Source organism: Thalassotalea litorea, assembly GCF_043642205.1.
Taxonomy (GTDB): domain Bacteria; phylum Pseudomonadota; class Gammaproteobacteria; order Enterobacterales; family Alteromonadaceae; genus Thalassotalea_A; species Thalassotalea_A litorea.
The window spans coordinates 1-57671 of the sequence record NZ_JBHZSG010000003.1; the positions used below are offsets into that span (position 1 = coordinate 1).

Annotated in this window: 54 protein-coding genes (1 of these 54 running past the window's edge); 20 read left to right on the top strand and 34 right to left on the bottom strand. The window is 45.0% G+C overall.

Annotated features, from left to right (window positions below; all coding sequences use genetic code 11):
- Positions 1-78: 78 nt before the first annotated feature.
- Together ACHUFQ_RS02050 and ACHUFQ_RS02055 are read right to left on the bottom strand one after the other, a co-directional pair.
- A complete protein-coding gene (locus ACHUFQ_RS02050) occupies positions 79-1197 on the bottom strand; it encodes a PilT/PilU family type 4a pilus ATPase (RefSeq protein ID WP_394172524.1) in 1119 nt (372 codons plus the stop codon).
- A gap of 14 nt (positions 1198-1211) precedes the next feature.
- Positions 1212-2255, bottom strand: coding sequence for a type IV pilus twitching motility protein PilT (locus tag ACHUFQ_RS02055; RefSeq protein WP_394172526.1), 1044 nt, complete (start codon positions 2253-2255; stop codon positions 1212-1214).
- Between the two features lie 42 nt (positions 2256-2297).
- On the opposite strand from ACHUFQ_RS02055, the gene ACHUFQ_RS02060 reads away from it, so the two are divergent.
- The 6 genes from ACHUFQ_RS02060 (at position 2298) to hemW (ending at position 7224) form a co-directional block, all read left to right on the top strand.
- Entirely contained in the window at positions 2298-2984 is a 687-nt protein-coding gene (locus tag ACHUFQ_RS02060; protein ID WP_394172528.1) for a YggS family pyridoxal phosphate-dependent enzyme, read from the top strand.
- Positions 2985-3059: 75 nt separating this feature from the next.
- A complete protein-coding gene (gene proC / locus ACHUFQ_RS02065) occupies positions 3060-3884 on the top strand; it encodes a pyrroline-5-carboxylate reductase (protein ID WP_394172529.1) in 825 nt (274 codons plus the stop codon).
- Positions 3885-3935: 51 nt separating this feature from the next.
- Positions 3936-4484, top strand: a complete 549-nt coding sequence (locus ACHUFQ_RS02070; RefSeq protein ID WP_394172531.1) for a YggT family protein — start codon at positions 3936-3938, stop codon at positions 4482-4484.
- Positions 4485-4698: 214 nt separating this feature from the next.
- A complete protein-coding gene (locus ACHUFQ_RS02075; RefSeq protein ID WP_394172532.1) occupies positions 4699-5142 on the top strand; it encodes a DUF4426 domain-containing protein in 444 nt (147 codons plus the stop codon).
- Between the two features lie 333 nt (positions 5143-5475).
- The gene (gene rdgB, locus ACHUFQ_RS02080; protein ID WP_394172534.1) at positions 5476-6075 is read left to right on the top strand and encodes an RdgB/HAM1 family non-canonical purine NTP pyrophosphatase; all 600 of its coding nucleotides are present in this window, start codon (positions 5476-5478) and stop codon (positions 6073-6075) included.
- Complete coding sequence (gene hemW, locus ACHUFQ_RS02085; RefSeq protein WP_394172820.1) at positions 6076-7224, top strand: radical SAM family heme chaperone HemW; 1149 nt, start codon at positions 6076-6078, stop codon at positions 7222-7224. It begins immediately after the preceding gene.
- On the opposite strand, the gene ACHUFQ_RS02090 is transcribed toward hemW, so the two are convergent.
- Complete coding sequence (locus ACHUFQ_RS02090) at positions 7219-7437, bottom strand: hypothetical protein (RefSeq protein WP_394172536.1); 219 nt, start codon at positions 7435-7437, stop codon at positions 7219-7221. The genes hemW and ACHUFQ_RS02090 overlap by 6 nt on opposite strands.
- A 237-nt stretch (positions 7438-7674) precedes the next feature.
- Here ACHUFQ_RS02090 and tadA point away from each other — a divergent pair, with 237 nt between their 5' ends.
- Entirely contained in the window at positions 7675-8181 is a 507-nt protein-coding gene (gene tadA / locus ACHUFQ_RS02095) for a tRNA adenosine(34) deaminase TadA (RefSeq protein ID WP_394172538.1), read from the top strand.
- Between the two features lie 109 nt (positions 8182-8290).
- On the opposite strand, the gene ACHUFQ_RS02100 is transcribed toward tadA, so the two are convergent.
- Together ACHUFQ_RS02100 and mltF are read right to left on the bottom strand one after the other, a co-directional pair.
- Positions 8291-8413, bottom strand: a complete 123-nt coding sequence (locus ACHUFQ_RS02100; protein WP_394172540.1) for a hypothetical protein — start codon at positions 8411-8413, stop codon at positions 8291-8293.
- Between the two features lie 268 nt (positions 8414-8681).
- Positions 8682-10070 carry a membrane-bound lytic murein transglycosylase MltF gene (gene mltF / locus ACHUFQ_RS02105; protein WP_394172542.1) on the bottom strand — a complete coding sequence of 463 codons (1389 nt, stop codon included), beginning with the start codon at positions 10068-10070 and terminating at the stop codon, positions 8682-8684.
- Positions 10071-10221: 151 nt separating this feature from the next.
- Between mltF and purL the strand changes: the two genes are divergently transcribed.
- From purL to ACHUFQ_RS02125, 4 genes are all read left to right on the top strand, one after another.
- Positions 10222-14145: a phosphoribosylformylglycinamidine synthase gene (gene purL, locus ACHUFQ_RS02110; RefSeq protein ID WP_394172544.1), complete on the top strand. Its 3924-nt coding sequence runs from the start codon at positions 10222-10224 to the stop codon at positions 14143-14145.
- A 378-nt stretch (positions 14146-14523) separates the two neighbouring features.
- Positions 14524-15852 (top strand): aminotransferase class V-fold PLP-dependent enzyme, encoded by a 1329-nt coding sequence (locus ACHUFQ_RS02115; protein ID WP_394172546.1) that lies wholly within the window; start codon positions 14524-14526, stop codon positions 15850-15852.
- An 88-nt stretch (positions 15853-15940) separates the two neighbouring features.
- Positions 15941-16366, top strand: coding sequence for a hypothetical protein (locus ACHUFQ_RS02120; protein WP_394172548.1), 426 nt, complete (start codon positions 15941-15943; stop codon positions 16364-16366).
- A 3-nt stretch (positions 16367-16369) separates the two neighbouring features.
- Complete coding sequence (locus ACHUFQ_RS02125; protein ID WP_394172550.1) at positions 16370-16756, top strand: hypothetical protein; 387 nt, start codon at positions 16370-16372, stop codon at positions 16754-16756.
- 14 nt (positions 16757-16770) lie between these two features.
- Here the strand turns inward: ACHUFQ_RS02125 and ACHUFQ_RS02130 are convergent, their stop codons facing one another.
- Entirely contained in the window at positions 16771-17952 is a 1182-nt protein-coding gene (locus ACHUFQ_RS02130) for an MFS transporter (protein WP_394172551.1), read from the bottom strand.
- Positions 17953-18101: 149 nt separating this feature from the next.
- On the opposite strand from ACHUFQ_RS02130, the gene ACHUFQ_RS02135 reads away from it, so the two are divergent.
- The gene (locus tag ACHUFQ_RS02135; protein ID WP_394172553.1) at positions 18102-18776 is read left to right on the top strand and encodes a nitroreductase family protein; all 675 of its coding nucleotides are present in this window, start codon (positions 18102-18104) and stop codon (positions 18774-18776) included.
- A gap of 49 nt (positions 18777-18825) precedes the next feature.
- Here ACHUFQ_RS02135 and ACHUFQ_RS02140 read toward each other — a convergent pair whose 3' ends face one another.
- The 5 genes from ACHUFQ_RS02140 to ACHUFQ_RS02160 all read right to left on the bottom strand — a co-directional run bounded on the left by ACHUFQ_RS02140 (position 18826) and on the right by ACHUFQ_RS02160 (position 21180).
- Positions 18826-19413 (bottom strand): acyl carrier protein phosphodiesterase, encoded by a 588-nt coding sequence (locus tag ACHUFQ_RS02140; RefSeq protein ID WP_394172555.1) that lies wholly within the window; start codon positions 19411-19413, stop codon positions 18826-18828.
- A 37-nt stretch (positions 19414-19450) separates the two neighbouring features.
- Complete coding sequence (locus ACHUFQ_RS02145; RefSeq protein WP_394172557.1) at positions 19451-20068, bottom strand: GNAT family N-acetyltransferase; 618 nt, start codon at positions 20066-20068, stop codon at positions 19451-19453.
- Between the two features lie 90 nt (positions 20069-20158).
- Positions 20159-20368 (bottom strand): hypothetical protein, encoded by a 210-nt coding sequence (locus ACHUFQ_RS02150; RefSeq protein WP_394172559.1) that lies wholly within the window; start codon positions 20366-20368, stop codon positions 20159-20161.
- Between the two features lie 17 nt (positions 20369-20385).
- Complete coding sequence (locus ACHUFQ_RS02155; RefSeq protein WP_394172561.1) at positions 20386-20736, bottom strand: ribonuclease E inhibitor RraB; 351 nt, start codon at positions 20734-20736, stop codon at positions 20386-20388.
- A 69-nt stretch (positions 20737-20805) separates the two neighbouring features.
- Positions 20806-21180: a hypothetical protein gene (locus tag ACHUFQ_RS02160; protein ID WP_394172563.1), complete on the bottom strand. Its 375-nt coding sequence runs from the start codon at positions 21178-21180 to the stop codon at positions 20806-20808.
- A gap of 167 nt (positions 21181-21347) precedes the next feature.
- Here ACHUFQ_RS02160 and ACHUFQ_RS02165 point away from each other — a divergent pair, with 167 nt between their 5' ends.
- Positions 21348-24248, top strand: coding sequence for an alpha/beta hydrolase family protein (locus ACHUFQ_RS02165; RefSeq protein WP_394172565.1), 2901 nt, complete (start codon positions 21348-21350; stop codon positions 24246-24248).
- A 41-nt stretch (positions 24249-24289) separates the two neighbouring features.
- On the opposite strand, the gene ACHUFQ_RS02170 is transcribed toward ACHUFQ_RS02165, so the two are convergent.
- The 3 genes from ACHUFQ_RS02170 to ACHUFQ_RS02180 form a co-directional block, all read right to left on the bottom strand.
- Positions 24290-24544, bottom strand: coding sequence for a DUF2960 domain-containing protein (locus ACHUFQ_RS02170; RefSeq protein WP_394172567.1), 255 nt, complete (start codon positions 24542-24544; stop codon positions 24290-24292).
- A 171-nt stretch (positions 24545-24715) separates the two neighbouring features.
- Positions 24716-25381: an alpha/beta hydrolase gene (locus tag ACHUFQ_RS02175; protein ID WP_394172569.1), complete on the bottom strand. Its 666-nt coding sequence runs from the start codon at positions 25379-25381 to the stop codon at positions 24716-24718.
- 183 nt (positions 25382-25564) lie between these two features.
- A complete protein-coding gene (locus ACHUFQ_RS02180; protein ID WP_394172571.1) occupies positions 25565-26320 on the bottom strand; it encodes a DUF4097 family beta strand repeat-containing protein in 756 nt (251 codons plus the stop codon).
- Positions 26321-26478: 158 nt separating this feature from the next.
- Here ACHUFQ_RS02180 and ACHUFQ_RS02185 point away from each other — a divergent pair, with 158 nt between their 5' ends.
- Positions 26479-27759, top strand: a complete 1281-nt coding sequence (locus tag ACHUFQ_RS02185; protein WP_394172573.1) for a CinA family nicotinamide mononucleotide deamidase-related protein — start codon at positions 26479-26481, stop codon at positions 27757-27759.
- A 221-nt stretch (positions 27760-27980) separates the two neighbouring features.
- Positions 27981-28790 carry a YggN family protein gene (locus ACHUFQ_RS02190; RefSeq protein WP_394172575.1) on the top strand — a complete coding sequence of 270 codons (810 nt, stop codon included), beginning with the start codon at positions 27981-27983 and terminating at the stop codon, positions 28788-28790.
- A 107-nt stretch (positions 28791-28897) separates the two neighbouring features.
- Here ACHUFQ_RS02190 and ACHUFQ_RS02195 read toward each other — a convergent pair whose 3' ends face one another.
- Positions 28898-29479, bottom strand: a complete 582-nt coding sequence (locus tag ACHUFQ_RS02195) for a glutathione S-transferase family protein (RefSeq protein ID WP_394172577.1) — start codon at positions 29477-29479, stop codon at positions 28898-28900.
- Positions 29480-29592: 113 nt separating this feature from the next.
- On the opposite strand from ACHUFQ_RS02195, the gene ACHUFQ_RS02200 reads away from it, so the two are divergent.
- Entirely contained in the window at positions 29593-30459 is an 867-nt protein-coding gene (locus ACHUFQ_RS02200; protein ID WP_394172579.1) for a hypothetical protein, read from the top strand.
- Between the two features lie 54 nt (positions 30460-30513).
- Here ACHUFQ_RS02200 and ACHUFQ_RS02205 read toward each other — a convergent pair whose 3' ends face one another.
- Together ACHUFQ_RS02205 and ACHUFQ_RS02210 are read right to left on the bottom strand one after the other, a co-directional pair.
- Positions 30514-31038 carry a flavodoxin family protein gene (locus tag ACHUFQ_RS02205; RefSeq protein ID WP_394172581.1) on the bottom strand — a complete coding sequence of 175 codons (525 nt, stop codon included), beginning with the start codon at positions 31036-31038 and terminating at the stop codon, positions 30514-30516.
- Positions 31039-31051: 13 nt separating this feature from the next.
- Entirely contained in the window at positions 31052-31468 is a 417-nt protein-coding gene (locus tag ACHUFQ_RS02210) for a VOC family protein (RefSeq protein ID WP_394172583.1), read from the bottom strand.
- Positions 31469-31748: 280 nt separating this feature from the next.
- On the opposite strand from ACHUFQ_RS02210, the gene ACHUFQ_RS02215 reads away from it, so the two are divergent.
- Complete coding sequence (locus ACHUFQ_RS02215) at positions 31749-32546, top strand: hypothetical protein (protein WP_394172584.1); 798 nt, start codon at positions 31749-31751, stop codon at positions 32544-32546.
- Positions 32547-32646: 100 nt separating this feature from the next.
- On the opposite strand, the gene guaA is transcribed toward ACHUFQ_RS02215, so the two are convergent.
- Positions 32647-34224, bottom strand: coding sequence for a glutamine-hydrolyzing GMP synthase (gene guaA, locus ACHUFQ_RS02220; protein ID WP_394172586.1), 1578 nt, complete (start codon positions 34222-34224; stop codon positions 32647-32649).
- 105 nt (positions 34225-34329) lie between these two features.
- Positions 34330-35799, bottom strand: a complete 1470-nt coding sequence (gene guaB, locus ACHUFQ_RS02225) for an IMP dehydrogenase (protein WP_394172587.1) — start codon at positions 35797-35799, stop codon at positions 34330-34332.
- A 121-nt stretch (positions 35800-35920) separates the two neighbouring features.
- On the opposite strand from guaB, the gene xseA reads away from it, so the two are divergent.
- The 3 genes from xseA (at position 35921) to ACHUFQ_RS02240 (ending at position 39076) form a co-directional block, all read left to right on the top strand.
- Positions 35921-37264, top strand: a complete 1344-nt coding sequence (gene xseA / locus ACHUFQ_RS02230; RefSeq protein ID WP_394172588.1) for an exodeoxyribonuclease VII large subunit — start codon at positions 35921-35923, stop codon at positions 37262-37264.
- Positions 37265-37363: 99 nt separating this feature from the next.
- Positions 37364-38407: a metallophosphoesterase gene (locus tag ACHUFQ_RS02235; RefSeq protein WP_394172589.1), complete on the top strand. Its 1044-nt coding sequence runs from the start codon at positions 37364-37366 to the stop codon at positions 38405-38407.
- Between the two features lie 54 nt (positions 38408-38461).
- Positions 38462-39076, top strand: coding sequence for a hypothetical protein (locus ACHUFQ_RS02240; RefSeq protein ID WP_394172591.1), 615 nt, complete (start codon positions 38462-38464; stop codon positions 39074-39076).
- 149 nt (positions 39077-39225) lie between these two features.
- Here the strand turns inward: ACHUFQ_RS02240 and der are convergent, their stop codons facing one another.
- From der to ACHUFQ_RS02315, 15 genes are all read right to left on the bottom strand, one after another.
- A complete protein-coding gene (der, locus tag ACHUFQ_RS02245; RefSeq protein WP_394172822.1) occupies positions 39226-40701 on the bottom strand; it encodes a ribosome biogenesis GTPase Der in 1476 nt (491 codons plus the stop codon).
- 196 nt (positions 40702-40897) lie between these two features.
- Positions 40898-42100 (bottom strand): outer membrane protein assembly factor BamB, encoded by a 1203-nt coding sequence (bamB, locus tag ACHUFQ_RS02250; protein WP_394172593.1) that lies wholly within the window; start codon positions 42098-42100, stop codon positions 40898-40900.
- 14 nt (positions 42101-42114) lie between these two features.
- Positions 42115-42753: a YfgM family protein gene (locus ACHUFQ_RS02255; RefSeq protein ID WP_394172594.1), complete on the bottom strand. Its 639-nt coding sequence runs from the start codon at positions 42751-42753 to the stop codon at positions 42115-42117.
- A gap of 4 nt (positions 42754-42757) precedes the next feature.
- The gene (hisS, locus tag ACHUFQ_RS02260) at positions 42758-44038 is read right to left on the bottom strand and encodes a histidine--tRNA ligase (RefSeq protein WP_394172596.1); all 1281 of its coding nucleotides are present in this window, start codon (positions 44036-44038) and stop codon (positions 42758-42760) included.
- Positions 44039-44292: 254 nt separating this feature from the next.
- A complete protein-coding gene (gene ispG / locus ACHUFQ_RS02265) occupies positions 44293-45408 on the bottom strand; it encodes a flavodoxin-dependent (E)-4-hydroxy-3-methylbut-2-enyl-diphosphate synthase (protein ID WP_394172598.1) in 1116 nt (371 codons plus the stop codon).
- A 43-nt stretch (positions 45409-45451) separates the two neighbouring features.
- Positions 45452-46495 (bottom strand): RodZ domain-containing protein, encoded by a 1044-nt coding sequence (locus tag ACHUFQ_RS02270; protein WP_394172600.1) that lies wholly within the window; start codon positions 46493-46495, stop codon positions 45452-45454.
- 19 nt (positions 46496-46514) lie between these two features.
- Positions 46515-47942, bottom strand: coding sequence for a type IV pilus biogenesis/stability protein PilW (pilW, locus tag ACHUFQ_RS02275; RefSeq protein WP_394172602.1), 1428 nt, complete (start codon positions 47940-47942; stop codon positions 46515-46517).
- A gap of 30 nt (positions 47943-47972) precedes the next feature.
- Positions 47973-49124, bottom strand: coding sequence for a bifunctional tRNA (adenosine(37)-C2)-methyltransferase TrmG/ribosomal RNA large subunit methyltransferase RlmN (locus ACHUFQ_RS02280; protein ID WP_394172603.1), 1152 nt, complete (start codon positions 49122-49124; stop codon positions 47973-47975).
- A gap of 278 nt (positions 49125-49402) precedes the next feature.
- The gene (gene ndk / locus ACHUFQ_RS02285; protein ID WP_136734437.1) at positions 49403-49834 is read right to left on the bottom strand and encodes a nucleoside-diphosphate kinase; all 432 of its coding nucleotides are present in this window, start codon (positions 49832-49834) and stop codon (positions 49403-49405) included.
- Between the two features lie 215 nt (positions 49835-50049).
- Complete coding sequence (locus tag ACHUFQ_RS02290) at positions 50050-51294, bottom strand: ammonium transporter (RefSeq protein ID WP_394172605.1); 1245 nt, start codon at positions 51292-51294, stop codon at positions 50050-50052.
- Positions 51295-51307: 13 nt separating this feature from the next.
- Positions 51308-51646: a P-II family nitrogen regulator gene (locus ACHUFQ_RS02295; RefSeq protein WP_138318825.1), complete on the bottom strand. Its 339-nt coding sequence runs from the start codon at positions 51644-51646 to the stop codon at positions 51308-51310.
- A gap of 359 nt (positions 51647-52005) precedes the next feature.
- Positions 52006-52650 (bottom strand): lipase family alpha/beta hydrolase, encoded by a 645-nt coding sequence (locus ACHUFQ_RS02300; protein WP_394172607.1) that lies wholly within the window; start codon positions 52648-52650, stop codon positions 52006-52008.
- A 54-nt stretch (positions 52651-52704) separates the two neighbouring features.
- Positions 52705-55848: an efflux RND transporter permease subunit gene (locus ACHUFQ_RS02305; RefSeq protein ID WP_394172609.1), complete on the bottom strand. Its 3144-nt coding sequence runs from the start codon at positions 55846-55848 to the stop codon at positions 52705-52707.
- The gene (locus tag ACHUFQ_RS02310; RefSeq protein ID WP_394172611.1) at positions 55848-57197 is read right to left on the bottom strand and encodes an efflux RND transporter periplasmic adaptor subunit; all 1350 of its coding nucleotides are present in this window, start codon (positions 57195-57197) and stop codon (positions 55848-55850) included. The genes ACHUFQ_RS02305 and ACHUFQ_RS02310 overlap by 1 nt, the downstream gene beginning before the upstream one ends.
- 100 nt (positions 57198-57297) lie before the next feature.
- Positions 57298-57671 carry the 3' portion of a YacL family protein gene (locus ACHUFQ_RS02315; protein ID WP_394172613.1) on the bottom strand. The gene runs 46 nt beyond the window's last position, so only the last 374 of its 420 coding nucleotides appear in the window; the start codon falls outside the window, past its right edge; its stop codon occupies positions 57298-57300.

The following is a 57671-nucleotide window of genomic DNA, read 5'->3' on the forward strand; positions in this document are numbered from 1 at the left end:
ACCATTCTCTGCAATCAAAGCCTTGCCTAAAAGCCTTTAAATTCTCACTGAGTGAGCAATAATTTAATGTGATTGGTTTTAGTCATCAAAGCCGTCTAACGTCGCTCCTTTTAACCCACCCATGCCGGTTTGCTCGTTGGAACGTAATTTGATCATCAAACGCAAATCGTTCGGTGAGTCGGCATGATGCAAGGCATCGGTGTAACTGATTTTGCCCGCCTCGTATTGATCAAATAATGCCTGATCAAAGGTTTGCATACCTAGCTCACGGGACTTGGCCATTACTTCCTTGATATCCCCGACTTCGCCTTTTTTAATTAATTCCGCGATATAAGGAGAATTCAACAAGATTTCAATGGCCGCTGCACGGCCATTACCATCTCGAGTTGGTACTAGCTGCTGGGCAATAATGCCGCGCAGGTTAAGCGCCAAATCAAATAATAACTTGCCGTGCTGTTCCGCTGGCACTAAGTGCATAATCCGATCAATGGCCTGGTTAGCATTGTTGGCGTGGAGTGTAGCAATACACAAATGCCCGGTTTCAGCGAAACTTAAGGCATGTTCCATGATTTCCTGAGAACGGATCTCACCAATCAGGATGACATCGGGTGCCTGGCGCAAGGAACTTTTCAGCGCCGCGTCAAACGAGTCGGTATCGGTACCCACTTCCCGTTGAGTGATCATCGATTTACCATGTTCATGGACAAATTCTACCGGGTCTTCAATGGTTAGAATGTGGCCGCGGGCATTGCGATTTCGATAACCAATTAATGAGGCCATCGACGTGGACTTACCGGTACCGGTACCACCAACAAATAACACCAGGCCGCGCTTGGACATTACCACATCTTTTAAGACCTGAGGTAAGCCGAGCTGGTCAACATCGGGAATTTGCGTAACAATCCGACGAATCACCATACCTGGCATTTCCCGTTGCCAGAACGCAGATATACGAAAACGACCGATGCCATCTACCGCAATAGCGTAGTTACATTCTTTGGTTTCTTCGTACTCTTTTAACTGCTTCTCATTCATCGAACCTTCAACCAGCTCAAGGGCCGATCCATAGGTCAGTACCTGATCATCAACCGGCGTTAATTCGCCATTGATTTTGGCACTGGGAGGCAGATTCACTGTAATAAATAAATCTGAACCATCCATTTCAATCATGGTTTGCAGTAATTGATGAAAATACATGGGTAAATCCTTGATTAATAAACCTTAAATTGGTTCTTATCTACAGCTTTTGCCATCGCATCTTCGCGCGATATCATGCCGCGGCTCAATAGATTCTGCAAACACTGATCCATGGTTTGCATACCATGTTGCATCCCGGTTTGAATCGCAGAGTACATTTGCGCAATCTTATCTTCACGGATCAAGTTTCGAATCGCCGGTACACCAATCATAATTTCGTGAGCAGCAACTCGGCCGCCACCAACTTTTTTGATCAGGGTTTGTGAAATTACCGCGCGCAGAGATTCTGACAACATAGAACGAACCATGTCTTTTTCTTCACCCGGGAATACATCGATAATACGGTCAATCGTTTTCGGTGCTGACGTGGTGTGCAAGGTACCAAAAACCAGGTGACCGGTTTCTGCGGCAGTCATTGCCAGACGAATGGTTTCCAAGTCCCGCATCTCACCAACCAGAATCACATCGGGATCCTCACGAAGCGCCGAACGCAATGCGTTACTAAAGCTCAATGTGTCCCGGTGCACTTCCCGCTGGTTAATCAAACATTGTTTGTTAGGGTGGACGAATTCAATCGGATCTTCGATAGTCAGAATATGATCGCGCTTGGTGTCGTTAATATAATCGACCATCGCGGCAAGTGTGGTCGACTTACCTGAACCAGTAGGGCCGGTAACCAATACCAGGCCACGCGGGTTTTCTGAGATGGTTCGGAATATATCCGGACAACCTAATTGGTCCAGTGACAAAATTTCGCTAGGAATGGTACGGAAAACCGCTGCAGGCCCACGATTCTGGTTAAAGGCATTGACCCTGAAACGCGCAAGGTTAGGCACTTCAAAGGAAAAATCCACTTCCAGATTTTCTTCGTATTCTTTTCGCTGGCGATCAGTCATAATATCGTAAACCAGCGCGTTGACGTCTTTATCTTCAAGGGCGGGTACGTTAACTTTACGTACATCACCGTCTACTCGAATGGCGGGGGGCATGCCTGTAGATAGATGTAAATCGGATGCATTGTGTTCAACACTAAATGCTAATAGTTCGGTAATATCCATACATTCCCTTAACTTATTATCATTGTTATAAAGAAATAAAACATGACAGAAATTGCGACTAAGCTGACGCAAGTACAACAGCAGATCAGTAGCGCCTGTAATAAGGCTAACCGAAGCCCACAGGAAGTTACTCTCTTAGCGGTCAGCAAAACAAAATCAGCTCAGTTAATTCAACAGGCCATTGACGCGGGACAACGAAATTTTGGTGAGAATTATGTCCAGGAAGCTGTAACTAAAATCCAGCAACTTGCTCACAACTCTGACCTTATTTGGCATTTTATCGGTCCCATACAAGCCAATAAAACCCGTCTAATCGCTGAAAATTTTTCCTGGGTACATAGTGTAGATCGGGAAAAAATCGCCAAACGTCTGAATGAACAACGTGCTGTTAACATTACCCCCCTGAACGTTTGTTTACAAGTGAATATTAGTGACGAGCAATCGAAATCCGGGGTTGGTGTTCAAGAATTATTCGCACTTGCAGATTTTGTCAGCAATTGTAAACAGTTACGATTGCGTGGAGTGATGGCAATTCCGGAGAAAACCGATAATATTGGTCATCGTTTACAGCAATTTTCGGCGATGGAAAACCTCTATCAACAACTTAAGTTACGTTACCCCCAAGTGGATACTTTATCGATGGGAATGAGTAATGATATGGAACAGGCGATTGCCTGTCATTCTACGATGGTACGCATCGGCACCGCCATATTTGGCAAGCGGGACTAAACATCAACCAAAATTCTGGTGCCCTACATTGGTCCTGTTTTGGTTACCATTAATGCAATAGATTAGTGAATAAATATGAGCAAAAATATTATCGCCTTTATCGGCGCCGGCAATATGAGCCGGGCTATCATCGCCGGGTTAGTCGCTAATGGCTATCCGGCAAAAAACATCATCGCCGCAAACCCTGGTATGGGCAAGCTTGAAGCTTTGCAGCAAGAGTTTAACATACAGGTGACGCAGGATAATGTTCAAGCCTGTGCGCAGGCCGAACTTGTGGTTTTAGCGGTAAAACCCCATTTAATACAGTCGGTATGTCAGCAGCTCGCTGCAGACGTAGATTTAACCTTAAAATGCTTTGTCAGCGTTGCTGCCGGGGTTAACATTGCTCCGATGCAATCGGCGTTAGGTTTTGCCGCGCCGATTATTCGTTGTATGCCAAACACACCTTCGCAGTTGGGCCTTGGTGTCAGCGGTATGTTTGCCTCCAATGAGGTGAGCGAAGAGCAAAAACAACTGGCGAGTCGATTAATGGCCAGTGTCGGTATCGTGCAGTGGTTAAGCAGTGAAGCACAAATCGATGATTTGATCGCCGTGTCTGGTTCCGGACCAGCGTATTTCTTCGCATTTATGGAAGCAATGCAAGCCAAAGCTATGGCCTTAGGGTTTGATAAACAACAAGCCAGAGCTCTGGTACAACAAACCGCATTAGGTGCCGCCCAAATGGTTGTCGAAAATAGCGGCGAGGAAATTGCAACCTTGCGTGAAAATGTCACCTCAAAAGGTGGGACAACGCAACAAGCGCTAATGACCTTTGCTGACGGTGGTTTGCCACAATTGGTCGATAAAGCCATGCAAGCAGCAAAAGACCGGGCCATAGACATGGCCAAAGATAACGCATAACCATATAAACCTGATATTGTTGATATAGTTAATAAAAACTTTGGAGAATTCATGGAAGCTGTCAATTTCCTGCTTACCTTTTTGTTTGACACGTATGTAATGATTCTGTTGCTCAGAGTCTGGCTGCAACTCGCAAGAGCGGATTTTTACAATCCATTTAGCCAATTTGTCGTCAAAGCCACTGCACCTGTTGTGAATCCGTTTCGACGCATAATCCCCGGCTTAGGCGGTATCGATATGGCAACCATTGTTGTCGCAATATTAATAAGCATCGCCAAGTTTGTGGTGTTATCCATCGTTAATGGCGCTCCGGTCGATTTGCTTTTGTTCGTGATTGTTGGGGCATTATTTGCCATTAAACAAGCTGGATTTTTAATATTCTGGGTCATGATATTGATGGCATTGATGAGTTGGGTGGTGCAAAGCGGCAATCCAGTGCAATTTTTATTTCACCAGTTAACGCAACCGATTCTCAATCCGATCCGACGCATTTTACCGGATATGGGTGGGTTGGATCTGTCAGTTTTGATCGCGCTAGTCGGTTTGAATTTTCTTAATTTATTTCTCGGCGGATTCGTTCCCTACTGGCATTCATTGTAATTCCCATGTCAAAAGCGCCCTTCCCCGGGCGCTTTGTTCCTCCCATACCCAAACTCTCATAAAATCAGTATGATAGGCTTTTGGGAAAGGCTTCAGGCAGCGATTAAACGGCAAGTTACATTGCCAGAACCTACAGCAAGGGTTCTGAATTGGGAAATTCGCGACGCCGCAGAGCTGTTATAATTAAACTAGATTGAATGAGCTGGAAATGAATATGTTTAAACCTTGGATATTAGCGGTTATCTGCCTGAGCTTTATCGGCACAGCTTATGCTCAACAACCGGAAACGTACGTCAAACAACTGGGTAAAATGGAAGTCCACTACATTGGTATACCCACCTCATTTTTAACCCCGGAAGTTGCGCAAAGCTACAAAATTGAACGGAGTCGTTATCGTGGCTTACTTAACATCGTAGCTCTGGATACCACCAGTGATGAGAAACCGGCGTTGTCTGTCGGTATTTCCGGTACCGCCACAAATCTGGTGGGTCAAACCTTTAAGCTGGAATTTAACAAAATTACCGAAGGCAAGGCCATCTATTATTTGGCGACCGTGGATTATCCAAATGATGAAACCTATCGCTTTGACATATTGATTAACAATAAAGGCGATGAGCAACGCTTAAAGTTTACCCAAAAATTTTATGTTGATGAGTAATTACGACGAATAACAACACTTATGAAAATCGGCTAAATGCCTGTGCTATGTCAGTGCTATGTCAGAACGGATGACGTTTTGTTCGAGCGGAGAATAAAAACTATCAAGGTTTATTATTCGCTAAAACGCTGGACAGAAACCCCCTATTTCTGCCCGGCACCTCATCAATCTTTTTCATCACCCTAGCACTACCACTTCTAAATTGTGTAATGGGTGGTATAAGTTTGAGAATGCGGTATCATGCCGCATTTTTTAATGCTCGTTCATTCGCATTTTATGAACGCGTGGGTGCAACAACGCACTGACTCTAACGTATCAGGACGGAAGCGAAACATGAAACAATCCATCGTATTGGCCACCGGTAATCCCGGCAAAGTCAAAGAGCTTTCTGAGCTTTTGCAAGAGCATCACATTGAAGTATTACCACAAAGTCGCTTTGATGTTGCGGATGTCGCAGAAACTGGCACCACCTTTGTAGAAAATGCCATTATCAAAGCCCGTCACGCGGCAAAATGTACTGGCTTACCCGCCATCGCTGATGATTCTGGTCTGGAAGTCGATTTTCTTAACGGACAACCCGGCATTTATTCAGCGCGCTATGGCGGTGAAGCGGGTAATGACGGCGCTAATAACGAAAAACTGATGGCCGCCATGGCGGATGCTGACAACAAACAACGAAGTGCGCGATTTCAATGTGTGTTGGTTTATATGCGACACGCTGACGATTCGACACCGGTTATTTGCCATGGCACCTGGGAAGGTAGCATTGTCACTGAAGCACAAGGCGATCAAGGTTTCGGATACGACCCGTTATTCTGGGTAGATGCTCATCAATGTACGTCAGCGCAGTTACCTCGCGCGGTTAAGAATCAATTAAGCCATCGCGGCAAGGCGTTAAAACAATTGTTAGCGCATTTTCAACAGCTGGATTAAATCGTGCTTATCTCCCCACCGCTGTCTCTGTATATCCATATTCCCTGGTGTGTGCAAAAGTGTCCTTATTGTGATTTTAATTCACACGCCCTGAAACAGGATATTGATGAACCCGCCTATGTGGCTGCTCTGTTAAACGACCTTAACGATGATATCGACCGCTTCACGATTGACCGACCTTTGCATTCGATTTTTATTGGCGGTGGCACCCCAAGCTTGTTCTCACCTAACGCTATCGGCAGTATTCTTGATGGCGTTGGCCAGCGCCTGCACATAGGTAGTGATACCGAAATTACTCTTGAAGCAAATCCCGGCACCGTTGAAGCCGACAAGTTTAAGGGCTTTGCCAGTGCCGGTGTAAACCGTCTATCGATTGGCGTACAAAGTTTTGCCTCCGATAAGTTAATTAAACTGGGACGAATTCATGACTCTGGGCAAGCGATTCGTGCCGCAGAGATGGCCCATCATGCCGGCATTCGTAGTTTTAATCTGGATTTGATGCATGGTCTGGAAAATCAAAATGTCGGCCATGCGCTCGACGATTTACGCCAGGCCATTGCGCTTAATCCACAACACCTTTCCTGGTATCAACTGACTATCGAGCCCAATACCGCTTTTTATTCAAAACCTCCGACATTGCCCGTAGACGAAACACTGTGGGAGATCCAGGAGCAAGGGTTTGAGTTGCTTAAAAGCGCCGGGTATCAGCAATACGAAATTTCAGCATTTAGTAAAGGTGAACAGTTCCAGAGCCAGCACAATCTCAACTATTGGCAAAATGGGGATTATCTGGGAATTGGCTGCGGTGCTCATGGCAAAATAACCGATATCAGCGGGCAAACCATTCACCGTACGGTAAAGGTAAAACACCCGAAAGGCTATCTGCAAAAAGATCGCCAGGCACTGGATCACTGGCACCAGGTCGCTCAGGCCGAACGACCATTTGAATATATGATGAACCGTCTACGTTTGTTCAAACCGTTTACCTTGTTGGATTATCAACAAGCTACCGGCCTGGGCGAAGACAGCATCAAAGAACCGCTACAACAGGCAACCACTAAAGGATTGCTGCTAAAAGAGGGCGACCAGTATCGGGTCACTGAACAAGGTCATCGTTACCTGAATGATTTGCTCGCCCTGTTTTTATAAGTTATCGATTTCACTTTTCAGATCGTATCCTTTATCGGTTACGATTTTTTCCAATGTTTCGATACGCTGCTTCATTTCGCCGATTTCATTCATTAATTCATCATGTTTTTTTCGCGAACGTTGATTGTTGTGTTGAAGCTTCTGACGTTGATTAAAGTATTCGTATATGAGTGAACATACAACGATAATAATGACAAAATTAAATACGCTCATAGTGCTTTTCTTCTCTTAATTCACATAGCCCAAAAGGTTAAGGTCATTGGTTAAATAAGTTGATTATTATAGAATAAGCAATTTACAGACCAACGCCAAAGCAATTTCAAAATCTAATACAAAACAGTCAATTAGGTAGCATTGGCAACCTTATATGACACAATTAGCTAAACTAAGTTAGAGTTATTCGACCAGTTTTTAGTTAAATCAACCACATTAAAGGGATAAATTGATTCCATGACGAGTGAGATACAAAGCTTAGATGAACGTTTTATGCAAGCTGCGATGGAAGAAGCGCAACGAGCAGCATCGCTTGGTGAAATCCCGGTTGGTGCGGTATTAGTTCATAATGGTGAAATTATCGCCCGCGGGTGTAACCAGAGTATTACCTTAAACGATCCTTCCGCCCATGCTGAAATGCAGGCAATACGCGAAGCTGGGCAAGTACTTAATAATTATCGAATGCTCGACTGTACACTCTATGTCACCCTGGAACCTTGCCCTATGTGCACCGGTCTGCTGGTGCATAGTCGTATTAAACGCCTGGTTTTTGCGGCAAGCGACGCAAAAACCGGTGCCTGTGGAAGCGTCTTTAATTTAGCGCAATCAGAACAATTGAACCACCAGTTAGAGATCACCGGCGGCGTTCTCGCTCAACCATGTTCACAATACTTATCAGCATTTTTTAAAACGCGACGAGAACAAAAGAAAAAGGAAAAGCTTGCCCGGCGCCGCGAATCATAATCAGCAAGCTGACGTTGATATATTTGCAGGCCTAAGTGCTGGATTATATCCATTCCAGCAATTCCTTTAAGCAATAGAATCTTGCTGGCATCCAGCCAGGGGTTAAGGGTTAAGTACCGCTCTGACTTTGTAACACCACTCGAAAGAATACTCGATAGCGGGAATTGACTTTGCGATGCGTTGAGCGCGCCTGGCGACGTCGATGGTTTGCTCTTAATGCTTTTCTTTTCATGACAACCTCCGTTAATACCGCCAACGATGCAATCGAATATCCACATCGTTGTCGCCGATACAAAGTAACAATGAGCCAAGAGTCATACTACGCGCTCGCTGCTCAGTTTAGCAACACTCGCTTAGCTTCTCTGCTATCTACAAACTTAATGTGATTGCTATAAGTATACAAAACCCATATGACATTTTTATGAAAGATTTGTCTACCGATACCCCCTCCCCTCAGCGTTATTGCTAAGCGAGTCATGATGTGGAGCTATATCAGCAAGTTAATGATTTTGGTTGTCGTGCAAAGTTTCTTCATCTAAATGCACTAATGTGTCGTAATAGGCGCGAATATTTTCGACATAGCGTACCGGTTCATCCCCTCGAACATATCCATATTTGGCTGCTTGATAATACTTTCGTTGTTTTAATAATGGCAGGGTTGCTTTCACGTCAAGCCAGCGGTCAGGATCACCGCCTTGTTGCTCGGTTAGCAGTCGTGCATCTTCCAGATGTCCCCAACCAATATTGTAGGCCGCCAAAGCGAACCACTGTCGATCCGGGTTACTGATACGATGTGGGATCCGGGCAAACATTTGCTGAAATAATCTGCCCGCACCACGAATACTTTGTTCAGCATCTAAACGTGAATAAACGTCCAGCTGTTTTGCCGTTTTCTTATCCAACATCATCATACCGCGACCTCCGGTATGAGAGCGCGCAGTAGGTTGCCATTGAGATTCCTGATAGGCGATCGCAGCGAGTAAGCGCCAGTCCATGCCTTCTGCGTGTTTGCGAAACATGGGTTCAAACTGACTCAGTTTTACTTTCGTTGCATTGATAAATCCGCGGTTATCGATGCCGGCGATGCGCACCGTATCGGAATAGTATTTTTGCGTTAACGTTAACAAGGTACCGTCATGATGAGCTTCGCCAAAAAATTCCACTAAAGATGCCAGCAATGCATCGTCTGCGTCCTTGTCCAGCATCCAGGCGATTGGTTGTAATTCCTGAATCGTAAATGCGACATTCACCTGCGGATATGCCTGCTGATTCAAAATCAGGGTATTTGAGTCGACAATGGTAAAATCGATATCCCCTTCACCGACCGCACGCAGCAACTCCTCACTGTCATGGGAATCGCTCTCTTTCCAGCTAAGATTAGGCTCAAGCTTTTGTAATTGTTTCAGGTTTTGCGCATGAGAAGAGTCTTTGACAACCAGCAAATCACCATCAAGTTCATTGATGGATTTTGGCCACTTCCCGCCTTGTCTAAACACTAATTCCTGGGAGACCTGACCATAACTGGGCGTAAAACGATACGTTGCTAATCGCTCTTGGGTGACACTTAACCCCGCCGCGAGAATATCCACCTGCCCTGAATCCAGTTTATCCAACAATTCGCTTAAATTGTTCGCCGGTACCATTTGCAAGGTAACACCGAGGTATTGGCTGTATTTGCGAGCCAATTCAAATTCAAAACCAGCTTCCAGCGATGCCTGATGATAATAGTTTCCTGGCCCCTGTAAAGTCCCAACCCGCAAAGTCTTATGTTCGAGAATTTGTTCTAACGAAGCCGAACGATGCGGTTCATTACAGGCACTGAGGATAAACGCCAACGCGAAGCAAACAAACAGGCGAAGGTGTTGAGCATTAAGGATAAATTTTTTCATAACCATTTTATTGTGTCGCGAATTATGAAAATTTTACAGCACTTTTTCGAATTAGTTCTCATAAAGCGGGTTTTTATCTTATCAAAGGTCATCTTTTCTTCTATAATGCGCAGCAAAATTTACCCTTCAATCTAACCATGGTATTTAGTTTATGGAAATCCTACGCGGCGCTCCGGCGCTATCCGATTTCAGAATAAAAAAACTCCTGGCGCAATGTGCGCAACTGAACCTGCCGGTCACTGACATATACGCAGAGTTCATGCACTTCTCGCACAACCGTGCGGCGTTGACTAAGGACGAATTCAGTAAACTGGAAAAGTTGCTGACTTACGGACCGACCATCGAAGAACATGAGCCGCAAGGCACGCTTTTTCTGGTTACTCCCCGCCCTGGCACCATCTCCCCCTGGTCTTCTAAATCTACCGACATTGCACACAACTGTGGCTTAGATAAAATCATTCGACTTGAACGTGGAATCGCCTATTACGTCGAAGCCTCCACTGAAATGTCGCAACAACAGCAAAACGCCGTCGTTGCTCTGTTTCATGACCGAATGATGGAAGTGGTATTTAGCGATTTTTCACAAGCTGAACAGTTATTCGCGAGTGCTGAACCCGGGCTTCTGGCGTCAGTGGATGTCCTTAACGGCGGTCGCGAGGCGCTGGCTAAAGCCAATGTTGATTTAGGTCTGGCGTTAGCCGACGATGAAATCGACTACTTGGTGGAAAATTTCACCAAACTTGGCCGTAATCCTAACGATATTGAATTGTACATGTTTGCTCAGGCAAACTCGGAACATTGTCGTCATAAAATTTTTAACGCTGACTGGACCATTGATGGCGTTGCTCAGGAAAAATCATTATTTAAGATGATTAAAAATACCTATGAGCAAAACAGCGACTATGTCCTGAGTGCCTATAAAGACAATGCGGCGGTGATGACGGGTTCTGAAGCCGGTCGTTTTTTCGCAAATCCAATAAGCAAAGAATATGAATATACTCAGGAAGATATCCAAATCCTGATGAAGGTGGAAACCCATAACCACCCAACCGCCATTTCACCTTATCCTGGCGCTGCGACCGGTTCTGGTGGTGAAATTCGTGATGAAGGTGCAACGGGTATTGGTTCTAAACCCAAAGCTGGCTTAGTAGGCTTTACCGTATCTAACCTGCGCATCCCAGGTTTTGAACAACCTTGGGAAACCGACTTTGGCAAACCAGGTCGCATCGTATCTGCGCTCGACATTATGACCGAAGGTCCATTGGGTGGCGCAGCATTTAATAACGAATTCGGTCGTCCAAATATTCTCGGTTATTTCCGTACCTACGAAGAACAGGTTCACTCGTTTAATGGTGAAGAAGTCCGTGGTTATCACAAACCCATTATGCTTGCCGGCGGCTTAGGTAACATTCGTGACGAACACGTACAAAAAGGTGAGATTGTCGTAGGTGCTAACCTGATCGCACTCGGTGGTCCGGCGATGAATATTGGTCTGGGAGGCGGTGCCGCCTCTTCAATGGCATCCGGTCAGTCGAATGAAGACTTAGATTTTGCTTCGGTACAGCGCGAAAACCCAGAAATGGAACGTCGCTGTCAGGAAGTGATCGATCGTTGCTGGCAATTGGGTGACGATAACCCGATCTTATTTATTCACGATGTTGGTGCTGGTGGTTTGTCAAACGCATTCCCTGAGCTTGTATCCGATGGTGGCCGTGGTGGTAAGTTTGAACTGCGCAATGTCCCTAACGATGAGCGCAGCATGTCACCATTAGAAATCTGGTGTAATGAATCTCAGGAACGCTATGTATTAGCCGTAGCGCCAGAGCGCATGGATGAATTTAAAGCCATCTGTGAGCGCGAACGAGCTCCATTTGCTGTGGTAGGTTATGCCACAGAAGAAGAGCATCTGACACTGACCGATTCTCACTTTGCTGATGATGCCGATAAAAATACCCCGATTGACCTGTCTTTGGACTTATTATTAGGTAAGCCGCCGAAGATGCATCGCCAGGTGACCAGTAAAACGAAAACCGGTAAAGCCCTTAACCTCGATGGCATCGATTTAAATGATGCGGCCGATCGGATATTAAGCCTGCCAACCGTTGCTGAAAAAACGTTCTTGATCACCATTGGCGATCGTAGCGTTACCGGTATGGTCAATCGTGATCAAATGGTTGGCCCGTGGCAGGTGCCTGTTGCCGATTGCGCCGTAACTGCAGCGGCTTTAGATAGCTATCACGGTGAAGCCATGTCCATGGGTGAGCGCACGCCTGTTGCGTTATTAAACTATGGCGCATCAGCACGCTTAGCCGTAGCGGAATCACTGACCAATATTGCCAGCGCTGACATTGGCGATCTAAATCGCATTAAGCTTTCGGCAAACTGGATGGCCGCAGCTGGTCATCCGGGGGAAGATGCCGGTCTTTACGAAGCGGTAAAAGCCGTAGGTGAAGAGTTATGCCCAGAGCTTGGTTTAACCATTCCGGTTGGTAAAGACTCGATGTCAATGAAAACCCAATGGCAGGACGACGATGGCACAGATAAAGCGGTAACTGCGCCATTATCTTTGGTCATTACGGCCTTTGGTCGAGTGGAAGATATACGTAAAACTGTCACCCCGCAGCTACGCACAGATAAAGGCGATTCGCGCATTGTTGCGATTGACCTTTCTGGTGGTAAAAACCGTCTCGGTGGTTCTTGTCTGGCGCAAGTTTACAAGCAGCTGGGTACACAAACACCGGATGTGGACGAGCCTCAAGTGCTGAAAGGATTTTTTAACGCCATTCAGCAATTAGTGCGTGAAGAGAAGCTTCTGGCTTATCATGATCGCTCCGATGGTGGTTTATTCGCAGCAATTGCGGAAATGGCGTTCGCAGGTCACACCGGTGTTGATATTGATATCAGCAAGCTGGCCGGCGATGATTTAAGTGTTCTGTTTAATGAAGAACTTGGCGCGGTTGTGCAAATCCGTGAAGCGGATGTCGATGCCATTCATGCCATTTTGGCAGAACATGGTATTTTAGAGTATTGCGCAGATATCGGTCGTTTAAATAATGACGATCAGATCCGCTTTAGTCGTGACGGTAATGAAGTACTAACTAACACCCGTACGCACTACCGCACTGTGTGGGCACAAACCACATTCAAAATGCAATCACTACGTGACAATCCGGAGTGTGCTGAGCAAGAGCATATGCTTAAGTTCGACACTGAAGATCCTGGTCTTAACGTAAACTTGACCTTCGATATTAACGAAGACATCGTCGCGTCACACATCGCAGCGGATGCTCAGACGGAAAGTAACCCAAGAGTAGCAATATTGCGTGAGCAAGGGGTTAACTCCCATGTTGAGATGGCCGCCGCATTTGATCGTGCCGGTTTTATCACCGTTGATGTACATATGACCGACGTACTGGCTGGCCGTGTTGATTTAGCCGACTTTAAAGGTTTGGTTGCCTGTGGTGGGTTCTCATACGGTGACGTACTTGGTGCTGGTGAAGGTTGGGCAAAATCCATCTTGTTTAATGATAAAGCCCGTGAGATGTTTAAAACCTTCTTCCACCGTGAAGATACTTTCTCTTTAGGTGTATGTAATGGTTGTCAGATGCTTTCGAATCTTCATGAAATCATCCCTGGCTCCGATGCATGGCCACGATTCGTGCAGAATAAATCTGAGCGTTTTGAAGCACGATTCTCACTGGTAGAAATTCAGCCAAGCCCATCCATCTTCTTTAAAGGTATGGAAGGTTCACATATGCCAATCGCCGTATCTCACGGTGAAGGTCGTGCCGAATTTTCGTCAGAAGAAGCCATTGCCAATGCCAATGATTCTGGCACAGTGGCCATGCGTTATGTCGATAACTATGGCCAGGTGACCGAAACCTATCCTTCGAATCCGAATGGTTCTCCGGATGGTATTACGTCTCTGACGACAACCGACGGACGTGTCACCATTATGATGCCGCATCCAGAACGGGTATTTAGAACCGTGGCAAATTCCTGGCACCCTGATGACTGGCAGGAAGACTCACCTTGGGTTCGCATGTTCCGCAACGCCAGAAAATTTGTCGGCTAACTGCTCTTCGGGGTCGGCCAACTTGCTCTTTGGGGTCGGACACATTTTTAGCTTTCCATAAAAATGGCTCTGACCCCATGATCTGCTGTTTACTCAAACCACTCAGCAATTAAACGTTTTTCCTGATTGCTGAGTGGCGAATTTCCCAAATTCGTTAAACAGCAGCCTGCTCTTACACTCCCGCTCCGCCAACTTGCTCTTCGACAGGCCATTGGGGTCAGATCTTGAATTGCGCAGAAAGTGCGAAATTCAAGATCTGACCCCAGTACCTCACAGACGGCGGATATCTCGGCAAGCAGGCTTTTTCTGAATGCTGCTGTCTGCAGTCTGTTCTAACCTATACTTACCCAAGCACCTAAATACTGAGCGGGGGAGCTCATGTTACGACGTCAATTCTTAAACCGTCTGGGCCTTGGTCTGGGCGCAAGCTTTCTTGCCACAAAACAAGCCTTAGCTTTTGCCTCTGCCAGTAGCAAAGACAGCAGCGGATTTCCCAGCTCAGAGCCGATATCGCCGGCAGACTGGAAAGCGCTCAGAGACTTATTCCCTTTGACCCGGGATTACATTCAACTCGCAACTTTCCTGCTCGCCTCGCATCCAAAACCGGTTGCGGACGCCATTAATTATCATCGTAAAGCCCTTGATGAGAATCCTGCGGATTATTGGCATAGCCAATATCTGACCATAGATGGTGATATCGCCAAATCCGCGGCCGATTACATGGGCGGCGATCCGAAATGCATAGCTCTAACCGATAGCACGACTATGGGCCTCGGTCTGGTTTACAGCGGCTTGTTATTAAAACCAGACGAAGAAATCCTCCATACCACCCATGATCATTATTCTACTGATATGTCGCTTGCCCACCGCGCCAAAAGAACCGGTGCCAAAGTGCGACAAATCGATCTTTATGAAAACGCCTGGGAAGTCAGTGTTGATGATGTCTGCACACGCTTAAAATCATCGATACAACCACAAACCCGAGTATTTGCTTGTACCTGGGTACATTCATCCACCGGAGTAAAACTACCAGTAAGCGCTATGGCTGATGTAATTAAAGACATTAACAAAAGCCGGGGGGAAGATGAGCAAATCCTGTTTTGTGTTGATGGTGTGCATGGCTTTGGCATTGAGGATCAGGACGTCAGCAAACTTGGTTGTGATTTCTTTATCGCCGGCACCCATAAATGGATATTTGGCCCAAGAGGCACGGGGGTGATATGGGGAACGGAGCAAGCCTGGCAGCGCAGCGAAGTGGTGATACCAAGTTTCAGTGCCTCTTACGATGTCTGGCTCGGTAATCTGAGTCAGGATAAGGTACCAGTTGGCGAACATATGACGCCTGGCGGTTTCCATTCCTTTGAACATCGCTGGGCATTACCTGAGGCCTTCAAGCTGCATCAGCAACTTGGTAAAGCAAATGTTCAGCAGCGTATCCATCAGCTCAATACGCAAACCAAAGAAGGTTTGGCAAAAATGTCCCATGTAAAACTTCACACACCGATGGCGACGGAGATTTCTTCCGGCTTAGTGTGTTTCGAAGTAGATGGTATGCACCCGGAAGAGGTGGTGAAAACCTTACATGGAAAAGGGGTGATTATGAGTAATACGCCCTATCGTAAAACCTACGCCCGGTTTGCGCCGTCGCTGATAAACAATGAACAGGAAATCGATAAGGCCCTCGCTGAGGTAAGTTCGTTAGGCTAACGTATTATTTTTCAATACTACCTTTTTTGAGCAAAAAGGCTTTTTCAACTATTTTAAAAGTCACTTTCGGTGGGCGGACTAGTTTACAGTGAACCAAGACAAGACCAATGAAGAGCAATTAGAACGAGTATATTCCAATGGCTCCGAGTATGAAATTCATAAAAATTTTATTGTCGCCCGATTCGCTGAAGGGATCGATCATGGTTTAAAAGAAGCAACATTTGTCAGGCAACTATTGGCGGATAAATTTCAAGGGCCTTTTGGGTTCATCGCCGACCGTCGCAATAGTTATTCGATACACCCTGAATACATCGAAGGTGTCTTTGAAGATTTTGATAACTTTAAATGTATCGCCTGGGTAACTTATGCATCACCTATTAAAACCGAGGCGAGTAAACACGTCGCAGCCTACTTCCCTAATGATGTGCTGCGAGGTTTTTTCGACACCCTACCCGAAGCGACTTATTGGGTAACTACGCAGATTAATCAATACACAAATTTACGGTCTGGTTAAACCATGAATTCGGTGACATCGAAAAACGCTGTTTACAAGCTTTACGATAGCTACGTAGAGGCGACATATTTTGAAGGAAGTGATCCTGGAATTGATGAAGCCGTGTTTATTTATCAGTTTTTATCCAAACACTATAAAAGCAATTTTGGTTGGATATCAAACCGAATTAATAGCTATTCTAGTCATCAAATTTTTGTAAAGGCGCTACTTGAAGATTTCAGTAACTTCAAGTGCGTTGCCTGGGTAACCTATCATGATGATTTAAAAAAGCGAATCAGCCCCATGCCCGGCTTTGTTCCGGGTCGGGTTATGAGCAAACAGTTTGACAATTTAGACCAAGCCATAAACTGGGTTCAACAAGTACTCGAAGATTTAAACAACGAGCGTTAATTGACCAAGCTTTTTTACTTAGCCGTCTCTAAGGCTCCGGCTACCGGAGCAGGTACGATTTTCACCCATTGACTGGCAATTAACGAACATAGCGCTATGGCCGCACCACTGTAGAATACCCAGGCAGGCTCCACCAGCCATAACAAACCAAATGAGGCGGGGATCACCACAGCAGCAATATGATTTATGGTGAAACTCACGCCGGCATTAGAGGCGATATCAGCGGGATCAGCAATCTTTTGGAAATAGGTTTTTATCGCGATAGCCATGGCAAAAAAGATATGGTCAATCACATATAAGCCGGCGGCAACATAGGCATTTTCCACCAGACCATAGCCGGTAAAAACGATAATCAGGCCAATGTATTCGAGGGTCAATGCTTTGCGCTCTCCAACCTCACCAATCCACTTGCCAACTTTCGGAGCGATATAAATATTCAGCAAATGATTGACCATATATAACAGGGTAATATCGGCAACCGAATAGCCAAATTTTTCGACCATCATAAACCCTGCAAACACCACAAATATCTGGCGTCGCGCACCGCTTAAAAACGTTAACAAATAATAGAGAGAATAACGTTTTCTCAACACAATATGTTTGTGTTGGCTGACTTTAACTGGAAATAATGGCATGTATAACCACAACCAGGCCGTCAGCGCCAGGCCCAGACCACCGAGGATCAGGTAGGCTGTTGCAAATGGCATAGAAAAGTATTCAAACGCCACATAAATAAACCCATAGACAACCAATGCTGCGACAGACTTAACCGATAATAGTTTACCCAACTTTGCCGGTGCTTCTTCTTTGCTAAACCACTGCAGGCTCAACGATTGATTCACGGTCTCGAAGTAATGAAAGCCAATCGACATAAGTACGGTTGTAGCATACAAACCATATTCGTAGGGAAAAAAACCGGTGATCGCAACCCCCACCGTTAACAGACACAATGACACCAGTGCAAAATGCTGTTCTTTAATCACCAACAACAGAAATACCGCGGTAAATGCCAGAAAACCGGGGATCTCTCGCAAGGACTGTAACATGCCGATTTCGGCACCGGTAAAGCCCGCCGCTTCAATGGTAAAGTTATTTAACAGAGCCTGCCAGCCGGAAAAGCTTAAGGTCATAATGATCGAAGACATTACTAAAAAAACAAAAGGTGTGCGCCAGGTGGAAGATTCAGGCAGGGTCATATCGGTTACATAAGTCTATGGAAGCAAAGAGATAAGAGTATCAGGAAACCGCGGTTAATGAAATTTGCACAAGCAATTATTGTTCACCAATTCAGTAATCGGTATGCTTAAGCCTATAGTTAAAAAAGGTAAAAACAAAAGAGTCCATTATGAAAGACCACGCCAATGTCCCGCTAACCGATTACGTCGAATATCCGCCAGCGGAAATGCTGACACGTTCACAACAGTTTTATGATGAGATCAAACGTCGCCATTCGATTCGTAAGTTTAGCGAACGAGCGGTTGATAAGGCAGTCATCGAGAATTGCATAAAAGCTGCGGGTCGGGCACCGAGTGGCGCCAACCATCAGCCCTGGCATTTTGTTGCCATCGAATCTGCTGAGGTAAAGCGTCAGATTCGTGAACAGGCGGAAGCTTTAGAGCAGAGTTTTTATCAAGGCAGAGCCGGTGATGAATGGCTCGATGCATTAAAGCCGTTAGGGACCGACTCGCAAAAACCTTACCTCGAGCATGCCCCTTGGTTAATCGCGGTATTTAGCCAGAAAAAAGGTGGCATTAACGCTGACGACAAGAATACCAACTACTATGTGCATGAATCTGTCGGCTTGGCGACCGGCTTTTTGTTAAACGCTCTGCACCACAGTGGATTAGTCACCTTAACCCACACCCCAAAGCCCATGTCGTTTTTAAGTAAGGTCTGTCAAAGGGATGATAATGAACGCCCATATATGTTGATTATTGCCGGCTATCCAGCGGACGATGCTACGGTTCCAGAACATGCGCTGGTGAAGAAAAGTATCGATGATATCGCGACGTTCCTATAATACCAAGCCTCGCTGAACAATGATCAATAATGAATGTAGATTGGTATGATCAAGCACTTTCGATGTTCTCTTTGTCAACGTGAATGACTAACTCAGGAAAAAACGCCGCGAAGGTTGCTTGGTAAATATGGTAATTTTCCTTTATGGGTTCAATGGCCCGGTGCAGCGGGTTTGCAAATCGCATACGCATACCAATCCCGTTTAAAGCCCTATCAATATTACTGAGTTCCTGATAGCCAGAGAGCCAATCCTGACTCGTCATTCTCTGAACCATCAGCTGCATCCTCTCGGGCATCAAATCAATCCGGGTTAACAACTGCTGATACCTTTGGCTGCGAAATTCAAAAAAAGATTGGTCACAGTAATCCTGCCAATGCAATGCCAGAAAATGATCAAACACGACATCAGCTATGATGCCAGAGTAACGGCGCATTTCTTTTGGTAAATGGCCCTTAAGTTCGCGCACCAGTACGTGATTATCGGTAAATCGGTCAATACTGCGATGATTATGGATACCCAGCTGCACAGGCCTGGGTAATTGTCGAATATCGAGGCCCTGACAAAAATCCCCCATCAGGTTTCCCGTTAACGAGTCGCTGTTGTTTTGCGCCAGAAATAGATGAGCCAAATAATTCATTGATAAAACACGATTTAATTAAGCTAAAACCTATAACCTAAAACCTAAAACCTATGGTTTTTTGCAATCGATTATGTCCGACAATCGAAGTTATGCTTGATTCTCGGGTATCGATTAGCTCAAACCCCTGGCGCAGATATAACTGCTCGGCACGCGGGTTACTGTGCGCTACATCGAGGGTGACGGATTGGTAGCCTTTGTCTCTGGCCTGCCGGTGAACAAATTCTATAAGCTGTTGCCCTATCCCTTTACCACGTAATGTTGCATCAACACCAAGGTGAGCGAGATACAAGGTATTTTTCGCCGGTTTTGGACAAATTCGTTCAAATGCCAGGCCGCGTTTGGCAGCAAGAGGAAAACGCAAACGGCAATAGCTCAGCATATCCAGAATACAGCCAATTTCCATTGTCAATAATTGCTGGCGGTCAAAACAGGCCACTGAGCCAACAATGTTGCCATCCATTAATGCGACATAATGGTTTTGATAACCAAATTGGCTGCGTCCCTTGACGACGCTGTATTGAAGAAAACCCTCGCCGTCACCAAACACATAATCAAAAGCTACGGGGCCAGAGCTATAAATAAGCGAAGCTAATATTTCACTTTGCTCAGCGATTAAAGATGGGTTTGCATGGACAATAGTTACTTCAGACATTAATTAACTACCTGGACAAGAATGACGTTATAGCAATCACGTTAAGTTTGTGCACAACTCAGAGTTAGCAATAATTTAATGTAATTGGTATTAGCTTAAATCCAGTTCGATATCTGTACAACCTTTAACGCAGAAGATCTTGGCGACAGAATCATCTTTTGATGCCAGAAATTGCAGCGATTGCTGGCAATCTGGGCATTTTGCAGGTTTGCCCAATAAAACGCGTTTTATCAGGGCTTTTTGGTCATTGTAAGATTTGGCGGTTTGCTTATTTAATTGCTTTATTTGTTGCAGATCCATTCCATACTACTCGGGTGTTATTCTGGGCTCTGGGGCGGACAATACCAGCCATCATAAATACCATCAAACTTTCTCGCATGGGTTTCTAACAACATTTGATACCCCATAATGTTATCGTAACTTGCCGGCATTTCCGGATATGCGGTAATTTCCCAGGGGTGTTCAGGGTTATCAAGATACGGACAAAAGGACAGTTTTTGGTTATTTTCGAGCAATATTTTCCCAAATTTAAGAGCCTTCTCCTGACTCGGAAAAATCACTGAAAACTGTATTTCTCGGGGGTTTGCCAAGTCATCTCCCGTTTGCAGCATATGCCAAAGCATGTTGCCATTGGAGTCTGATGGAAACTTAGAAAGATCTCTAGCCACGGTTCACCTTAAAATGAATCTTATATGAAATAACATGTTAGATAATTTAATCACCCTAACTTATCTAGCTTAGCAAGGCTTGTCAGTTTTCGAAACTCGTTTCAGAGTAAATTTTTCGCCGCTGACTACATGCTCATAGGTAAATTGTTGCGGGGTTAACGTCAGTACCCGATAGGCGTGATAATTCTCTGCATCAGCACGATCGGCAAGGTATTCCTTTTCATGTTCGACCTCACCGGTGGTAATGGTAAAGTGAATATCACCAACCAAGCCCCAATCACCGACTTCACTTATTTGTGACAGCAATTTTCCTTCCAGATTATATGTGTAAAAAGTGAATACGAAGTGCCCATCCTCGGTTAATTCGGCAATTTCACTAAATTGCTCTGCACCTAAATTTTCACTTCGATGCCAGGTTCCGACAAGTTGTTGACGTTGATACACGCGAGCTTCCAAACATTAGACGAATATTTAATATCCTCATACTTTAACAAAATTTTCAGCATCTTATCGTCAAAAAACTGCCATTGACGCGTTTTCAGTTGATTTAGCGGTGCTAACCCAGTTTAATCAGGTCTAAACTAATAAAAACGGGTTTAACTATCACGCTTATGTTCAAATCAAGGCAACTTATCTGTGCTCTGTTATCACTGGCTTTATCCGCCAGTTTTGTCGTTCAGGGCGAACAAAGACCATTGTCGGTTACCGACATTATGAAATTTCGCAGCATTGATAATGCACAGCTTTCCAATAATGGCAAATGGTTAGCCTATGCGGCACAGCCAGACCGAGGAGATAGCACGTATTACGTGCAAGCGGTTGCTAGCGATACACGCTATCAGGTAGAACGGGGCAGCTCAGGCTATTTTAGTGACGATTCTAAGTATATCGCCATCAGCCAAAAGCCAGCCTTGCTGACACAGGAAAAAGCCAGTAAGAAAGCCCGTAAAGATCTGAAAAATGAACTGACGGTGATTAATCTGGTCACTGGTGAAAAACACCATTTGCTCAATGTCGAAGATTTTCAACTGCATGCCAGTGGTCCCTGGTTGGCCTTCTCTCAAACTCTAAAAAAGAAAGAAGAGAAGAAAGAAGAGAGAGACGCGGAAGCTGAAGAAAACAAAAGCGACGGTAAACAGGATTACCTGGCCCTGGATATCGATAGTGATAACGATAAAGAAACGCCGGCAAAATCTGCTGAAAGTGCAGAACAAAAGCCAGCCGATGAAGAAGCGCCTGAGCTTTTCAATAAGAAGCAGATTAATAAGTCGTTAACCCTGGTAAATCTTAGCAATGGCGAGCAACGGGTTATTGAACACGTTGATCAATTCAAGTTTTCACCTGAACTTGCCGTTATCGCATATAGCCTTTCCAACAAAGATGGCAAGGATAATGGATTGCAATTGCTTGAGCTGGGTGCAGCAGACGCCAAGGCCGTTGTTGTCAAAGAAAATGCCAGTTTCACCCAACTAAGCTGGAACGAAGAAGGCGATACCCTGGCTTATTTACAAGGTGACTTTAGCGAAAAAGCCGAACGTCGTTCGCATCAACTGGCTTTACTTGATGCCAAAAAAGGCAAAGTAAAAACCGTTAAACTTGATAAAAATGTTCCTGATTTAACCTCACCATATATTCCTTCGGTCAGTAAACTTGTCTGGAGTCTGGATGATGAGCGCCTGTTCTTTGGCTTTAAATCATTAACCGAAGAAAAGCCTGAAATGGCAAAGATTGAATCGGAAGATGACCTGTACGATATCGAACGTTTAACCGGCGAGCGCGGCCTTCAGGTTTGGCACGGTGAAGACCCGTTGATTAAAACCAACGAGAAGTTTCAGTATAACCGCGATAAAAAACACAGTTATCAGGCGGTTTACCATGTAGGCAAAAACAAAGTAGTGCCTTTGGCTAGCAAAGATATGCCGTATATTCGTGCATCTGCCAATGAACAAGCGGTGATTGCCAGCAGTGATTTAAATTATCGTAAGTTGCGCACCTGGGAAGGATTTTTCAGCGATTTTTATTTAGTCGACCTTGATGACGGTGAAGCAAAACTTATCAAACAAAAGCTGAGTTCATACAATGATATGAAAGTCAGTGAATCCGGTCGTTATGTGGCTTATTACGACCAGGGTCACATCTGGGTTTGGGATAGCCGCAAAGACCGTCATCAAAATATCAGTGAAGGTATGCAAGTCAGTTTTGCTGATGAAGATCACGATTACCCGTCTAAGGTGCCAGGATATGGTATTGCCGGTTGGGTGGAAGATGATGAAGGCTTTTTCGCATATGACAAATTTGATATCTGGTTTTTCTCAGCTGATGGCGATGATAAAAACTGTTTAACCTGTGACATGGGCCGTGTTGAAAAGCGTCAGTTTCGCATTAATATCGAAGACCAAGACCACGATTTCTTCGATGAAGAACAAACGCTTTTACTTACCAGCTATAACGACGATAAGAAAAACTTTGGTTTTTATCAGCTAAACCTTGAATCGACAGCGTTGACCAAGCTGGTAGAAGAAGACAAGAAGTTCGAATACCTGGCAACGGCCAAAGATGCGGATGCAATTTTATATACCCGCGAAGATTTCAATGAATTCCCAGACCTTTGGGTTACCCAACCCGATTTTTCCGATGCCCGAAAGCTCACCGACGTGAACCCGCAAAAAGACGAGTTTTTATGGGGTGATGCACAGCTAGTAGAGTGGACATCAACCATGGGTGAGCCGCACCAAGGGGTACTAATAAAGCCTGCCAATTACGTGGAAGGACAATCCTACCCAGTACTGGTGTATTACTATCGATTGTTCTCACAGCGCCTTTATGAATTCAATGCGATGAACGTCAATCATAGACCCAATTTTCCATTTTATTCATCAAATGGTTACGCAATTTTCTTACCGGATGTGCATTTTGAAATCGGCAGCGTTGGTCAATCTACCAACAAGTCCATTTTGCCGGGTATTCAAAAGATTATTGATATGGGTGTCGCTGATAAAGATGCCATTGGTCTGCATGGCCATAGCTGGAGTGGTTATCAAACCCTGTTTTCAATCACTGAAACTGACATGTTTGCCGCAGCTGTCTCTGGCGCACCGGTATCGAATATGACCAGTGCTTATTCCGGCATTCGCTTAGGCACCGGCCTTGCCCGTCAATTCCAGTATGAAAAAGGACAAAGTCGTATTGGCGCCAGCATGTTTGAACGTCGGGATTTGTATATTGAAAACTCACCAGTATTTTTCGCGGAACGTATTAACACCCCACTGCTAATGCAGTTTGGTGATATCGACGATGCCGTACCGTGGCAACAAGGTGTTGAAATGTATCTGGCGATGCGCCGTCTGGGTAAAGAGGTGATATTCTTGCAGTACGAAGGTGAACCCCATCACCTGAAGAAATATCCGAACAAAGTGGATTACACCATTAAAATGAAGCAATACTTTGATCATTACCTTAAAGGCGCGCCAGCCCCTGAATGGATGACGAAAGGCGAAGCTTACAGCGAGTAATCACCAATAATGTTGAAAAAGCGGCTTTAGGGCCGTTTTTTTTATGATTGTGATTCGTCGTCAACAACCATTTTAATGTCACTAAACCCCATGCGAGCAAATTCTTTCTGGCGGAAATCTTTGACCGCCGACTTGCCTTTTGATGTTATGCGAACCTGCTCTTCCATGGCTAAAAACCCCGAGATATCGATATTCTCAGCAGCTGCTGCAGCCTCATAGATATCATGATGACGAGAGTAGGAAAATGGCAGTTCCTTGCGATCACCTTTATAGACATAGGTTAATTTTCTGGGCATCGTAATTCCTTAATCTTCAGCGGATTTTCATTATAGCGATGAAAATCCTTTACAGGTGACAATTGCGAACAAAATTCTCACAGGGTGTGAGATGCGAGCAGGGCTGCATCTGCTGACAAATCACTGCCCTTTCTTCATTCTGAATTCTGAGCACTGAATATATGCTGGACTTTAGCTTAGGCGCTGTTGTAGCCAGTTGGAAATATCTCTTACCTGCGGTGCGCAGACGGAATGTGGCATTGGGTACGTATGATATTCTGGATGAAAACCTAAAGTTTCCAATACCGATTTTGCCTGAGTCCCAAGTACTGGATTTACCACAGGATCCTGACTACCATGCATGATGCAAATATCGATATTACGATTAGCATCCGTTAACTCAATAGAATCTTTGGTCGCAAAATAAGTCGACATGGTCAGCAAACCGCCCAACGCTTGGGGGTATGTTAATGCGGCCTGATAGGCAACAGCACCACCTTGTGAAAAGCCCGCCAGTATAATGCGTTCTGCAGGAATTCCCGATGCGATCTGCTCGTCAATTAACCTCTGAACCGCGTTTGCCGACTGGGTTAATTGCGCAACATCAACTTTGCGTTCTACGCTCATATCCAAAATGTCATACCAGGCCGGCATGACCATGCCACCGTTGATGGTTACGGGCATTTTAGGCGAATGGGGGAATATAAAACGAACCGATAGAGACTGAGGTAAACGAAGTTCCGGCACAATAGGTTCAAAATCATGACCATCAGCACCAAGGCCATGTAACCAGATAACACAGGCTGTTGCCGCTTGGTTCGGTTCAACGTGTATTGTTTGTAGAGTTAAATCGCTCATTATCTATATATTCCAACGTAAAAAAACGTCGGCAATACTAACATCTATACAGCTTTTGGAGAAAGATTAATTGGGCCAGGCTGGTATTTGTTCGAACATAACAATGTTAACAATAAAACCTGGTTCACGATAAAAACCTGGTTCACGATAAAAACCTGACCCACAACAGAACTGACTGCCTGGCTATTTTTTCAAAACTTTAATCGAACCGTTGACACTTTCCAGTTCAACGTCGGAACTTGCATCACCAAACTTGCCCGATAAATCCGTACCATAGTACTTACCTTTTTCACCGGTTAAGCCAAAATCCGTGCGAATTGAGCCATTGCCGGTACTCGCTTCTATTCGAGCGCCGAAGTCAGCCGGTAAATAAAGGCGAATACCACCATTGACCGTTTCAACTTCGATGTCCAGGTTTTTAGCATCGTCTGCAAACGTTAACTCAATACCGCCGTTCACCGCCTCAACATCAACATTGGACGCTAAGCCAGAAGCTTCGATAGAACCATTGACCATATCGGCATGTAATTCGCCACGCACGCCCTCCACAGTTAATGCACCATTTACCAAATCGATTTCTTTCAGATCCATCGTTTCAGGCACTTTGATGACGTATTTTACGCTGCCAGAGCCATTGCTATTGCCCCAACCACCTCGTTCTTTATAGTCAGTCTCAATACTTATTCGATCGCCACTTTGATGCATTTTCACTTCAACATTCTGTAAATCGTCTTCATCATCCGCAGTAATAATTGCTGTTACGGCAACCTGATTTTGATCCCAGGCGTTAATTTCAACGTTGCCATTAACGTTGTCGACTAAAAGCTCACCTTTGCCGCTCAAATCGAAGCTTTTCTCAACGGTTTTATCGACGTCGGCCTGCGCCTGAAAGGTGATTAAACTTGCTAACGCCAGGCTCAGCAAAGATAGATTTTTCATTGTTTTGTCCTTTTCCAAAATACGATTGAAATGAATTACTTGGTTATGTTGTAGAGTATGATGCCGCAACATCAGAAAAGGTTTAAACCGATTTATATTTTTATTAACAATGTCTTTGGCGTTATCATTAACGTCTAACAAGCTAATGGATCTCTAACATGTTAAATGTGCAGTTATTGCTAACCGGCAATGAGTTAATGGCCGGTGATATTGTCGATACCAATTCGGTTTTCATCGCTCAGCACCTGAAAGACCTGGGGGTTGAAGTCACGAAAAAAGTAACCGTCGGTGATTCGATACACTTGTTAGTTGAACAAATATCCACACTATCAAGCGATGCCGATGTATTAATTATCAATGGTGGCCTTGGCCCGACAGTCGATGACCTCACCGCGGAGGCGCTCGCCAGAGCAGCAGGTGTCGAACTTGAACAACATCCTCAGGCTCTGCAGGAGTTGCAGGCGTGGTGCGAACGACGCCAATATCCTTTAACGGAACCAAACCGTAAACAAGCCATACTTCCGATTGGCTGCGATATCGTCAGCAATCCAATTGGCAGTGCCCCAGGATTTTCGTTAACGCTGAACGATTGTCTGGTGATCTGCACTCCAGGTGTTCCCCGGGAAATGCAGCAGATGCTAAAGGCGAGTATTCTGCCTATTATCGAAGACAAAATGCCTGCAGATATGAATAACAAGACTCACAAATTAAAAGTCTTTGGTATCGGTGAGTCAGGTTTACAAAAGATCATCAATGAACAACTCAGTGATTGGCCGGAACACATTGAACTGGGATTTCGAGCCAGCCAGCCCTTGCTGGAAATCAAACTAACCGCCCATTACCTTTCTCACCATGATGATTTACAGCGTTGGACCGATAAGTTAAAACAGCTTTTTTCGCATCATATTGTTTGTGAGGGCGAAAACGACTTACCAACGACTCTGGTCGATATTTTAAAGGCGCAAAATAAAACCCTGACGATGGCGGAATCGTGCACCGGCGGGCTGATTGCTGCATCGATAACCTCGGTACCGGGATCTTCCGCCGTATTTGAAGCTGGCTACACCACCTATTCCAATCGCATCAAACACAAACTCTTAGGTGTCAGTGCAGATGACTTGCAAAAAGAGGGGGCGGTGAGTGAAACCGTAGTAAAGCAAATGCTAATTGGCGCACTCAAGGCCGCCGATGCCGATGTTGGTGTCAGTGTGTCCGGCATTGCCGGCCCCGATGGTGGCAGTGATGAGAAACCCGTGGGCACCGTATGGCTTGCCTGGGGCGATAAATCGGTACAGCATACTCAGCAATTATACTTCCCGGGTCCGAGACGGTTCTTCCAGAATTATATTGCTTATGCCGGGCTTGATTTAGTGCGACGTTTCTTACTCGGTTACCGTGAAACACCGCGCTATGTGATTGAACGACAACGAAAACACTAGCACTTAAATTGACTAAATATTGGTGATATTTGCTAACATTTGACTACTTCGAGATTGAGGGAACGCTGATAACTAACCGCAATCCTTTGTAATTGTTGATATTTAAAAACTGGCAAGGGCTTTGCTATGTAAATGATAACGTAGCAATTCTGAACCTAGATGGTCAGAGTGAAAATAACAAATTGTGGCGTTATCGCCATCATCCATTTTAGGAGTGACACATGAAAAAGTTGATGTTAGCTAGTGTAATCGGTTCCCTATGCTTGCTTGGTACCGCGAATGCGCACGAAGACAAGGAGCATGTAACCTTCAATTCTGACCATTGTTCGATCAATATGAATTATGGTGTCATTGTTGAAAATGACACGATTCGCTTTTTGGATGATGACAACACCATAGTGCAAATCAACAACCAAAAAGACTTATTTGTTCAGGGTAAACAAATTGATCTTTCCGACGACCAACAGACATTAGTCACCCAATACGCAGCAGGCGTCAATCAGAAAATTCCTAAGGTGGTTAATATTGCCCTGGATGCGGTAGAAATCGCCTTTTCGGCGTTATCTCACGTAGCCACAGGTTTGACTGGCGAGGACAGCGACTCAACCGAATCGCTGAATCAATCATTTGCAAAAATCAAAGAAAAAGTCAGCACACGTTTTCGTGCCGAAGACGGTTCTGTCTATCTGGCAGAGCAGGACTTTGATGAGTTAGATCAGTTTATTGAAGACGAATTAGAAGGCGAAATTGAAGATCTGGTGTCTAATTCGGTCGGTGATATTTTAATAGCCGTAGGTCAGGCAATGAATGATGAAGAAGGTGATTTTGAGCAAAAAATGGAAGCGTTTGGCGAACGCATGGAGCGCATGGGCGAAGAAATCGAAGTCGCCGTTGAAGGTCAGGCTGAAGTATTGGAAGCACAAGCTGAAACCTTATGCGCAGACTTACACGATTTAAACGAGCTCGAAGACGAGTTAACCGGCAATGTCGATGAGCTCGCGGATTTTGATTTGATTCAGGTTACCGAATAAATTGAGCTCACAATCGAATTAGGGAAACCCATGGTTTCCCCTTTATCCGTTAATGCTTACATGTTTGAATCGTATATGGCGCAATAATCCTTATCCTAGACCTGATATCAGCTTCTGGGATCGGTAAGTTTTACATCTTCTCTGCTGTCGTGTTGCTGGTGAAAACCGATTAGTTGCGGATACGGGGCAAAATCGACCAGCTCACGAAACAACGCCCAGTCCACCAGACAGTAAAGACAAATGGCCGGGTAATTCCATCGAGCGTAAAGTCCTTGTTCAACCTGTTGTTCTAATACCGCAAATAGTTTGGTCAATCGTTCTCTTTGCAGGTTAAAAAACAATCCATCTTGGGAAGGGTCGATGCCACTACGCATCAGCAACAAAATTTCCACCAAAGAATCACTGGCAGCATCAATTAGCGTCAATTGATTTTCCTGCTGCCAGGTTAATGGTTCAAGTTCAAATTTTTCAGTTAAATAGCGAAAAACCACTCTTGAATCATAAATATGCTGATCACCATCAACGACAAACGGGACTTTCAATGTAGGGTTGTGGTAAGTCAGTAACTCCCTACCTTTTGCGTCAAAAATATCAATATCATGAAAGGTTAATGCATTATTTAAGTTAGCCGTTGCCAGCAATCGGGTGCGGCGTACAAATGGAGATGTGGTTGAACCGTATAAATCCATGGGTAAAATCCTCAATCGTATTTATCTCCACATCATTGCATCGATTGTTCAAACAGAAAAGGTGAAATCGGTTAAAATAAACGTTTTATTGCCGCATCATTTTTGGAGCGAAGATGTTGAGTCGTTATGTCGCCTATCTAATTGTGAGTCTATTTATCAGTTTTTCCCTATCGGTTATCGCCGACGAACAAAGCCAGGAAGCACAAAAGCGGGCAAAGTTCTTTGCCAATGCAAACTTACAGGAAAAAGCGCCGGCGGCGTTTGCCCTGCAACCTCAGGCTCGGGATTTTTTAAATAACGTAAGTGCTAAAAGCTTCCAGCAGGCCGATAAATTGGTGGAAGCGATCCTTGCAGATAGTGAACTAAAACAAGCTCTGGCAAAATGGCCCGAGTTATCAATCACTCAACAACTCCCTTATTTGCGCAAAATTTTCGCTCTCGAATGTGAGGTGATGGCAATCGAACCACCGACCCTGTTAATCGATACCAACACCTATCCAAATCGCGCGGTTAATTTTGTCTTTAACACGGAATTTACAGGAAATATTGTCGATACCGGCACCGTATACCTAAATCCGGAAAAATTAACAGAACAACCGCATTATGGACCTTTAGCTTTTATCATTCATGAAACCCGCCACTCATATCAATATCAGCTGGCGCAACGAAACCAGCCTGATGTCATTTCTCAAGCCTATAAGCATGCATTTATCGCGCAAAAACAGCTTTCAGGATTCTCATTTAGTGATTTTTTAACGCTAAATAATGAATATGAAGCATTTCTGTTTGGCAATTATGTCGTTGGAAGACTGACGAATTGGCAGGTAGATATACTAAACATGGGGACCTATGCAAGCCAGTTTGACGAACAAGGACAGCTAAAAATAGATTTACCGAAGATGGCAACGTCGTTGTCTGAGAATGAATCTCTGCTTCCTCACTATAACAAGGCTGCTGAAGCACAATATCTGGAAAGATAACGATTTATCACCCAACTGAGCTAAAGATGGCAAACCAATTAATGGTCGCTCAGGTTATCCCTGAGTGACCATTAAACCTTGACTGTAGCGTTTTATCTTAGCGTGACAGTTATCTAGCCCTAATTGCTCCTGAAACGGTACATATAACATGCCTTCATAGTTCATTTTCAAATATTGGAAGGTAAGCGAAAACGCTTCTTCGAAGCAGCTTTTTGGCTTCAAATCATAACCAGTTGCTAACAATGCAGCGTTTTTGCCTTTAAGGCGACGGCCCTTTTCTTTATGTTCATCCAATAAATCGGTAATCCGATCGAAAAACAATTTCAATTGCGCACTTGGTCCATACCAATACACAGGGGATGCAAAAATTATTCGCTGGTAATTTAGCAGTTCATCAATCAAGGCGATAAAATCATCATCCTGATTATGGTTCTCATAATTATAGGGACGAATTTCGAAGTCGTTAATATTGAGAATAGACGCACCGATTTCGGAGCTTACCTTATCTGCAAGAATCGCTGTGTTTCCCCTACTTCTGCTACTTGCCATAAGAATAATAGTATTGCAGTTTTCCATCATAACGTCCCCTCAATCAATAACGATTTCTTTGCGCTGGAATATCGCTAAGATATTCAACAAATTCCACTTCATAACCACTTGGGTCAATAAAATAGACATTTTTACGAAACGGATTGTCGGCGCCGGGTTTTGCGACCTCAAAGCCCGCATTGGCGAGACGACTGATTAGTGCGGATAAATTTACGGTAACAAAGGCAAAGTGGGCTAATCCGAGGCGATTGGATGTTAAATCTCGGTTATCGCCCTGACCATTATCATTAAAGGTTAAGTATTGATAATCATCGCCGAAATGAATCCAGTTTCTTGCAGTGCCATACCAGGTGTCATTATCACCACCTCGTACTGTCCAATTGGGGAAAGCAGCTTGATAGAAAGCTAATGTGGAAGGTAAATCTTTGACGACTAGGTTTATATGTTCGAGATGTAGCATGGCATGCTCCTTATGTTGTCATCCAATAGCTTTCTTTAACTTTGGACTTTTCTAATGGAATGACGCCATGCTAAAACCTCAACTAACGTTGAGGTAAAGCGTTGATTTCATTTTTCTAACCCATGAATTTTCCCATCCACGAACCATAGGCGGGTGGATTTCGCAATAAAGAAGCAAGTAACCAACTGAAAATTAGGCCTTTAATTTTTATGCGTGGTTTTGTATATTGTCGCAATGTTGTTGGCTTGGAAGAGCCAGTTGTTATTTATTAGGGATGATTATGAAGTATTTGAAGTTTCTCTTATTAGTACCTTTGCTAATGCTTACCACCGCTTGCCTCACGACGTCTACACCTGAGGTTTCCATGGGGCAAACCCGGTTTCAAAATCCAGAGGTCAATTCTAAGCCTTTCAATGTAAAAGTGAATATCAGTACTGCCTCGAGAAGTGTGGTGGTGCTGTCAGATCTACAATCTGATTTACTGTCGCGCCGCGAACAGGCTGATAATGATGATTGCCCCTCATGCTACGAACCAACTGCTGTTACTAATGAAAATAATGTAGAAGGTGATTTACGTATTGAAGGTTCAGTGAGTGCAGGCAAAGGTTTTGAGGTCACAGTAAGTGGCGTAGACAGTAACAAAGTATCTCTCAAGTATCAGTTTTATGGTGCCCACGAAGATCAATCGGACACAGGCAATATATCGCAAGCTATCGCTATCGGCTATGAATCTTTTGAAGATTCAAATTCACACATCACTTGGAAAACCGAAACCAAAACCTATGATATTGCCTATATCATCGGGAAGCGCTTATCAAAACAAACCATTGCCTACGGAGGGCCTTTCCTACAGATAGCCGATGCACAGGGTGATGGACACTTAAATTATCGAATTCAACCTGATTACCTTTTCAGTTACGGTGTCGATGGTCACATGCTGGGGGCAAATCTGGCGATCGAGCAACGATTCAATTATGGCTTTGGTTGGGGTATAGAAGGAATCATCACAAAATCTATATGGGGCAACGATGAACATATTGGCGGAGGGCTACATTTAAGGTTTGGATACCAGTTTTAACTGGTGAAGACGACTTCTCAACTAACCATTTACTTTTCCTCTGTATCTTATCAAAAAAGGCCCGCATATCGCGGGCCTTTTCAGTTCAAGCGGATCAATATTATTCCCACTCAATCGTCGCAGGTGGTTTACCTGAAATATCATAAACAACGCGAGAAATACCGTCGATTTCATTAATAATACGATTGGATACCAACCCTAAGAAATCATAAGGCAAATGTGCCCAATGTGCGGTCATAAAGTCGATGGTTTCTACCGCTCGCAAGGAAACAACCCAGTCGTATTTACGGCCATCGCCCATAACGCCTACGGAGCGTACTGGTAAGAATACCGTAAATGCCTGGCTGACTTTGTGGTACAAATCCGCCTTGTGCAATTCTTCAATAAAAATCGCATCGGCACGTCGCAGTAAGTCACAATATTCTTTTTTCACTTCACCGAGAACCCGAACGCCTAAGCCTGGTCCTGGGAATGGATGACGATAAAGCATGTCATACGGTAGGCCTAATTCCAGACCAATTTTACGAACTTCATCTTTGAACAGTTCGCGTAATGGCTCAACTAAACCTAGCTCCATATCTTCCGGTAATCCACCAACGTTGTGGTGGGATTTAATCACATGGGCTTTACCGGTTTTCGATGCGGCAGATTCGATAACATCCGGATAAATTGTTCCTTGTGCCAACCATTTCGCATTTGCCAGTTTGCCTGCTTCTTCATCAAAAACGTCAACAAACACATTACCAATAATTTTTCGTTTCGCTTCGGGCTCATCAACACCAGCAAGGCGATCCAGGAAACGATCTTCAGCTTGCACATGGACAATATTCAGACCGAAATGATCGCCAAACATTTCCATAACCTGCTGGCCTTCGTTTAAGCGCAGTAAGCCGTTATCAACAAACACACAAGTCAGCTTATCGCCAATAGCACGGTGCAATAACATGGCAACAACCGATGAATCAACACCACCGGATAAACCAAGCACAACCTCATCGTCACCAACCTGTTGCTTCATTTTTTCGATCGCATCTTCAATGATCGAGCTCGGCGTCCATAACTTTTCACATTGACAGATATCAACAACGAAATGCTCAAGAATACGCATCCCTTGTTTGGTGTGGGTTACTTCCGGATGGAACTGAACCCCATAAAATTGCTTATCTTCATTGGCCATCGCTGCGTATTTACAGCTCGGCGTTTGCGCAATCGTGGTAAAGCCTGCAGGGATTTGTGAAACCTTATCACCATGACTCATCCATACATCTAATAACGCATTACCATTGGCGCCAATACTATCTTCGATGTGCTTAAACAGCGCAGATTGCTGGATAATTTCTACAGACGCATAACCAAACTCTTTATGCTCGGAGCTTTGTACACCACCGCCAAGCTGTTCGGCCATGGTTTGCATGCCATAGCAAATACCGAATACCGGTACATTGGCATTAAACACATACTCGGGTGCTCGTGGCGAATTCGCTTCAGTGACAGATTCCGGGCCACCTGCCAGGATGATACCTGAAGGGTTAAACTCGCGGATCTGTTGTTCCGTGACATCCCAGGCCCATAACTCACAATAGACGCCAATTTCACGTACACGGCGGGCGATTAACTGGGTGTACTGGGAACCAAAATCCAATATTAATATTCGATGATCATGAATATCTTGACTCATTCGTCTCTTCTCTTAGTAAGTAATAAGCTAGCTGTCGAAACAGCAAAAAAATTAACAGGTACCTAACCAAATATATGGTCAACAGGCCCTTGCGGGCCCATTTATTTAACCCAAGCGGTAATTAGGAGCTTCTTTGGTGATGGTAACGTCATGGACGTGGGATTCTCCCATCCCCGCCGCGGTAATTTTCACGAATTGTGGTTTGGTGCGCATTTCTTCAATGGTCGCACACCCGGTTAACCCCATAGCAGAGCGGATGCCACCAATTTGCTGGTGAATAATTGCCGCCATAGGTCCTTTATACGCAACCCGACCTTCGATACCTTCTGGCACAAGTTTGTCGGCTTCATCGGCTTTTTGGAAATAACGGTCACTAGACCCTTCTTTTTGGTTCATGGCGCCCAACGACCCCATACCGCGATAGGATTTATAATAACGCCCCTGATACAACTCAACATCCCCTGGCGCTTCTTCTGTACCGGCAAGCATGCTGCCGACCATGACACAATGAGCCCCCGCCACTAACGCTTTGGCAATATCACCAGAAAAACGAATGCCGCCATCCGCAATGATTGGCACATTCATGCCGGAAACACCTTTTACCGCTTCCGAAATCGCGGTAATTTGCGGCACACCACAGCCAGTAACAATACGGGTGGTACAAATAGACCCAGGGCCAATACCCACTTTCACCGCATTGGCACCGGCTTGTGCTAGTGCTTTTGCACCTTCGGCGGTGGCAACATTGCCAGCAACGATTTGTAAGTCAGGGTACTGTTCACGGGTATTTTTAACTCGTTCGATAACCCCTTGTGAGTGACCATGTGAGGTATCGATCAAAAGGATGTCTACACCAGCTTCAACCAGCGCCGCAATGCGCTCGTCGGTACCTGCACCAACGCCAACCGCGGCACCAACACGTAAACGCCCAAATTCATCTTTACAGGCGTTTGGCTTGCTTTCCGCTTTTTGGTAATCCTTAACGGTGATCATGCCGACCAATTCAAAATCATCATTAATCATAAGGATTTTTTCGATGCGATTGGTATGCATTAAACCTAAGATCTCTTCGCGAGTAGCATCAGGCTTAACCGTAATCAAGCGCTCTTTGCTGGTCATTAGTTCAGAAACCGGCTTATCAAAGTTAGTTTCGAAACGCATATCACGGCCGGTAATAATACCTACCAGATTATTGTCGCTGTCGACCACCGGGAAACCAGAAAATTTAAGTTCATCGGCAAGCTTGCTCACTTCACCAATGGACATATTCGGTCCGACAGTAACAGGGTCAGATACAATACCACTTTCGTATTTTTTTACCTGGCGAACATTGGCAGCCTGCTCTTGCGCAGTCATATTTTTGTGAATAAAACCTAAACCACCTTCCTGAGCCAGGGCAATAGCCAAACGTGCATCAGTGACCGTATCCATAGAGGCGGACAAAATAGGCACATTAAGTTCTATCTTTTCGGTTAATTTGGTTTTAAGATTTGCGGTGTGGGGTAAGACAGACGAATGGGCAGGTACTAGTAGTACATCATCGAATGTCAGGGCTTCTTGAGCGATTCTTAGCATGGCAACATCTCACCTAAAGGTATTAAATATTGCGGACGGATTTTAACGGTTTACACCCGCCCAGTAAACTTAAATTTGCAATTAACGGCATAAATTAACCAAAACTATACAAAAAATTATCATGACCCCGAATAATCACGAAAAACGCCATATTCTCCAGGTAAGCGAATTAACAAAAAAGGTTCGCTTTCTGCTGGAAAGTGAGATGCAGACCTTATGGCTTTGTGGCGAAATCTCCAATTTTATGGCGGCTGGTTCCGGTCACTGGTATCTGTCATTAAAAGACAGTAAAGCTCAGGTTCGCTGTGCCATGTTTCGCGGCAATAACCGCTTAGTCAGAATCAAGCCCGGAAATGGTCAGCAAGTATTGGTTAAAGCCCGAGTCTCTTTATATGAACCTCGGGGTGACTTTCAGTTAATCATAGAACAAATGGAAGACGCCGGAGAGGGTTTATTGCGTCAAAAGTTTGAGCAATTAAAAGCGCAATTGTTGCACGAAGGGTTGTTTGATCAACGATATAAGCAAGCCATTCCTCAAAATATCCAGACTGTAGGTATCGTCACATCCGCAACCGGTGCCGCGGTACACGATATTCTGACCGTTATGAAACGCCGTAATCCCGGCGTACACGTCATTTTGTATCCTACGTTAGTGCAAGGCGAAAGCGCCGCGGCGCAAATTGCCCAAACCATCGAGGTCGCCGATATTCGCGATGAATGTGACGTTCTTATTGTTGGTCGGGGCGGTGGCTCATTAGAAGATTTATGGGCGTTTAATGAAGAGGACGTAGTGCGGGCAATCTTTGCCTGTGAAATTCCGGTGATCAGTGCTGTCGGCCATGAAGTGGATATTAGTCTAAGCGATTATGCCGCCGATTTGCGAGCAGCAACGCCGTCAGCTGCGGCAGAACTGGTCACTCAAGATAACAAAGCGTTACTTGATAAAGTGCACCAATACCGACAGCGTCTCGCGCATATTGTCGCCGTTAAGTTTCATGGTCTGCATCGACAACAGGACAAACTACAGCATCGTTTGGCGATGACGCATCCAAAACAACAACTGCAAAAACAACAGCAATTAGCGGATGAATTGCAACAGCGACTTAACTTTGGATTGCTCAATCAAATACAACAAAAGCAATTACGCTTTGAGCGCTTTAAAAATCAATTGCAGACTTTAAGTCCTGAAAAAGCTCTCCCGGTACAAGCGATACGATTGCAAGACCTATCGGCTCGCTTAAACCATGCGGTGTTAACCCATCAGGATAAACAACAGCAAAAACTGGCCAGCCTGGCGCACAACCTTAATATCGTAAGTCCATTGGCAACAATTGCCCGCGGCTATACAATTACCCGGGATGCGACAGGGAACATTATTCGCTCTGTCAGCAATGTTGAATGTGGGGATGAGATCAGTGTGCAATTGGCCGATGGTCAATTGCAGGCGCAAGTAGTAAAAACCTAAAAACACAGGCTGCCAATATCGACACTCCCTCTTAGTCTACACTTACAGCTTAATACTGTCGTCTAAACTCGGTCCTGGTTTTAAGTGTTCTGGTGTGCAATGCGAAAATGGCTCCGTTTTATTGTTTTGTTGCTGGCGATTTCATCCTGTAATAGTGATGATGATAGCTCCGGTATTAGTACAGGTATTAATTCCGACAAAGGTACGGATAAAGGTTCCAAACCCGATCCTGTTTCGGTCACGCCACAGACCACGCAATCGCCATTAGTTTGTGCAAATCGACTCGACACCTTCAACTCGGCAATATTTAACGCACCCGGTTGGCACTTATTTGTTCTCGGCGATACCGGAAAAGCGAATGACGGCCAGCTGATCGCCGCGCAAATCATGGAGTCGTATCACACCCAATATCCATTGGATGCGATTATCCATACCGGCGACGTGTTTTATGACAATGGCATTGCAAGTGCCGATGATATTCTGACGCAAACTGCATTTTCAGATATCTACGTACCTTTAGGGTTGACCGACATACGTTGGTTTTTTTCCGCAGGCAATCACGATTACAACGGTAATATTCACGCGTTGCTCGACTGGGGTCAGGCGCAACCTTTTATCCATTTTCCTGAGCTTTATTATAAAACCCAGATAAATCGCAACCTACTGTCGTTTGCTAATACCACAAACCAATCGCAAGGCCCCAGCGTTAACCTGATCGCAATTGACACCACGCCGTTTACCACCGGTATTGGCCAAGCGGAGCAGCTCGCCTGGCTGCAACAACAACTGGCCGTTGATAACGCACAATACACCATAGTGTTTGGTCACCACCCTATTGTTTCCTATGGTGAAGATGGTAATGAAGCGGGCTTGCAAGGGAATGTTCGGGCCCTGCTCAAACAATATTCAGTGGATTTTTATTTAGCCGGTCACGAGCATAGCCTGCAGGTGATTGATGTTCCCGAAGAGCCGGTTAATATTGTCAGCGGTGCCGGTGGCGCAGAAATTACGCCATTAACCTGTAACAAGAAACACCTGTTCGGGATCAGTCAGTTCGGTGGCATCGCGCTCTATGTGACCCACAATCACGTATTTATCATTCCGGTTTCCGAGCGCGGCATTGAAGGTATCATTAAAATTTAAGCTCCTAAAACCCGGTTCTTGCTGTCCTCAACTTTCCTGTCTAAGCTTTGCCTTATGAAACGCGTATTACTCTGTTTGTTATTATTAACATTGATGGTTTCCTTCTCCGTTGCCGCGATGGAATCACAACTGAATCATCGTGACATCGAATTATTCAGCGGTTATGAACGCCAACATCCGCTTTCTCAGGATATTGATTATGACGGGCCAGTCATCGGCGTATTCATTCCGCTTGGTAAACGCTGGTTTATCAATGCTAAAGCCAGTTTCCAGTCAGAATCTCTGCGACAAAATAACTTTGATTTGAATCGTCAGCAAGTGACATTGGGTTATACATTTTTGCAAGCAACCAACACTTTCTGGCAGGTAGAATTAGGAGGCATCCGGGAACAATTCGAACAACAAATAGAAGATTTTTCTGCTGAGGATAGCGATAGCGGTTATCTGGGAAAATTGGGTTGGAACGTTAACGTCAATGGCAAACATCAATTTGCCATTATCGCCCAGGGTCATCTGTTATACGAGACCAACAGGTACCTGCTCCACAATCAATATCGTTATCTGTTAGGTCAGGATTGGTCAGTCGGCGCAAGATTCAGTCTTGGCTATGACGAAACCTTTAAGCACGACGTAAACGAATATCGATTGCATATTGCTTATCACTTCTGACAAACACTTGCTAACAAGGCAACGCATAAACAGTGAGCACATGCTTACATCTAGGATTCATTAATATAGATGGACTATATCAATGAATCCTAGATTACAAATAAACCTTTGCCCTAACGTTGCATACAAACACTGAAATGGCGTTGGTATTACTCTTTTGTTTTATAACCTTGTGTAGCCCGTGCTTTTTTCTTTTGCTCGGTGTAGGTGAGCTTACGCTTATGGGAAAATGGATTAGCGGTGCCTCGAAACTCTACTTTTATCGGCGTACCCATAATCTTCAGGGCTTTGCGGAAGTAATTCATTAAATAACGCTTGTAAGACTGTGGCAGCGAGTTTACCTGATTACCATGGATAACAATAATCGGTGGATTATAACCACCTGCATGGGCGTATTTAAGCTTAATACGACGACCATTAACCATCGGCGGTTGATGGTCAAATACTGCCATATCCATGATCTTGGTTAACATTGCGGTAGACGTCCGTCTTGTCGCTGAATCGAACGCTTCTTCGACCGACTCAAACAAGTGACCAACGCCCGTGCCATGTAATGCAGAGATAAAATGCAAACGAGCGAAATCGATAAACCCTAAACGGCGATCAAGCTCCGATTTAACCCGATCTTTTACTTCCGTATCAAGACCGTCCCACTTATTAACCACTAAAACCAGTGAGCGACCAGATTCAAGAACGTAACCAAGCAAGGATAAATCCTGATCCGTAATCCCATCGCGGGCGTCAATGATTAGCAAAACCACATTGGCATCTTCGATGGCTTGTAAGGTCTTTATTACCGAAAACTTTTCGACCGCATCGGTTACATTTTTTCGACGACGGATACCGGCGGTGTCAATCAAGGTATATTCCCTATCACCACGCTCCATAGGAATATATACACTGTCACGAGTCGTACCTGGCATGTCATAAACCACAACACGCTCTTCACCTAGAATACGGTTGGTAAGCGTAGACTTACCGACATTGGGTTTGCCGATAATCGCGAGTTTAATTTTATCATCCTGGGCGGTTTCTTCGCTATCATCAAACTCTTCGCCTTCCTGAAGGTGGACAACAGAGTCAAAGTCATCGTCTTGCTCATCATTATCATCATCACTTAGCACCATGCCATCGATATGAGGTGCTAGCGCCAGGTTGAGCAACTGCGTTACCCCACGGTTATGAGCAGCCGCTATTTGATGAACCGTATCGCCAAGCCCGAGATGATAAAATTCCGCCACCGCAGAATCTGCGTCTATGCCATCAATTTTATTGGCAACCAGAAACACTTTTTTACTCTGCTTACGAAGATAGTCCGCAATGGACTCGTCTGCGGAGGTTAACCCGGCTCGGGCATCGACAAGAAACAAGACCGCATCGGCCTCATCAATCGCCATTAATGACTGCTCTGCCATCAACGCATCGATGCCTTCTTCATTGCCGACAATACCGCCTGTATCAATTACGATAAATGCTTGCCCTTCAACTTCCGCCTGACCGTACTGACGATCACGGGTAAGTCCCGGATAATCGGCAACCAGCGCATCACGGGTTCGCGTAAGACGATTGAATAAAGTTGATTTACCTACGTTAGGACGCCCAACCAGAGCAACAACAGGAAGCATGGCTACCTCAATAAATAATGGAATACCAAGGTTTAACGCAAAACCTCGCATTAAAACATCTTGGTATTATTAAAATAATAGCGGCCCCGTAAATATTACGGAGCCGCTGATAACTTTAGCAAACTTTGACCTGTATTGCGTAGGTTCAAAACTTGCCACTGCTCTGAATTATCAGAGCAAACAATATGTTAGTGGATTATTCAGGGGTCTTAATGACCTGTAGTTCACCATCTCTTGACTGAGCATATATCAGCCCATCGCTGACAACCGGGGTGACATAAATCGCACTATTGTCAACACGATAACGCGCCACTATGCTGCCATCGGACTTTTTCAACCAGTGTAGGTAACCCTCTAAGTCGCCAACGACCACGTAGTCACCAACACTAACCGCGCCAGTGGTATCACGGTTTGTCAGAGCCAACTGGCTCCACATTTCAGTGCCATCGTTGCGATTCAAAGCGTAAACATGGCCCTTTTCATCTGTTGCAAAAATTAGGTTACCATCAACGGTTAACTGACGATAAGACGAATATTTTCGCTTCCAGATTTCTCGTCCTGAACGCATATCGAGTGCAGCAAGGTTACCGTTAGAAGAGATACCATAAATTTTATCACCGAAAATCACTGGCGTAACATCAACATCGACAATTCGCTGTAATTCCGTTGCTCCGGATGGTTCGCCAATTTCCGTAGCCCAGCCTTGTTGACCACTATCAACGATATACACGGCCAGTTCACCTTTCGCACTGCCAATAAAGGCACCGCCAGAGCTACTGACTACACCACTTGCACCGCGCAAGGTTAATGGTGGGACACTCTGATCGGCTTTCCACTTCTGCTCACCCGTCTCGGCATCTAGTGCGACCAACGCACCAGAAACCGTGTTAACCAACACCATGTTTGATTCCAGTGCCGGATTAGAGATCACTTCACCAGGGACTTTGGTTTGCCAGATTAACTCGCCGGTTTCCTGATTCAACGCATAAACAATGCCATTTTCGCTACCCCAAATGACCATGTTGTAACCGGCAACGCCGCCACCAGAAATTCGAGCGGTCGTGCGATCATCGAAGAAACCACGAGTTCCCTCAATATCGCTGAGATCGACTTCCCAGATTTTCTTTCCGGTTGCTTGATCAAAAGCGTAGGCTTCACCTAAACGCTCAGCCGTAAACACTTTTTCGTAGGCAACGACTGGATTTAACCTGGAAAAATAATGCTGCACGCCTTTGTTGGTGGACTGCTCCCACAACACTTCAGGCTCAAACTCTGCATTTATTTCGGTCAGTTCAGCGACAAGCGTACTGGTATCTTCTTCTTCATCATCGCTGGCACAACCAAACAACATCGCAGATGCTAACAGGGTGCTGAGTAATTTCTTATTTAAGTTTTTCACACCGGATCCTCGGTTTAACCAGCCAGGTTAACAGCAACAGCCAAATCATCTAGCTTCATTTGTAATTGCGGACTGGATTCCAGACCTCCGGCATCTGCGGCAGCCTGATACGCACTGCGTGCCTGCTCTTTGTCACCCTTAAGCAGGTAAGCATCGCCTTTCGTTTCTGCTACGCTCGCCTGATATTTTTCAGGGAAGGTCTTACCTAGCGTTGCTAAAGCATCATCAAGGTTTTCCTGCTGAATTTGCACGCGGGCCAGACGCAATTGCGCAATCGCTTTCACTTCAACGCTCGGTGCCAGTTCAATGGCCATGGTCAATTGTTTTTCAGCTTCTTGCCAGTCACTGTGTGAAGCCGCATCTTTTGCCAGGGCTAGTGCGGTAAAGGCAGCGTAGCTTGAATCTTTGTTTTCGTTGATGAAGCTTTGACTGTTAGTGCGGAACGTTTCACCGTCGTTTGTCATGGCTTCTATATTTTGCTGATACTGGCTTGATGCTGACTCAATCGCTGCCTGCTTGCTGTCTTGATAATAGTTATAACCAAAAAAGCCACCTAAACCGATAACCAGACCTGCACCAAGAGAATAACCGTTCTCTTTAAAAAACTTTTTAATAGCTTCTACTTGCTGTTCTTCAGATTGATAAATTTCCACAACGTTACCCTTCTAATAATTTTGTTAGTAGCTCTGCGACTTGTTCAAAAGGCAGGCTCATTTGTTCTTTTTTCTGCCGTAAGTATTTTACGGTCACGTTTTTTTGTTCGACTTCTGAGTCGCCAAGAATGATGGCGATCTCTGCACCAGATTTATCCGCGCGCTTTAACTGTTTTTGAAACTTACCACCACCACAATGGGTTTGAATGCGAATACCTGGTACCGCATCACGCCATTGTTCGGATAGCGCAAGTGCAGCCATTTCCGCGGCTTCGCCCATACTTACAACATAGACATCGGTCGGCGCACGTAGGTCATGAAATTTGTCCAGTTCCGACAATAGCAGTACCAGACGTTCAATGCCCAACGCAAAACCGACCGCAGGGGTTGCCTTACCACCTAATTGCTCTACCAGACCATCGTAGCGCCCACCGGCACATACCGTACCTTGTGCACCTAATGAGTCTGTTACCCATTCAAATACAGTACGGTTATAGTAATCCAGGCCTCGAACGAGCTTTTCGTTAAGACGATAAGAGATACCTGCGGCGTCCAGTCGTTTGCAAACCTGCTCAAAATGTTCGCTTGATTCAACATCAAGATATTCTGACAACTTAGGTGCTGATACCAACAACGCCTGCACGTCTGGGTTCTTGCTATCCAATACCCGCAACGGATTTGAATGCATGCGACGACGCGAATCCTCATCCAGTTGTGCCTCATGCTCGGTTAAAAATGCGACCAGAGCCTGACGGTAATCGGCGCGCGCTTCATTTGAGCCTAGAGAATTCAACTCTAGTGTGACAAATTCTTCGATACCAAGTTCCCGCCAAAGGCGAGCACTTAAGATAATCACTTCGGCGTCGATATCTGCACTGGCAATGCCAAAACTTTCCAGACCGAATTGATGAAACTGCCGATAACGACCTTTTTGCGGCCGTTCATGGCGAAACATAGGCCCCATATACCAGAGACGTTGCTCCTGATTATAAAGCAGACCATGTTGATTACCCGCTCGTACGCAACTGGCGGTACCTTCAGGACGCAGAGTCAGCGAGTCGCCATTGCGATCCTCGAAGGTGTACATTTCTTTTTCAACAATATCTGTGACTTCGCCAATACCGCGCTTAAATAGCGCAGTAGATTCAACCACGGGCATGCGGATTTCCGAGTAACCATAATTGCTGGCGACCTGACGCAATACCTGTTCAACCCGTTGCCACTTTTCGGTTTCGCCGGGCAGACAATCGTTCATACCACGAATGGCTTGAATAGCTTTACTCACTAGAATGTTCTCTTAAATCTATGGTGATTCTGGATTAGCTTTGTGTCGGTAAAATCGCCACAAGAGCGGCATTATAGGCAAATCGACAGCAAACGTAAAACCTTATTGGCTAATCATAATATTGATCGTTCGTTATCGGCTTTCATCTAACGGCAAGCGTTGTTGTACCGGACACCATTGTTAAGCAATATTGCAATCCTCGTTTTGCCAACGTTGTCGAATCGGCTACGATTCAGGGCTCGCCTATCAATACCCTACACTTCCTTTATCTTGATTTTTCGCTCAGTGGACAATAAATCCGCTTTGGCACGTATTTTCTTTTCTAACTGGTCAACAATATCTGAATTATCGATGCGTTCTTTTTGACGCACACCATCGAGATAAAACCCACTCTTACGATTTGAACCGGTTAAGCCTAAATCAGAAACCGTTGCTTCACCAGGACCGTTGACCACACAGCCGATAATAGAAACATCCATCGGTGTGAGAATATCTTCAAGGCGTTCTTCTAGCGCATTAACCGTAGAAATAACGTCAAACTCCTGACGCGAACAACTGGGACAGGCGATAAAATTTATCCCGCGAGAGCGCAAACGCAATGATTTGAGGATATCAAATCCAACTTTGATTTCTTCCACCGGGTTCGCCGCAAGGGAAACTCTTAATGTATCGCCGATACCTTCAGCCAGCAGCATCCCCATTCCAACGGCGGATTTCACTGCCCCGGCACGAAAGCCCCCGGCTTCGGTGATGCCCAGATGTAAAGGGTTATTGATTTGCTTAGCGAGTAATCGGTAGGCGCCAACCGCCAGAAATACATCCGATGCTTTAACGCTGACTTTAAATTGATCAAAGTTCAGACGATCGAGAATATCGACGTGTCGAAGCGCAGACTCTAACAAGGCTTCTGCCGTTGGCTCGCGATATTTTTCCTGTAAGTCTTTTTCCAAAGACCCACCATTAACACCAATGCGAATCGGAATGTTTTTATCCCGGGCAGCATCAACGACTGCTCTAATGCGATCTTCCCGACCAATATTTCCTGGATTGATCCGTAAACAATCAACACCGTATTCGGCAACTTTCAAAGCGATCCGATAATCAAAATGAATATCCGCAATCAAAGGAACACGCACCTGTTGCTTGATTTGTTTAAATGCTTCAGCTGCATCCATGGTCGGTACGGATACACGGACTAAATCTGCACCAACATTTTCTAAGTCACGAATTTGTCGTACCGTAGCATCGACATCGGTGGTTAGGGTGTTAGTCATGGATTGAACCGAGATAGGCGCATCACCACCTACTGGTACATTACCCACCATAATTTGCGTGGATTTTCGACGTTTTATCGGATTTTCAGTAAACATGGGAGTCTATTAATTTAACGTGATAATTGCAGGCCGCCGGAATTTACTCCGCAGCCTCTTCATCTATTGGCTCAGGAACGGTTAGTTTAGCAATTTGACCGACTTTATATTGCGCCAGAGAAATTTCCTCGCCCTGATAGGTCATTTGCACCAGTTCCGGTTTACCCAAGGTAACACTAAATGGCGGCTTGCCAGTCAGTGTCATAACATAATCATTTTTCTTGATACCCCAGGCCAAGCGGTTACCGTCGGCATCAAAAATATTTACCCAGCAATCGCCGGTAAAGACAAATTTTAACTCAGCCTTGGTTAACGCCAGTGGTTCCGAGCCTTGCTCTACACCTGGTACCTGTGCCGTCACCTCTGTTGATTGATCAGTTTCTGCAACACGAGCAACCGCGGCAAGATTAATTGGAGATATCGCCGTCTCTGGGGCGCTAAGTTCTGATTCTGCAACAGAATTAGGATCAACCGGTTCATTTTCATGTTCCGTTGGTGTGGTTGATACTGTGTCTGTTTGTTCGACAACCTCAGCTTCTTGCGGCACTGATTGTATCGAATCGGCATCGGAGACGAGCTCCATTGATTCTAAACCGTCAGTCGCGGCATCTGATGATGCTTGCTGAATTTCAGCTGTCGGGGCCGACACGGTGGCAACAGGGTCGCTAGTATCTTCGAGAATAAAATGATACGCAGAAAAGCCAAGCATCACAGTCGCCAGCACGGAACTTGTCACCATCAGCAGTTTGTTTTCTGCTTTTTTCGCAGTGCTTTGGGAAAAGCTTTTCATCTCATCACGCTGTTGACGAGCGACGCCCAGAGTTTCATAACTGGCAAGAATGTCCTTCTCGTCAATACCAAGAAACTTTGCATAATTGCGAAGGTAGCCACGAATAAACGTGCCCGGCGTACTCGCGTCAAAGGCTTCGGTCTCAAGTTCATTAACCAGGGCCAATCGAAAATTCAAATGGGTCGCCACGTCTTGCTGACTCAGACCTTTGGCTTCCCGGGCCTCCCGGAGCATTTGTCCCGGCCCTACTACTTCGATATCTTCGGTGATATCAATAGGTTGGTTTTGTTCGCTCATAATATGTTATTAACTCTGATTATTTTTTAGGTCGGCTCAAGTGCAATACCTGACCGACTTCTATATTTTCATCAACTAAATCATTCCAACGACGCAAGGTACTAATGGTGATGTTGTATTTCAGGGAGATCCGGTACAAGTTATCACCTTTAACCACCACATGCACGGGACCAGCGCTACTATTCGTCGCTGCGACCTTAGTTTGCTGTGCAGCAGACTTGGGTGGTTGCACCACTGAAGGTACAGTCACTGGTGGCTTAGCCGGCGTTTTATTGGTATTTGGGTCAACCACAGTCACCGATGCAACGCTCGGTGTTTGAGTCTTGGGCTGACTCGTTTGTGTGTTACTCGCCTGGCTATTGTTTGCCAGAGTATTAGTCACCTGCGTGTTAGTCGCATGTGCCGGTTTTGTTTGTGGCACTGGCAAAGGCCTCGACGTTGGTAATGTTGAAGGTTTCGATGCCGGTGTTATAACGGCGGCAACTACGTCTGGGGCTTGCTCAACATTTAGCTTTTTATCGTCAGCCTGCTTACGAGTCGGTTTATTCGCAGAGCTAGGTTTAGTTTTAGCCGTGGTTATCGTTGTCGTGACTGGCTTTGATTTTGCCAAAATATACTGATGATAGCGTTCTGCCAAGGCATCTTCATCGATTACAGACAGGCCGTTATCCAGATATTTCACCGCTTCTGCCGAATCCGGAAACATGTTGATTAACATATTTGCGTAGTTCTTAGCAATTTCGGTGTTACCCATATTCTCTTGGATCTTAAATGCTAATGCCATGGCTTGTGGGGTAAAACGGCGGGTCGCCAATTCAAAACGACTCATATACATGGCCGCCTGATCATAGTCCCCTTTCGCATAATTGAACTGGGCCAGTTGCAACAACCCTGAAGCACGATTTGGGTTGTGCGCTAAACTGCGTTCCAGAGCGTGCTCGGCCTTGGCAAAGTTATTAATTTTTAAGTGGCACAGGGCAATATTTTCGTAAGTCTGAGCGACTCTTAAATAGCTAGGTACGCGAATCGCGGCCTTAAAGTATTGCTCGGCTTCATTAACCCGTTGTTGACGACACAGAAATACACCAAAGTTATTTAATGTATCCGCATCGTTGTCTTCAATATCCAAAGCTTTACGGTAGGCATCTTCGGCTTGTTCGTTTTCCCCAACCACTTCGAAATAGTGGGCAAACGCGGTATAAACCTCTACAGATTTAGGCGCAAAGTCTCTTGCTCGCTCCAGATTAAATTTGGCCTGAGCCATATTGCCCATATTCAAATAACTCAAAGCCAGGGAGATTCGCGTTTTTGCTTTTTGTTCGTCATTCACGGCGCGATCAACGACGGGCTTTTCTTCTGCATAGTTTTGCGTAACGCAACCGCTCGTTGCAATTGCCGTCATAAAGCCCAACGTAATTGCGGAAAATATCTTCACTGATTTTTGCATCTTCCTGCCCTTGTAGGGTTATTGTTTTAATTACACCATTTTTACCGAAATCGCATCGCCTTGCATCTGTTTTTTTCCGGTACGCTTGGTTCGGTCCAATACGTCACCAGCAAGTTGACCACAGGCGGCATCGATGTCATCACCTCGGGTGCGTCGAGTAATGACAGTAAGCCCATAAGATTGCAACACTTTATCGAAACGATCGATACGAGAATTACTGGATCGTTTATACGGTGATCCCGGATATGGATTGAATGGAATAAGATTTACCTTACTCGGTGTACCTTCCAATACTTTCGCCAACTCATGGGCTTGATCGGTTGAATCATTAACGTGATCTATCATCACATATTCAACGGTAACCTGCTTGTTGGCTTTAGAACCTTCAATATAGCGGCGACTGGCCTCAAGAAAATCTTTCAATGGATACTTCTTGTTAATCGGTACAAGAACATCGCGCAATTCATCATTCGGCGCATGCACCGAGATGGCTAATGCACAGTCAATTTTTTCTTTTAGCATATCCAGAGCGGGAACCACACCTGATGTACTCACAGTCACCCGACGTTTAGACAGTCCATAAGCCAAATCATTGAGCATATTATCTAATGCTGGGATCAGATTTTTCATATTCAGCAGAGGTTCACCCATTCCCATCATCACGATATTGGTAATCGGTCGGGTACCGGCGATACGAGTCGCGCCAATATCATTGGCAACACGCCAGACCTGGCCAATAATCTCCGACACCGACAGGTTGCGGTTAAAACCTTGTTGTGCAGTTGAGCAGAAAGAACATTCCAATGCGCAACCCACCTGAGACGATACGCACAATGTTGCCCGACCATTTTCAGGGATCCACACCGTTTCCACTTCCTGACCACCTTCAAGCTTCAATGCGTACTTAATTGTACCGTCATTGGAAACTTGTTTTTGTGAGATTTCCGGTGCCTTGATTTCTGTCAAACGCTGCAGTTTTTGACGTAACACTTTATTGAGGTTCGTCATCTTTTCAAAGTCATCGTAACCAAAGTGATAAATCCACTTCATCACCTGATCGGCACGAAACGGTTTTTCACCGATGCTGGCAAAGTACTCACGCATCATCTGGTGATCAAAATTCAATAAATTGACTTTGGACTGGTTTGCAGATTCCTGGATTTCTACTGGATTGGCGGACATTAAAATCTCGAACTCTCTGGTGGTAAAACGGGGTTTATTGTACACATTTTAAGCGTACCAAACAATTTTCAAGTGTTAGTAAACTGTAATGCTAGGTTATTATCTTGGTTATAAATTCATCAACATGTTGTTGCGAGTTTTTAACCATTTTTTTATAGACGTAGAAACGACAAAAGGATTTTACCATTAACCTGGTAAAATCCTTTCTTAACCGCTAGAAGACATCCCTCTGGTATTCAACAATATGTGAATCTGGGAGCGACTTCTAGTGACTCAAATTAACGAGTACGTGGGCAGATTTCGTCGTCGCTGAAGAAGTAAGCAATTTCACGAGCTGCTGATTCAAGAGCGTCTGAACCGTGAACCGCATTCTCGTCGATAGACTCTGCGTAGTCGTGGCGTAAAGTACCCGCTAGCGCTTCCGCTGGATTCGTAGCACCCATGATTTCACGATTTTTAAGAACGGCGTTTTCACCTTCTAAAACCTGAACCATTACCGGACCAGAGGTCATGAAATCCACTAATGCACCAAAGAAAGGACGCTCTTTGTGCTCAGCGTAGAAACCTTCCGCTTTTTCACGGCTCAAGTGAACCATTTTTGAAGCAATGATTTTAAGACCCGCAGACTCAAAACGGTTGTAGATAGCGCCAATTGCATTTTTCGCAACAGCATCTGGTTTAACGATAGAAAAAGTACGTTCGATAGCCATGATAAGCCCTCAATAACTAGATATTAAAAATTGGCGCGAATTATAGACGAAAGGCAATGGAATTACATTAACTTTTTACCTTTGCCATTCTCCACCCTGTTAGCATCTCATCGTTAGCAAACAGCGTAGTTGAGTTTGGCCTTAAGTGGATTGCACAGACAAAAAAAGGAGCCCGAAGGCTCCTTATACGTTAACTAACTAAGTGTTTCTTTACATTAGTTTTTAAGAGATACAAACTCTGGATACGCTTCAACACCACAGTCAGACTTATCAACACCGTTATATTCTTGTTCATCACTAACACGGATACCAACGGTTTTCTTAAGAAGCATCCATACCACGAAGCTGGCCGCGAATACCCAAGCGAAGATTACTGCTGCACCGTATAGTTGCGCACCGAAGGTTGCGTCGCCATTGCTAAATGGTACGGCCATCAAACCGAACAAACCAACAACACCGTGAACAGAGATAGCGCCTACTGGATCATCAATCTTCAATTTGTCGAAGGTTACGATAGAGAAGACAACTAACACACCACCTAAAGCACCAACCAAAGAAGCAAATAGTGGTGATGGAGATAATGGATCAGCGGTGATAGCAACTAGACCAGCTAATGCACCATTAAGAATCATAGTAAGGTCAGCTTTGCCCCAAATCGCTTTGTTAAGCAACAAGGCTGCAACCGCACCAGCAGCAGCAGCTGCGTTGGTGTTTAAGAAGATTTGACCAACAGCCGTCGCGTTTTCAGCGTCAGACACCATTAGCTGAGAACCACCGTTAAAACCGAACCAACCCATCCATAGGATGAAGGTACCTAAGGTTGCTAGTGGCATGTTAGAACCAGGAATTGGGAAAATCTCACCGTTTTTGCCGTACTTACCTTTACGAGCGCCAAGTAATAGTACACCAGCTAACGCTGCGGCAGCACCTGCCATGTGAACGATACCAGAACCGGCAAAGTCAGAGAAACCTGCTTCAGAAAGGAAACCGCCACCCCAAGTCCAGTAGCCTTCAACTGGATAGATAACACCGGTTAAAACAACGGTAAAAATAAGGAAAGACCATAGTTTCATACGCTCAGCAACCGCACCAGATACGATGGACATTGCTGTTGCTACGAAAACTACCTGGAAGAAGAAGTCCGACTCAAGAGAGTGATCAGCATCACCCGCCTGGGTACCAATCAAGCTTCCAAATGATGGTAAAATTCCGCCTTCAGGGTTATCAACATACATAATGTTGTAACCAATCAACAGGAACATTACACAGGCAATTGAATAAAGACAGATATTCTTAGTCAGAATTTCCGTGGTGTTTTTAGAACGTACCAGACCAGCTTCCAGCATGGCAAAACCTGCCGCCATCCACATGACTAGTGCGCCTGAAATTAAAAAGTAAAATGTATCTAGTGCAAATCTCAATTCGGAGACTGTTGTTGATACTGATGCTAACTCTTCCATTATTATCTCCTACTTATAGTGCAGCTACATCGAGTTCACCGGTACGAATACGTACCGCTTTATCCAGGTCATAAACGAAAATCTTACCGTCACCAATTTTGCCAGTGTGGGCAGATTTGGTGATCGCTTCGATGATGCGATCGGCATCTTCCGCTTTAACCGCGATTTCAAGTTTTACTTTCGGTAAGAAGTCAACCTGGTACTCAGCACCGCGGTATAACTCGGTGTGACCTTTTTGACGACCAAAGCCACGAACTTCACTTACAGTCAAACCTTCGATACCTACTTCGGAAATTGCTTCACGAACATCATCGAGTTTGAATGGTTTTATTATTGCGTTGATTAATTTCATTTCGCCCCCTATTAAAAGTTAGTGCTACTGTTACAAGTGCCGTGCCAACTTTTAATTTCCCAGTAATTATGGGGAGTAGCGAGATATTGGGATTTGCCCGATTTATTGCGCACCATAATCGTGCAATAAAAGTGCAATCGATGTGCAACACTCTGGTGCAAGAGCCCAACGGGCGAGCTGGCAGGTTTCAGGCTTCAGAAAAACCCACAGCATCTTTTGCTATGACACCTTGACACCTTTAGTCACCTTTGAACGTCGAGACTAAGCCTCAGATCTCAGCAAACGCGTTTCTATAGATTGCTATCGAGAACATATCCAGGAATGGAATGCATTCTCGATGGCATGCTTTAACGAGTTGATTAACGGCGCAATAATTGAGTGATTTTACTGTCATTTGGTTTATAAGGTGCGACGCCAAGTGCTGAGCGTCCCAATTTATCCACCAGTTTGATAACGTCTTTGGAATACACCATGGAGGTATGGGTTTGTTGCACCAAAATATGCTCGGACATGCCTTCGATACGGGTTTCTTCAACACTCACCGTACCATCAGAGTCTTCTACGCCATCACGCCAAACTCGGTCTAACAATGGCCGAGCACCGATTTTCAAGTTACCCGCGATGGAAATCAGTTTATTGGGCAGATCCCATTCAGGTTCATAATGACTCGGTAATAAACCAAATTGTGGCGAAGACCCAAGCATGCCTTGAATATTCAGCTTTGCCAAATCCTCAGCAATTGTTGCCCCTTGATGCGGTGTCCCTAAGGTAATAACCAAAGGGACTGTATCCGGTGCGATTTTACGGTGCTTGAGAAAATCCCGGATCACCAGACCACCAAGCGAGTGCCCGACCATAATCACCGGCCCCTGCCCTACCGATTCTTGCAACGCATCAAATAATACTTCCTTATCGGAACTGGTGCTCGGGTAAGATAAATTATCGACATCCCAGCCAAACTTTTCTAATCGTAGCGCCATAGGCGCCATGATCAATCGGTTCATAAACAATCCGTGTAATAATACTATTTTCATCTCAATTAAACCGTCCAACCAAAATTATTGACGTTGCAATTCGTCACCACGTGGTGCGCGTTTGAACCATCGTATGTTGGTAATATCTTCCTTAATTAAATACAAAGCAGGAATTAAGAATAGTGTAATAACCGTCGCAAACAAGATACCAAAGCCTAACGATATGGCCATTGGAATAATAAACTGCGCCTGCAGACTGGTTTCCATATAAATCGGCAACACTCCAAAGAAAGTCGTTAATGAAGTTAGCAAGATCGCCCGAAAACGCTGCATACCGGCACTGACCACCACATCAAATAACCGAATTCCCTGATCTTTGGCTTTATTAATAAAGTCTACCAGTATCAAACTGTCATTAACCACAACACCGGAGAGGGCGATAAAACCAAACATCGACATCATGTTTATGGTTTTACCCAAAATCATATGACCGATAATGGCACCAATAATGCCAAAGGGGATCACCGACATGATGATTAACGGTTGTGCATAGGATTTAGTTGGAATGGCGATCAACCCGTAAATCAGAAACAGGGAAATGGCCGTGGCCATGAACAATTGCCCAATCAGTTCCTGTTGCTCTTTGCCCGCGCCTTCCATTCCATATTTCACGCTTGGGTATTTTGCCAATATCTCGGGGATGATTTGATCGTTTACATCGGCGATGATCTTACGTGATTCTACTTTTGCAGCATCAATTTCTGCGGCAATGGTAATTGAGCGTTTTTGATTGATTCGGGTGATCCTTGAAAAACCCTGACCAAGCTCGATATCGGCAACCTGATAAAACGGCACTTCATCGCCAATAGGTGTGCGAACCCACATATTTTCCAGATCCGCCAACGAACGACGCTCATCTTCCGGATAACGGACCATGACTTTTAACTCATCGCGGCCGCGTTGAATACGCTGAGCTTCCTCACCATAAAACGCCTGACGCGTCTGGCGAGCAAGATCGGTCAAGGTTAAACCTAATACCTCAGCCGCAGGTTTAATTCTTAATTTAATTTCTTCCTGACCACGACTAAATGAGTTACGAATATCATAAACGCCATCATATTCGGACAATTTGGCTTGCAGTAACAACCCCGCCAGTTCCAGCTCATCATCGTTTTTACCGGTTAACTGGAACTCTAACGCTGAGCCGCCGCCGGCATTGGTGCCAGCAAATAGGCGCAGTTCTCGCACTCCTGGTATTAAGCCAACTTCTTCACGCCACAACTTTTCAATTTCAAAAGATGTGAGGTCACGAAACTCCGGCTTATTCAATTCCAATAACATTCCGCCACCGAGATCGCCCTGGGTCCACACCATACTGTGGGCGATAAACGTACCGCCTTCTGCGCTATGCTTTTTCGAGGTTCGATAGGCGGCATCAATGATTTCATCAATTGCCCGATTACGTTGCTCCGGCGGCGTACCGTCAACCATGGTTATCTGGCCTTGAATAAAATCGCTCGGAACATTCGGAAATACTTCGACTTTCACCAACGACCCCGCAACCAGGCCAATAGAAACACACAATATCGCAATAAAACAGGCCAACGTGTTATAACGATTTTTAAGCGCCAACTCGAGGGTATTCTTGTAGCTGTTTTTTATAAACGCGTCTAACCAGTTTTTAAACCAAAGCTGCACGCGATGCACGATGTGGGCATTTTGCGGGTCAATTTCCTTGTATTTGATATGGGCCAGATGCGCCGGCAAAATCCATTTTGATTCAATAATCGAAAATACCAGGCACAGAGCAACCACGACAGCGATAGCCCGGAAAAAGGTTGCGGCATTGGCATCGATAAATATCATCGGCAAAAAGGCCGCTATGGTGGTCAATACCCCGAATGTTGCCGGCATTGCAACTTTATGAGCTCCCCGAATCACGCTATTTTGGGAATGACCACTGGTTTGGATTTCAGAGTACACACTCTCGCCAATTACAATGGCGTCATCGACAACAATACCCAGTACCATAATAAAGGCGAACAAGCTGAGCAGATTGACGGTTACCGAATACTCCCCCAACAGCGGCATAAACATAAACGCTCCGAGGAAACAGATTGGAATACCGACCATAACCCAAAAGGCAACACGAATACGCAAAAACAGGGTCAGGACAATAAAGACTAAAAACGCCCCCAGTAACAAATTGCTAAACATCATATTCAGACGTTCAGACAGATAAAACGAACTATCGCCATATACGTCCAAAGACACGCCAGCCGGCAAGACTTCGCGCTTTTGTTCGACGTATTTTTTCACCGCTTCGGCAATCGCCAGATCGTTTTGATCGGCTGTGGATTTAATGCGGATATTTGATGCCTCTTTGCCGTCAAAGCGAGCAAAGCCCTCACCTTCGACAAATTCATCCCTAATCGTGGCAACGTCTTTTAAAAGTAAACGGGTGCCGTCTGGATCAGTGCGCAACACCAAATTGGCATATTCATCACCAGTATAGGCCTGTCCGTCGGTGCGCAGCTGAATATAGCCACCACTGGATTTAATCGTGCCGCCGGGTAAATCCAATGACGCACTGCGGATCGCCTGACTGATCTGGTCAAAGGTCAATCCATATTCAATCAGCGTCAATTCTGACACTTCAATACTGATTTCGTAATCGCGGTTGCCTACCACAGATGCAATATTCACCTCCGGTAGCAACATAATTTCATCGCGAATATTTTGCGCCAACTCCTGGCGGGTACGTCGCTCCATGTCCCCATAAACCGACACCCACAACACATCCGCTTCAAACTCCTGCTTGAAAACTAGCGGCCGTTCAATTTGATCCGGAAACGTCTGAATGGTATTGATTTGCATCTGGATTTCGTCGAGTTTTTCCGACAACGGGAAGCCATTTTTAATTTCAATGGTCACCGTACCATTACCTTCCCGGGATTGAGAGGTGATGCGTTTAATGCCTTTGATATTTTCCAGAACATCCTCAATCTTAATTACCACAGATTGTTCAACATCTTCTGGCGCCGCACCCGGGTGAACCACACTTACCTGGATAGAGTTTGAGGAAAATTCCGGAAACATTTTTTTGGTGATAGTGAGATAGGAATAAATCCCCATCACCAGAATAAATACCATCAGCAGGTTGGCAGCGACACTGTTACGGGTAAACCAGGCAATAATGCCTGTTAATTTTTCATCGACTGGTTGCATTATTGTTCCACCCGAGCACTAGTTTGTTCCGTGGTCTGTGTTGCAGATTTGGACTCGTCAGGTTGCTCCGTCTCACTTGGCTCACCGTCGGATGATTCAGACTCTTTTGATTGGTTTTGCTCGGTCTGTTCACCGCTTACCTGCAATTGCATGCCTTGCACTGGAGTTTCTAGTCGCGTCGTCACCACTCGACTGCCGCCAGCAATATCCCCCTGAATATAGGCATAATCTTTATCGGAACGTAATACATCGACGGTAATAATATTGAGTTTATTATTTTCATCAATCAAATACAGTTGCCCTGCTCCGCGAATCGCACCACGCGGTATGGCGGTAATATTCGGATAAGTTTTCCCTTCAATTTCGGCCTTCACAAACATCCCCATCCGCAATTCAACATCCCGTTCTTCGGTGAGCAGATTGTACGGATCGTCTATGTGAGCAACCAGATAATGCACCCGAGACCGGTCATTGACAACGCCTTCATAGCGAGAGATATAAGAATCCCAGGTTAATGTACGCAGGCCCTGCTGCGTCGATACCACCACAGTGTTTGAAGCATCACCCTGTTGATTGACTTTTGGCAACTTAATAAAGCCTATATCTTGTTGTTTGACCGGTAACCGAACTTCAGCGTAGTCAACCGCGAAGGTATCCACCAACTGAGTTCCGGTGCCAACGTACTGCCCGATATCAACATATTTGACTTTTATCAACGCATCATAAGGGGCGATGATTTTCGTGCGTTTAAGTTTGAGTTGCGCGCCTTGCATATCGGCAGTGGCTGCTTCCACATCCGCCATCGCTCGTTGCAGTTGCGGTAAGCGCAACGCTAATACCGGAGCCTCAGATAATGGTTTTCCGGTAAGTTGCCATTCGTCTTCGGCTTGATCAGCTCGGGCTTTTTCTTCCACCAAAGAGGCCTTTGCCGCATCCAAGCGAGATTGAGCTTCCAATACTCCCACCTGGTAGGTTATCGGGTCGATTTCCATCAACACCTCACCCTTCTTAAAGAAACCACCCACTTTCATTTTATCGGCTACATAGGTGATTTGTCCTGAAACTTCGGAAATCAGTGCGGTTTCCGTGCGCGGCATGACCGTACCCTGACTGTGTACCGTAAAGGTAACGTCTTGCTTGTTGATCTCTGCCACGTCGACTACCGGGAACTGTGCCAGACTGGTTTTTTTCTCAGGTTTTTTTGCTAACGTTGTTAAGCCAACACAACCAACGAAGCCGAATACGACAATAATCACCGGCGCTAGATAGAGCATCAGGGAGCGCTTGGGGTTAGAGGGGGAATTAGCATTGGAATTTTGTTGTTGGAAGTCGTTACTAAAACTACTCATAAAGTTCTCTATTATTTAGTTTTTAACAGACATTCAATGTCTTATAAGGCAAAGTTGGTTTGTTCTATTATACGTATTTTATTGTGTAATGGATCCGAAATCAGATTAAATACTCATGCCATAACGTCAGCATATTGACGAAGTCAGAGCTGCCACACTCGGCGATAGTAAAGGTAAGATCATCGTCAAACTCAGGTTTGGATTCCGCGTCCGATTGCAAGTATGGCTCGTTTTCATCACCATCACTCACTTCAACCTTGTCTGAGGTTACTTGTAAATGGCTATTGGCCATCACAGAAACGTCCTGAAAATCAGCCTCTAAGGTAAATTCCTTCCCAATGTGTTGCAACTGACCATATCGGTTATTCATCATTTGTTGCAATTGCTGGATCAGTGCTGACAATTTACTGACATTAGTGCCTATTTCCTGTTCTAACCAAAAACCGATTACCTCATGCCCATAGGTAAATTTGG

Bases quoted from the DNA above. Each gene is read 5' to 3' on its own strand.
- ACHUFQ_RS02050 (WP_394172524.1), bottom strand. From the start codon at position 1,197: ATGTATTTTCATCAATTACTGCAAACCATGATTGAAATGGATGGTTCA.
- ACHUFQ_RS02055 (WP_394172526.1), bottom strand. From the start codon at position 2,255: ATGGATATTACCGAACTATTAGCATTTAGTGTTGAACACAATGCATCC.
- ACHUFQ_RS02060 (WP_394172528.1), top strand. From the start codon at position 2,298: ATGACAGAAATTGCGACTAAGCTGACGCAAGTACAACAGCAGATCAGT.
- proC (WP_394172529.1), top strand. From the start codon at position 3,060: ATGAGCAAAAATATTATCGCCTTTATCGGCGCCGGCAATATGAGCCGG.
- ACHUFQ_RS02070 (WP_394172531.1), top strand. From the start codon at position 3,936: ATGGAAGCTGTCAATTTCCTGCTTACCTTTTTGTTTGACACGTATGTA.
- ACHUFQ_RS02075 (WP_394172532.1), top strand. From the start codon at position 4,699: ATGTTTAAACCTTGGATATTAGCGGTTATCTGCCTGAGCTTTATCGGC.
- rdgB (WP_394172534.1), top strand. From the start codon at position 5,476: ATGAAACAATCCATCGTATTGGCCACCGGTAATCCCGGCAAAGTCAAA.
- ACHUFQ_RS02090 (WP_394172536.1), bottom strand. From the start codon at position 7,437: ATGAGCGTATTTAATTTTGTCATTATTATCGTTGTATGTTCACTCATA.
- tadA (WP_394172538.1), top strand. From the start codon at position 7,675: ATGACGAGTGAGATACAAAGCTTAGATGAACGTTTTATGCAAGCTGCG.
- ACHUFQ_RS02100 (WP_394172540.1), bottom strand. From the start codon at position 8,413: ATGAAAAGAAAAGCATTAAGAGCAAACCATCGACGTCGCCAGGCGCGC.
- mltF (WP_394172542.1), bottom strand. From the start codon at position 10,070: ATGAAAAAATTTATCCTTAATGCTCAACACCTTCGCCTGTTTGTTTGC.
- purL (WP_394172544.1), top strand. From the start codon at position 10,222: ATGGAAATCCTACGCGGCGCTCCGGCGCTATCCGATTTCAGAATAAAA.
- ACHUFQ_RS02115 (WP_394172546.1), top strand. From the start codon at position 14,524: ATGTTACGACGTCAATTCTTAAACCGTCTGGGCCTTGGTCTGGGCGCA.
- ACHUFQ_RS02125 (WP_394172550.1), top strand. From the start codon at position 16,370: ATGAATTCGGTGACATCGAAAAACGCTGTTTACAAGCTTTACGATAGC.
- ACHUFQ_RS02130 (WP_394172551.1), bottom strand. From the start codon at position 17,952: ATGACCCTGCCTGAATCTTCCACCTGGCGCACACCTTTTGTTTTTTTA.
- ACHUFQ_RS02135 (WP_394172553.1), top strand. From the start codon at position 18,102: ATGAAAGACCACGCCAATGTCCCGCTAACCGATTACGTCGAATATCCG.
- ACHUFQ_RS02140 (WP_394172555.1), bottom strand. From the start codon at position 19,413: ATGAATTATTTGGCTCATCTATTTCTGGCGCAAAACAACAGCGACTCG.
- ACHUFQ_RS02145 (WP_394172557.1), bottom strand. From the start codon at position 20,068: ATGTCTGAAGTAACTATTGTCCATGCAAACCCATCTTTAATCGCTGAG.
- ACHUFQ_RS02150 (WP_394172559.1), bottom strand. From the start codon at position 20,368: ATGGATCTGCAACAAATAAAGCAATTAAATAAGCAAACCGCCAAATCT.
- ACHUFQ_RS02165 (WP_394172565.1), top strand. From the start codon at position 21,348: ATGTTCAAATCAAGGCAACTTATCTGTGCTCTGTTATCACTGGCTTTA.
- ACHUFQ_RS02170 (WP_394172567.1), bottom strand. From the start codon at position 24,544: ATGCCCAGAAAATTAACCTATGTCTATAAAGGTGATCGCAAGGAACTG.
- ACHUFQ_RS02175 (WP_394172569.1), bottom strand. From the start codon at position 25,381: ATGAGCGATTTAACTCTACAAACAATACACGTTGAACCGAACCAAGCG.
- ACHUFQ_RS02180 (WP_394172571.1), bottom strand. From the start codon at position 26,320: ATGAAAAATCTATCTTTGCTGAGCCTGGCGTTAGCAAGTTTAATCACC.
- ACHUFQ_RS02185 (WP_394172573.1), top strand. From the start codon at position 26,479: ATGTTAAATGTGCAGTTATTGCTAACCGGCAATGAGTTAATGGCCGGT.
- ACHUFQ_RS02190 (WP_394172575.1), top strand. From the start codon at position 27,981: ATGAAAAAGTTGATGTTAGCTAGTGTAATCGGTTCCCTATGCTTGCTT.
- ACHUFQ_RS02195 (WP_394172577.1), bottom strand. From the start codon at position 29,479: ATGGATTTATACGGTTCAACCACATCTCCATTTGTACGCCGCACCCGA.
- ACHUFQ_RS02200 (WP_394172579.1), top strand. From the start codon at position 29,593: ATGTTGAGTCGTTATGTCGCCTATCTAATTGTGAGTCTATTTATCAGT.
- ACHUFQ_RS02205 (WP_394172581.1), bottom strand. From the start codon at position 31,038: ATGATGGAAAACTGCAATACTATTATTCTTATGGCAAGTAGCAGAAGT.
- ACHUFQ_RS02210 (WP_394172583.1), bottom strand. From the start codon at position 31,468: ATGCTACATCTCGAACATATAAACCTAGTCGTCAAAGATTTACCTTCC.
- ACHUFQ_RS02215 (WP_394172584.1), top strand. From the start codon at position 31,749: ATGAAGTATTTGAAGTTTCTCTTATTAGTACCTTTGCTAATGCTTACC.
- guaA (WP_394172586.1), bottom strand. From the start codon at position 34,224: ATGAGTCAAGATATTCATGATCATCGAATATTAATATTGGATTTTGGT.
- guaB (WP_394172587.1), bottom strand. From the start codon at position 35,799: ATGCTAAGAATCGCTCAAGAAGCCCTGACATTCGATGATGTACTACTA.
- xseA (WP_394172588.1), top strand. From the start codon at position 35,921: ATGACCCCGAATAATCACGAAAAACGCCATATTCTCCAGGTAAGCGAA.
- ACHUFQ_RS02235 (WP_394172589.1), top strand. From the start codon at position 37,364: ATGCGAAAATGGCTCCGTTTTATTGTTTTGTTGCTGGCGATTTCATCC.
- ACHUFQ_RS02240 (WP_394172591.1), top strand. From the start codon at position 38,462: ATGAAACGCGTATTACTCTGTTTGTTATTATTAACATTGATGGTTTCC.
- der (WP_394172822.1), bottom strand. From the start codon at position 40,701: ATGCTTCCTGTTGTTGCTCTGGTTGGGCGTCCTAACGTAGGTAAATCA.
- ispG (WP_394172598.1), bottom strand. From the start codon at position 45,408: ATGTTTACTGAAAATCCGATAAAACGTCGAAAATCCACGCAAATTATG.
- ACHUFQ_RS02270 (WP_394172600.1), bottom strand. From the start codon at position 46,495: ATGAGCGAACAAAACCAACCTATTGATATCACCGAAGATATCGAAGTA.
- pilW (WP_394172602.1), bottom strand. From the start codon at position 47,942: ATGCAAAAATCAGTGAAGATATTTTCCGCAATTACGTTGGGCTTTATG.
- ACHUFQ_RS02280 (WP_394172603.1), bottom strand. From the start codon at position 49,124: ATGTCCGCCAATCCAGTAGAAATCCAGGAATCTGCAAACCAGTCCAAA.
- ndk (WP_136734437.1), bottom strand. From the start codon at position 49,834: ATGGCTATCGAACGTACTTTTTCTATCGTTAAACCAGATGCTGTTGCG.
- ACHUFQ_RS02290 (WP_394172605.1), bottom strand. From the start codon at position 51,294: ATGGAAGAGTTAGCATCAGTATCAACAACAGTCTCCGAATTGAGATTT.
- ACHUFQ_RS02295 (WP_138318825.1), bottom strand. From the start codon at position 51,646: ATGAAATTAATCAACGCAATAATAAAACCATTCAAACTCGATGATGTT.
- ACHUFQ_RS02300 (WP_394172607.1), bottom strand. From the start codon at position 52,650: ATGAACCGATTGATCATGGCGCCTATGGCGCTACGATTAGAAAAGTTT.
- ACHUFQ_RS02305 (WP_394172609.1), bottom strand. From the start codon at position 55,848: ATGCAACCAGTCGATGAAAAATTAACAGGCATTATTGCCTGGTTTACC.
- ACHUFQ_RS02310 (WP_394172611.1), bottom strand. From the start codon at position 57,197: ATGAGTAGTTTTAGTAACGACTTCCAACAACAAAATTCCAATGCTAAT.